Genomic DNA, 57,446 nt, shown 5'->3' with positions numbered 1-57,446 from the left:
GCAAGGTTCCGATCCGGCCGTCGCCCGCCAGTCGGTGCTCCGCGGTGCGGCGGCCGCCGCCGGCACCGGGCTCGTCCTACCAGCCCTCTCCGGTGCGGCTCCGGCGCAGAGGCTGTCCGGGCGGCCCGCGGCCCGGTGGGGCGCGCAGGTCGGGGACGTCACGGGCAGCTCCGGCGTGGTGTGGGTGCGTTCGGACCGGCCGGCCCGGATGGTGGTGGAGACCTCGGCGTCCGACTCCTTCCGTAACGTGCGCCGGCACATCGGGCCGGTGCTCGGAGCCGGCAGCGACTTCACCGGGACCACGAGCCTGCACGGGCTGCCGGCCGGCGAGCAGGTGCACTACCGGGTGCTGCTGACGGACCCGGAGGATCCGCGCCGGGCCGGCGAACCGGTGCGCGGGACCTTCCGTACCGCTCCGGCCGACCGGCGCACCGACGTTCGTTTCCTCTGGTCGGGCGATATCGCGGGGCAGGGGTGGGGCATCAACCCCGATCGCGGTGGTTACCCGATCTTCGACGAGATGGGCCGCCGGGATCCGGACTTCTTCCTGTGCAGCGGCGACAACATCTACGCCGACTCGCCGATCGAGGAGCGCGTGACCCTGCCGGACGGCCGCATCTGGCGGAACGTCACCACCGAGGAGAAGTCGAAGGTCGCCGAGACCCTGGCGGAGTTCCGCGGCAACTTCCGCTACAACCTCCTCGCGGAGAACCTGCGCGGGTTCAACGCGCGGACCCCCAACATCGTCCAGTGGGACGACCACGAAGTGCTCAACAACTGGTACCCGGGCGAGATCCTGGACGACGACCGCTACACGGAGAAGCGGGTCGACGTGCTCGCGGCCAACGCCCGGCGCGCGTTCGGCGAGTACTTCCCGCTGTCCACGCCACGTCCGGACCGCGGCGGCCGCATCTACCGGGTGGTGCGGCACGGTCCGCTGCTGGACGTCTTCGTGCTCGACATGCGCACTTACCGCAACGCGAACTCGCCCGGCCTCCAGACCGCGGACGAACAGGGGATCCTCGGGGCCGAGCAGTTGGGCTGGCTGAAGCGCGAGCTGTCCCGTTCCCGGGCACTGTGGAAGGTGATCGCCTCCGACATGCCGCTGGGCCTCGTCGTACCGGACGGCGACGACGCCGAAGCGGTGGCCCAGGGCGATCCGGGCGCACCTCTGGGACGGGAGTTGCAGATCGCCGATTTGCTGCGGCACATCAAACACGGCCGGATCACCGGGACCCTCTGGCTGACCACGGACGTGCACTACACCTCGGCCCAGCACTACGATCCTGCCCGGGCGGCCTTCAAGGACTTCGCGCCGTTCTGGGAGTTCGTCTCCGGTCCGCTCAACGCCGGTGGTTTCCCCGCACTGAAGCTGGACGGCACGTTCGGCCCGGCCCAGCCGTTCGTGAAGTCTCCGGCACACGCCAACACCTCCCCAATGGACGGCGGCCAGTACTACGGTGAGGTGGAGATCGACGGTCACAGCGGGGAACTGACGGTCAGGCTTCTGGAGGAGGGCGGCCAGGTGCTGTTCACGAAGGTCCTGCAGCCCGGTCTGGTCGGCCAGTGAGGGGTGCGGGGCACCGTCCCGCAGCCGACCAGATGTACGTCTACCACGCCACCGAGGACAAAGACTTGCCCAAGTTTTCACGACCGAGGCGTAGATACGCATAAACCGCTGTTACGCATCAGTCACCGCACGTTCGAGATCGTGCAATACAGCTCCGACAGGCTATCTCCCATGACTGACGCAACATCCGCCGACGGTGCCCGCGATCCCGGGCGGGCCTTAGGCGTGCCCGGGGCACGGACCCGGTCGGCGGACATCCCCGCCCCGGATCCGCTCGGAGCGGTCCCGCCCGTCGGGTTCTGCCGCGCGGACCGATCCGACCTCTCGGCCGCCCGGGAGATGCACCACCGCTGCTCCCCCGACACCCTCCGCTCGCGCTACCGGAGCCCGGCCGAGGAGGCGGATCGTCTCCTGGACCACCTGCTCAGCCCGCACTTCGGGCAGACCCTGGCGGCGCGCACCGCCTCCGGCCAGGTGGTGGCGCTCGGTCACCTGCTCTGGGACGGCGACGAGGCCGAGGTGGCGCTCCTGGTGGAGGACGAATGGCAGCGGCGCGGCATCGGCACCGAGCTGCTGCGTCGCCTTCTCGTCATCGCCGCCGACCAGGGTTGCTCGAACGTCTACGCCGTCATGGGCGCCACCAACGCCGGCATGGCGGCGGCCATGAGCGGTCTCGACCTGCCGGTGGAGCACCGACTCGAGGACGAGGTGCTGGTGGTCACCGCCCGGCTGCCGCAGTTGCCGTCTCGGCCCGCGGTCCGGTTCGGTCCACTCGAGCCGGCTCCGCGCCGAGCGCCTGGTCGAGGTCGGCCCACAGGTCTTCGGTGCTCTCCAGCCCGACGGACATCCGCAGCAGACGGTCGCTCACACCGGCGGCCCTGCGGTCGCCGGCGTCCACGATCCGGTGGCTGATCGAGGCCGGGTGCTGGATGAGCGTGTCGACGCTTCCCAGGCTGACGGCCGGGGTGATCAGACGCACCCCCGAGATCACCTCGTGCGGATCGCCGTGCACCTCGAAGGCGACCATCGCGCCCCCGAGGCGCGGGTAGTGCACCCTGGCGATCCGCGGGTCGGAGCCCAGGCGCCGGGCGAGTTCGGCCGCGGTCTCCGAGGCCGCCCGCATCCGCACCGGCAGGGTGGAGAGCCCGCGCAGCAGCAGATAGCCGGCGAGCGGGTGCAGGACCCCCCCGGTGGCGAACCGCACCTGCCGCAGTTGTCGGGCGAACTCCTCGTCGCAGGCGACGACGCCGGCGAGCACGTCTCCGTGACCGCCCAGGTACTTGGTCGCGCTGTGCAGAACGATCCGCGCGCCGCTCTCGGCGGGCCGCTGGAGCACCGGGGTAGCGAAGGTGTTGTCGGCGAGCAGCGGCACCTCTCCGCATGCCTCGGCGATCGCCGCCAGGTCGAGTTCGGCGAGCGTCGGGTTCGCCGGCGACTCCACGAGGACCAGACCGGTGTCCGGGCGGATCGCCTCGGCGATGCCCTCCGGCTGCACCCATGTGACCTCGGTGCCCAGCAGCCCGGCGGTCAGCAGGTGGTCGCTGCAGCCGTACAGCGGCCGGACGGCGACGACGTGCCGTAGGCCGGCTCCGGCTCGCGCCAGCAGGCAGGCCGTGAGCGCGGCCATGCCGCTGGCGAACGCCACGGCGCTCTCGGTGCCTTCCAGCCGGGCGAGGGCGTTTTCGAACCGGGCGGTGGTGGGGTTGTCCAGGCGCGCGTACACCGGAGGTCCGTCCGGGCGCTCACCGGTGGTCGCGAAGGCGTCGATGCGGGCGGCCTCGGCCCGGCTGTCGTAGGAGGGGTAGGTGGTGGACAGGTCCAGTGGCGGGGCGTGCAGTCCGAGACCGGCCAGGTCCTCGCGGCCGGCGTGGACCGCCTCGGTGGACAGGGATCGTGCGGGCGATGGTTGCGCGGCTGTCGTCTCCATGCGGGGCATACTGAACAGCTACCGGCTCTTCTCGGCCCGTTTCCGTGTTACGTTCGCCCGATGCCCGATTCGGTGTCTCTCGATCCGGTGGATCTGCATATTCTGCGACTGTTGCAGAACGATGCCCGGACCACCTACCGGGAGCTCGCCGCCGAGGTCGGGGTCGCTCCCTCCACTTGTCTGGACCGGGTGGCCCGGCTCCGGCGCGCCGGGGTGATCCTCGGCCACCAGCTGCGGCTCGACCCCGCCAAGCTGGGCCGCGGACTCGAAGCGCTGCTGCTGGTGCAGATGCGTCCACACCGGAGGGAACTCATCGGTCCGTTCGTCGACCGGGTGCGTGCGCTACCGGAATCACGCGCGCTGTTCCACCTGACCGGCCCGGACGACTACCTGGTACGGGTGGCGGTCGCGGACATGACCGATCTGCAGCGGCTGGTGCTCGACGAGTTCACTTCCAGGCGGGAGGTGGCGCGGGTCGACACCAGGTTGATCTTCCAGCAGTGGGAGTGCGGACCGCTGCTCCCCCCCTCTGCACCGCCGCCGCGCACCGCGTCAGCGACGTAACCCGCTGTCGATGGTGACGCGGCGCCCCGTCCCGTACGAGGATGGCCCCATGCCCGACAACATCGACAACCAACTGCCCCGGCAAGTCGCCGACGCCTATGTGGACTCCTACGTCGACATCGACCCGATCGCCGGCACCTATCTGGGAGTTCCGGAGAGCTCCAGCCGGCTGCCGGACTTCTCACCCGAAGGTCAGGAGCAGACCGCGGAGCTGGCCCGAGCCACGCTGGCCCGGCTGACGGAGGCGGAGTCCCGGCCAGGGGCCGACGCCGACGCCGAGCGCCGCTGCGCCCGACTCCTCCGAGAGCGTCTGGAGGCCGAACTGGCCGTCCACGAGGCCGGGGAGCGGCTCCGCGCCGTCAGCAACATCCACTCCCCCGTCCACGCCGTCCGAGAGATCCTCACCGTCACGCCGACCGAGACGACCGACGACTGGGCGGCGATCGCGAAGCGGCTGCGCGCCGTGCCGGCGGCCCTGGACGGCTACCGTGCCTCCCTCGCCGAGGGGCTCAAACGGCACATGCCCGCCGGCCCCCGGCAGGTGGCCACGGTCATCGGGCAGTTGGAGGAGTGGGTCGGTACCGACCGGAGCTGGTTCGCGAGCTTCACCGCGGACGGCCCGGAGGAGTTGCGCAGCGACCTCGACACCGCCGCGGCCATCGCCACCGGAGCCTTCGAGGACCTCCACGACTGGCTGAAGAACACCTACGGGCCGGCCGTCGAAGGCTCGCCGGACATCGTCGGACGGGAGCGCTACGCCCGCTGGTCGCGGTACTGGAACGGCACGGACATCAACCTCGACGAGGCGTACGCCTACGGCTGGGCGGAGTACCACCGGCTGCTCGCCGAGATGAGGGTGGAGGCGGAGAAGGTTCTCCCCGGGGCCGCCACGCCGTGGAAGGCGCTGGCCCACCTCGACGAGCACGGCAAGCACATCGAGGGCGTCGAGGAGGTGCGCGTCTGGCTCCAGGGGCTGATGGACGAGGCCATCGAGAAGCTGGACGGCACCCACTTCGAGCTCGCCGAACGCGTCAAGCGGGTGGAGTCCCGGATCGCCCCGCCCGGCGGCGCCGCGGCCCCTTACTACACGCAGCCCTCCGTCGACTTCTCCCGCCCCGGGCGCACCTGGCTGCCCACCATGGGCGAGACCCGTTTCCCCGTGTACGACCTGGTGTCGACCTGGTACCACGAGGGTGTCCCGGGCCACCATCTGCAGCTCGCCCAGTGGACGCACGTGGCCGACCAGCTCTCCCGCTACCAGGCGACGATCGGCATGGTCAGCGCCAACGCCGAGGGGTGGGCGTTGTACGCGGAGCGGCTGATGGACGAGTTGGGGTTCCTCAGCGACGCCGAACGACGGCTCGGGTACCTCGACGCGCAGATGATGCGTGCGGTCCGCGTGATCGTAGACATCGGCATGCACCTCGAACTGGAGATCCCCGCCGACTCGCCGTTCCACCCGGGCGAGCGGTGGACGCCGGAACTGGCTCAGCGGTTCTTCGGGATGCACAGCGGTCGACCGGCGGACTTCGTGGAGAGCGAGCTGATCCGCTACCTGGGCATGCCCGGGCAGGCCATCGGCTACAAGCTCGGCGAACGCGCCTGGCTGAAGGGCAGGGAGGCGGCCCGCAAGGCGCACGGGGACGCTTTCGATCCCAAGAAGTGGCACATGGCGGCGCTGTCCCTGGGCTCGCTCGGTCTGGACGATCTGGAGAAGGAGCTCTCCCGGCTCTGACCCCCAACTGAGCCCTCGTTCGGCCGGTCCGCCCCGATGACTCGTGGCGGACCGGCCGCTTCCAGTTGCCCTCCCCCACCGTGGTGACAGGTTGCCGACGAATGACACAAAGTCATCGGGACTGGCCGAATCCGCGTTACTGGACAAGTCGGCGGCGGGGCGGGGCCGGCAAGCGTCGTGGGTTCAGCGGCCGGGAGCGCGCCCGGCCGCCGTGGTGTGACGCTGCAGGGTGGAACCGGCCCGTCCCTTGTCGACCTTCAGCCGTACCGGAATCCGCTGCCGCAGTTCTGAGACATGGCTGATGATGCCGACGGCCCGGTCCCGTTCCCGAAGTGAGTCCAGCACGTCGAGGACCTGGTCGAGCGCGGTCTCGTCAAGGCTGCCGAACCCCTCGTCGATGAAGAGCGTGTCCAGCCGGAGGCCGCCCGCCTCCTCGGTGACCACGTCCGCGAGCCCGAGGGCGAGGGCGAGCGAGGTCACGAAGGTCTCTCCGCCGGAGAGCGTCGAGGTGTCCCGCTCCTTCCCCGTCCAGGCGTCGATGACGTGGAGCCCCAGGCCCGAGCGGCTGCGGCCGGCGACCTTCGCGTCGGAGTGCACGAGGGTGTAGCGCCCCTCCGTCATCTGCTGCAGCCGGGCGCTCGCCACAGCGGCGACCTGTTCCAGACGGGCCGCAAGGACGTAGGACTCCAGGCGCATCCGGCGCTCGTTCTCAGCTGAGGTGCCGGCGGCCAGCCCCGCCAGCCGCGCCAGCCGTACGTACTTCTCGCGGAGGGGCGCGAGCCGCCTGGCGTGCCGTGCGGCCCGCGCCGAGAGCTGGTCCAGTTCGGTGCAGCGCGTCTGCGCGGCGGCCAGGGCCGCGGAGGTGTCGCGCAACCGCTGGGTGGCGGCTGCCAGTGCGGCCTCGGTGTGCTGCGGATCAGCGGGCTCGCGGGTCGCTGCCTCCCGGATCTGCGGTTCGTCCAGGACGGCGGTGACGGCCCGGAGGTCGGCTTCCCAGCGCTCCAGCCGCTCTCGGAGCCGGTGTCTCTCCGGCTCGCTGAGCAGCGCGTCGAGAGCGGCCTGCGGGGTGTCGAAGCCTGCCCGGTAGGACGCGTCGGCCAGTCTCGCGTCCGCCTCCTTCAGCCGATCGGTGGCGCGCTCCGCCGCCAGCACGGCCTCGCCCGCCCGAGCCAGCAGCCCGGCTCGTTCCTCCAGCCGGTCGGCCCGTTCGGAGATGCTCTCTTCCCTCGTCCCGAGGGGTTCGAACTCCGAGCGCAGCTCGTCGAGTTCCGCGACGAGCGCCGCGTGGCGGGCAACGCGGAGTGCGGCACGGCGTTCGGCCTCCTCTCGGCTGCTCTGCCTGCGCTCGTGCTCCCGTTCCCCCCGGGAGAGCGCCTCGTGGGCCTCGCTCCCCCCGGCTTCGGTGACTCGCTCGGCCTCCTGATCGGCTCGGATTTCCGCCAAGGCGGTACGCAGCTCCGCGGTGGAGGCGCAACCGGCCTCCTCATGTGCTTCGGCCAGTGACTCCCGCAGCCTCCGCTCCCTCTCCTCGGCCAGCCCGAGATCGGACTCGGCGAGCCGGTACCCGTGGTGCGCCTCGTCCTCGGTCGCACGGTCCACGTGTCCCGCTGTCGGCCGGGCGGGGGCCGGGTGCTCGACGGCACCGCAGACGGCGCAGGGTTGACCTGCCGTCAGCGCCTCGGCCAGTTCCGCCGCGATGCCACGGAGCCGGCGTTCCTTGGTGTCCAGCCAGTGCTCGCGCGCCTCGGCGGCCGCCTCCCGGGCCCGCCGCCGGGTCTCTTCGGCCTGCTCGACCTCTACGGTCAGCTCGTCGCGGCGCTGCGCGGCCTCCAGTGCTCGCTGTGCGGTGGTCGTCCGGACGCTGAGCCGTTCAGCGCGGACGGCGGCCTGCTGTGCGGCGTCGACCCGCTCCTGAAGCGCGCGGCGGGTCGCCTCCCATCCGGCCAGCCACTGCGAGCTCTCCTCCAGGAGTTGCTCGTCCGCGACCGCCTCCCGCCGCAGAGCGGCAAGTTCCGCTTCGATCGCCCTGATCCGCCGTTCGGCCCGCCCGGCCGAGGCGAGCGCACCCAGCTCCTCCCGGGTCCGGCGCTCCAGCTCGATCAGGTGGTCGCCGCCGGCCTGCGCCAGATCGGCCGGCAGTAGCCTCCTGCAGTCGGTCTCCTCCCGGACCGCGGCCCGGTGCTCCCGATCCGCTTCCGCTCGCAGTTCGAGTGCGGGCTCCACCGCCCGTGCGGACTCGGCTCGGGCCAGCAGGGCACGGAACCGATCGAACTCCGCTCCCTGCCTCCGGAGTTCGGAAGCTCGCGCCTGCGCCTCACTGTGTCTTCGTCGGAGCGCGGCCAGTTCCGCCGCCGCGTCGTTGTCGCGGCGGGCCTTCCGGTGGGCGGAGTCTGCGGCCACGACCGCCGACTCCGCGCACGCCAGTCGTTCCCGGGCGCCGCTCCGAGCGACCGCCGCCCACTCCAGGACGGATTCGGTGAGCTCCGCTTCGCCGGGCACCAGGTCCGGCAAGGGCCGGTCGGCCAGGCCCGGGGAGTCTCCGGCGGCCTGGGCCATCCGGTGCGCCAGCCGGAGCAGTTCTTCGTCGCCCTGGCCGACCCCCCGCTCGGCTTGGCGACGCCGTTCGGCGAGCCGGTCCTCGACGGCGGCGAAGCGGCGGGTGTCGAAGAGCCGTCCCAGCAGCCGGGCCCGGGCCTCGGCGTCGGCCCGGAGGAACCGGGCGAAGTCGCCCTGCGGCAGGAGCACCACCTGGCAGAACTGTTCCCTGCTCATACCCAGGAGTTCGGCGATCTCCGCACCGATCTCCTGATGGGAGCGGCTCAGCGCCCGATAGCCGCCGGCGGCGTGTTCCCGTAGCCAGGACTGGGCCTTGTCACGGGTGAGGCCGCTGCCGCGCTTCTTGGGACGGAGTTGCTCGGGCCGCCGGGTGATCTCCAGTCGGCGACCCGCCGCGGTGAACTCGAGGAGCACTTCGGTGGCTGTCTCGGGGTCCGCGTGATCACTGCGCAGGGCATGTCCCTGCTGGCGTGCTCCGGGCACTCCTCCGTAGAGCGCGTAGCACACGGCGTCGAGTACGGAGGTCTTCCCCGCGCCCGTCGGGCCATGCAGGAGGAACAGCCCCGCGGCGGACAGCTCGTCGAAGTCGATCTCCGCGGTGCCGCCGAACGGGCCGAAGGCGGTGATGCGCAGCCGGTGCAGCCTCATCGGGCGGTTTCCTTCGCGGCGTCTTCGACGCGCACCTCGTCGAGCGTCTCCCGGAGGACGGCGCGTTCCTGTTCGTCGGGACGGCTGCCGCCCCGCACATGGGCGACGAAGTCCTCCGTGATCTGCTCGTCCGTCCGGTCCCTGAGCCGTTGGGCGTAGGAGATCAGCGGGTCCTCCTCGGGGCGTTCGGGAGCGAAGCGCAGGCTCAGCGTGTGAGGGAACCGCCGCGACAGCCGGGCCATCGGGTCGTGCGGGCGGACGGCGTCGGTGAGGGTGGCCTCCACCCACGCCCCCCGGTGGCGTTCGAGTTCCGGGGCGGTGAGCAGTCCGTCGAGCGTTCCGCGGATCCGAGCGAGGGGGCGGGGTAGGGGGCAGTCGACACGGTCGGCGGTGAGGCTTCCGTCTCCGCCGAGGTCGATCAGCCACATGCTCTTGCGGTGGTCGCTCTCGGAGAAGGAGTAGGCGAGCGGGGAACCCGAGTAGCGGATCCGTTCGGTGATGGTCTGGCAGCCGTGCAGATGGCCGAGCGCGACGTAGTCGATCCCGGCGAAGGTGTCGGCGGCCACTGAGGCGACCCCGCCGACGGTGATGTCGCGTTCGCTGTCGCTCGCGTACCCTCCGGAGACGAAGGCGTGGGCGAGGACGACCGACCGGGTCGCCGGTGGGCGGGTGGCCAGATCGCTCCGGACGCGTTCCATGGCCGCTTGGAGCACGGCCGGGTGGCTGGGTGCCGGAGCGGCCAACTGCTCCCGGGCGAGCACCGGTTCCAGGTAGGGCAGGCCGTAGACGGCGACCTCACCGTGCTCGTCGGAGAGCAGCAGGGGCCGACCGCAGTCCGCGGGGTCGGTGCGCAGATGGATCCCGGCTCGTTCGATGAGCCCGGCTCCGACGCCCAGCCGGCGGGCGGAGTCGTGGTTTCCGGAGATCATGACGGTGGGGATACCGAGACCCGCCAGCCGGTGCAGCGCGCTGTCGAAGACCTCGACGGCGGCCAGTGAGGGCACGGCCCGGTCGTAGATGTCCCCGGCGACCAGTACGGCGTCAACCTGTTGCTGCTCGGCCGTCTCCACGAGATGGTCGAGGAAGGCGGCCTGGGCGTCCAGGAGGTTCACCCGGTGGAACGACCGACCCAGATGCCAGTCGGACGTGTGCACGAATCTCAAGAGGTCACTCCACCCCGCCTCGCCTTACTCCGCCCCTGCTCCCCGGGCTCGGACCCGCAAGTCCGCCCTGTCGGCACCGATCACGCCGGCCGGGGCAAGCCGGGCGGCGCTACGGGATCTCAGCCGCCACCGTATCGGGCGGTGCGAACCGTCGGCACCGGCCACTGAGATCTCGGTGTTCCAGACCCCGCGAGGAAGCCACGGCCCGCACGGTGCCGGCCGCACTCGCCGAGCCGTCCGGCCGGTCGGAGCGCAGGCCCGCCTCAGCGGCATCGCCATCCCGAACGGGTGAGATCGGTTCGTTGAGCGCTCCACGGCACGACATCTCGCGTCGTTGACCCGAGACTCGTCCGACGTCGTTCAAAATGAGGTGTGCGCGGGTTCCGAACTCAGTAGCGAGCCCGGTACCGGGTGATCCGCGGAGCGGTGAGCGGAACAAGGCCCTTGTTCGGGAAGACCGGTTAATCGCGTGAGGTGCGATGTGGGCGTCGATGAGAGCAGCGGTGCCGACCACCGTCCCACACCGCCGGAGAACGCCACCCCGCGACCTCTGCCGGAGACCGTCCACGCCGGGCTGTACCTCGTGGACGAGAACGAGAAGATCATCGAGGTCAACCGCGCCGCTGAGCGACTGCTGGGGCGGAGCACCGCGGACCTGTTCGGTGAGGATGCCCATGAACTGCTGCACAGGGGCAGCGTGGGCCAGAACCTCTCCCGCACTCAGTGCTCCCTGACAGAGGCCTTTTTCGCCGGCAGGACCTGCAGGGACGAGGGTTGGTTCCAACGGGGAGACGGATCCCTGCTACCCGTCTCGTGGATCGCGACGCCTTGCGCCGGCCCCTCGGGGCGCAGCGGCGCGCTGGTCCTCTTCTACCCGTCATCGCCGGGTGAGAGCACGGAAGCTGGGAACGGTGACGAGGGTGCGCTTCCGCTACTCGAACGCCTGGCCCTCCTCGCTGAGACCACCACGCTGCTGACCTCGACGCTGGACATCGACGAAGCGTTGCGAGGGCTGATCCGCCTGGTCGTGCCCCGACTCGTCGACTGGGTGATCGTGGACCTGATCACCGAAGGCGACGAGGTTTACCGCCGCACCGTGGCCACGCACGAAGACGGCGACGTCGTGTTCCGCGACGACCTCCGGGGGCCGATGCCGCCGATTCCACAGAAGTCGACCATGCCGCTCTCGCGGGCCCTGCGCGGAGCGGCATCGACGCTGACCGGACCGGAGGCCTACCACGGCCCTCCGGACGCCGGTATCGCGGTGGCGCAGCGAGAGCTCTTCCGTGCGACCGGTATGCACTCCGCAGGAATCGCGCCCATTCGCGGTCTGCGTGAAGTGCTCGGCGCCCTCACCTTCGGCTGTTCGGACCGGCCTGAACCGTTCAGTGATCTCGCCCTGCTGGAGGACATCGCCCGCCGCGCCGGGCTGGCTCTCGACAACGCTCGCCTGTACCAAAGGCAACGCCACGTCACGGAAACCATGCAGCGCCATCTTCTGCCGCAACTGTCGGGGGCGGCAGGACTGGAAATGTACAGCCGCTATGTACCCGCCCCACAGGCCTCCCAGGTCGGCGGTGACTGGTATGACGCCTTCCCCCTCCCCGACGGGGCCCTGGCCGTCGTCATCGGCGACGTGGCCGGGCACGACCTCGAGGCCGCGGCGAACATGGCGCAGGTACGCAGCATGTTGCGCGCCTACGGTTGGTCGTACAGCGAGCCACCGAGCGCCATCGTGCACCGACTCGACCAAGCCCTCGAACACGTCACCGACGTCTCGCTGGCGAGCCTGATCTTCGGCAGAATCGAGAACGTCCTCGACGACCACCAGCAACTGCGTTGGGCCAACGCCGGGCACCCGCCCCCACTGCTGGTCACACATGACGGACAGACGATCTTCCTTGAGGGCGGACACGGCCCACTGGTGGGCACGGGAATCCCGGCCAGTCGGACCGACGACCTCGTTCACCTGCCGCCGCAATGCACCCTGCTCCTGTACACCGACGGCCTGGTCGAATCGCCTTCCCACTCTCTCGAGGACGGACTGGACCGGCTGCGCCGGCATGCGGCAGCACTGGCCCACCGCCCTCTGCAGGCGTTCTGCGATCTCCTGCTCAGCCGCGTACGTCCGGACGACAACGAGGACGACGTCGTGCTGCTGGCCCTACGCACGTCCTCTCGGGGCTGAGGACCATTCTCAGAGATCGACTTCGGCCCGGTCGCGCCGAGGCCCGCAGCGTCAGCCGATCTCGCTGACGTAGACGTCCTGGAGTGCGAGGCCCGCGCTGCCGGCCGTGTTGTCGGCGAGCCAGGCACGGAATTCGCCGGTCTCGTTCTCGGGCACCCCGACATCGATCTCCACTCGCTCCGCGGTGTAGCGGACCGCGTGTACGGCCCGGCCGGCGGCTCGGAGGTCGTTCTCCAGCCTCCCCGCGCGCTGGTGGTCGACGGTGATCGTCGCCAGGCGGAAGCGTCTGAGCGTCACCGTGCCGAGTGCGTCGAGCGCCTGGCCGACCGCACCTCCATAGGCCCGGACGAGTCCGCCCGCACCCAGCTTGACGCCGCCGAAGTAGCGCGTGACGACGGCGACCACGTCACGGAGGTCGCGGCGCAGCAGCATCTGCAGCATCGGGACGCCGGCCGTTCCCCCGGGTTCGCCGTCGTCGCTGGACTTCTGGACGGCACCGCCCGCGCCGATGACGTAGGCGAAGCAGTTGTGTGTGGCGTCGGCGTGCTGGGTGCCGATCCGCCGGATCACCGCCTGGGCGTCCTCCTCGGTCGCCGCCGGTGCGAGGGTGGTGATGAACCGGGACTTCCTGACCTCGATCTCGTGCCGGCCCTCGCGCGCGACCGTGCGGTGCTGCTCCTCCATCCGACCAGCCTATGTGGTCGCGGGAATGGTCGGCGCGGACGGCTTGTTGGCCCGGACATGTACGGAGACGAAGAGACGATCCGCAGGATCCTGACCGCTTCCGGTGACACCTGGGCGGTGGTCGGGCTCTCCGGCAACGAGCACCGGCCGGCCTACGGGGTCGCCGCCGTACTGCGGCGCTTCGGCAAACGGGTGGTGCCGGTACACCCCAGGGCGGAGACGGTGGGCGGAGAGCAGGGTTACGCCACGCTCGACGCGATTCCCTTCCCGGTGGATGTGGTCGATGTCTTCGTCAACAGCGAACTGGCCGGCCGGATCGCCGACGAGGCGGTGGCGATCGGCGCGAAGGCCGTCTGGTTCCAGCTGGGCGTGGTCGACGAAGCGGCGTGGGAGCGGACCACCGCCGCCGGTCTGGACATGGTGATGGACCGCTGCCCGGCGATCGAGATCCCGCTACTGGGAGAGTCCGGGTGACCGTGTGTCGGTCGCCGGCCGCCGGTTGGTGACGGCTGCGCCGGGCACCTGGGAGCGAGTCCGACTGCCGCTCAGCAGGGGCCCTCGGGTTGCTGTTCCGCGGTCTCCGCTGGAGGGGGCGCCGGTTCCGCCATGGCGAGCAACTGCTCGGCGCTGACGCCTTCGGGCACCGGCGCCGGCGGCGGGGTGCGCAGCGGTGGCTGCCACCCCCTTTCCGGATCCCAGCGCCGCACCACCCTGGCGGGGGCTCCGGCGACCACCGCGTGGTCCGGCACCTCGCCCCGCACGACGGCGGCCGCGGCGACCACGACGTTACGGCCGAGCCTCGCTCCCGGCAGGATCACGGCTCCGGCGCCGAGCCAGCTGCCGTCGCCGATCTCGACCGGACCGGTACGCGGCCACTGCTTGCCGATGGGCTGTCCGGGGTCGTCGTAGGAGTGGTTGTCGCTGGTGATGTAGACATACGGCCCGCAGAAGACGTCGTTGCCCAGGACCACCGGCCGCGAGGCGACGACGTGACTGCCGCGGCCGAGTACGACGCCGTCGCCCAGCCGCAGCACCGGGTCCGGTCCCAGCTCCAGGCCGGGCACCATTCCGGCGGTGAGGGTGACCTGCTCGGCGATGACGCAGTGGTCACCGAGTCGTATCCAGCGCTCGTTGAAAATGGTCCCCTGAGGAAACGCCAGCCTGGTCCCGGGTCCGATCCGACCGAACCGGTAGGGCCCTGGCCGGGCCGCGGTGACCGCTCCGGCCTCCCGCGCCCAGCGCGACCCCCGGTGTACGGCCCGGGAGACGGCCCGTCGGTAGAAACCGCCCAGCGATGAGAACACGTTCTGGTCTCTCCTCACCCGGAACACGGTACTCAGCCGCGGTTCGGCGTACTTCGGGGGCAGCTGTGATCTTCGCCCCATCAAGGCACGTGAGCGTGGCGGGCCGGTCCGGGCGGCGGTCCGGCACGGGGAGTTGGGGCGGGTGGGCGTAGCAGCCCTTCCCCGGCCCCTCTATGGTTATTCGCCATGTGGCCAGGACAACAGCCGCCCGGGGGCGAGCAGCATCCGCAGGATCCCAACGCGAACCCGTACCAGCAGCCGGGCTATCAGCAACCTAATCCGTACCAACAGCCCGGATACCAGCAACCGAACCCCTACCAGCAGCCCGGATACCAGCAGGGTCAGCCGGTGCCGCCCAATCAGGGGTGGGAGAGCGGCGGGCCCGGCGGCTTCCCACCGCCGAACGGTGGCGGGAAGAAGAAGAAACCGGTGGCGATAGCCATCGCCGCGGCGACCGTGCTCGTGGTGGGCGCCGCGGTCACCGGCTACTTCGTGCTCTTCGACGACAAGGAGCCGAGCCACGACGCCAAGGGCGGCGGCTCCCCGTCCGCCGAACCGCTGCCGTCGAAGAGCCAGACACCGGAGCCCGAACCGGAAGATGACGACGGCGATGTCGACAACCCGCGCGCGGGCGGCGGGGAGGTGAAGCCCGTCGTCAAGGGCTGGAAGACGGTGGTCAGCCGGAAGCGGCAGAACGCCTTCGACGTCCCGCCGGAGTGGAAGGTCGAGTCGCAGGGCCTGTCCATCGGTTTCGAGGACTCGAACTCGGACGAGGAGTTTCCACCGCCCCTGGTGACCATGAGCGCGCCCGCCTTCGCCCAGCCCGAGTGGTGCACCTACAAGGAGAACGACCGGGAGCACGAAACCGAACTCGCCGCCGCCGGCTCGAAGGGCGCCCAGGGCGCCAAGAGCACCGACGAGGCGGCCGAGAACGAAGCCCTCAGCTGGGTCTTCGCCGCTTACGACCAGGGAAAGACCGGTACGTTCCACAGCACCAAGGCGAAACCGTTCACCAGTGAACACGGTCTCACCGGGTCCGTCGCCTCGGCCACGGTCACCGGTGTCAAGAAGGAGAACAAGTGCTCCACCGACGGCAAGGCCTTCGCTGTGAGCTACGTGGCGGAGAGCGGTGACTACGGGACCTGGGTCCTGTACGCCGCCAAGGGTGTCAAGGACGAGATCCCGGACGCGACGATCAAGAAGATCATGAACTCCCTGCGCCCGCTGAAGCCGAGTTCGTAACCGCCGACCGGCGGCCCGCTCCGGTGTCCGCCGGGAGAAAAACGGCTGGCGTTCGGCCTCTTCCACGGCCACAGTCGGCGTGTGACGCACCCGACGCCCCCGGTCCGCCGACCGGTCCGCCCGGCTTGGGCGGGACGCAACTACACACTGCTGACAGCCGCTGCCGTGATCACGAACCTCGGAAGCTCCGGGGCGCTGATCGCGGCAGCGTTCGCTGTACTGGGGGCCGGCGGCAACGGCACCGATGTCGGGCTGGTCGCCGCCGCCCGCACGGTGCCGCTGGTGTTCTTCCTGCTGATCGGCGGAGCGGTGGCCGACCGTCTGCCCCGGCACCGGGTGATGGTGGCGGCCAACGCACTCAACTGCCTCTCCCAGGGCGTCTTCGCCGTTCTGGTGCTCACCGGCGAGCCCGCCCTGTGGCAGATGGCGTTGCTGTCCGCTCTGGGCGGCACCGGTCAGGCCTTCTTCAGCCCGGCGGCCGAGGGCATGGTCCTCTCCAGCGTCTCCGGGGAACAGGCGGGCCGGGCGTTCGCCTACTTCAGGCTGGGCTCCAACGGAGCGAGCATCGCGGGCGCCGCGCTCGGCGGGGCGCTGGTCGCCGCGGCCGGCCCCGGCTGGGTGCTGGCGTTCGACGCCGCGGCCTTCGCCGTCGCCGGTGGCCTGCGGGCACTGCTCGACCTCAGCGGCATGCCGGAGCGAGGGCCGAGGGACGGGGGACTGCTGAGCGACCTGAGAGACGGTTGGCGGGAGTTCTCCGGTCGGTCCTGGCTGTGGAGTGTCGTCATCCAGTTCGCGGTCGTCAACGCCGTCGTCGGAGCTGCCGAGGCGGTCTACGGACCACTGGTCGCCCAGGACCATCTCGGCGGTGCCAGGCCGTGGGGCATGGCGCTCGCGGCGTTCGGGGCCGGCACGCTCTGCAGCGCCATACTGATGACCCGTTGGAAACCGCGTCGGATCCTGTTGGCCGGTGCGATCAGCGTCTTCCCGCTCGCGCTCCCGCCGGCCGCCCTCGCGGTTCCGCTGTCGGCCGGGTGGTTGATGCTGACGATGTTCGTCAGCGGCGTGTCGATCGAGATCTTCGCGGTCACCTGGATGCTGGCCCTGCACCAGGAGATCCCCGAGGAGAAGTTCTCCCGGGTCTCGTCCTACGACTGGCTCGGATCGATCGCCCTGCTGCCGGCCGCCACCGCGCTGGCCGGCCCGGCGGCGGAGGCTTTCGGTCGGGCGCCGGCGCTGTGGGGTTGTTCCGCGCTCGTCGTACTGCTGACGGCCGCGGTCCTGACCGTGCCGGATGTCCGTCGGCTCACCGTCCGCGAGTCGGCGGCCGGCGGAGCGGCTCCGGACGGCACGGCGGCGGTCAGGGCGGAACCGGACGGGCTGGGGCCGAATGCCGGCCCAGCCGAGAAGACGGTGCCTCAGGACTGAGAGTTCGCCCCGGGTGTGATCGGCTCTCGGGCGCTGCCTCCCGCCCGCTCCACTCGCCGTCTCCTCCCGTCGTTGCTCCCCGGCCGCCAGTAGTCGTGCACCCGCGACTCAGCCGATGCTGAAGGCGCCTTCCGGCGGTGGTGGGGAGGGCCGGGAGTCGGAGTCGGTCACCGGCTCCGCACGACCGAAGAGCCCTTCCAGGGTGGCCGCGGGTTCCACCCGGGCCGGGAAGGCGTCGGCCGCACAGCGGCGAGCCAGTGGCTGGACCGGCAGTTCGTTCCGGGACGCGATCAGCAGGACGTTCCCGAAGCGGCGCCCGCGGAGCACGGCGGGTTCAGCGACGAGCCGCACGTGCTGGAACACCGAGCCGAGGGTGGCGATCTGCGTGCGGAGGAAGTCGAACGGTGCCCTGTCGGCCAGGTTCGCGGCGTACCGTCCCTCGGGACGCAGGACACGAGCGGCCTGGCGGACGTACTCGACGGAGGTGAGATGGGCCGGCACCCGCGATCCCGCGAAGACGTCGGCGATGAGGATGTCGGCGCTCCCCGCCGGCGCGGCCTCGAGCCAGACGCGGGCGTCGGCGCACCGCGCGTCGATGCCGCTCCGCTCCGGCAGCGGCAGTTGTTCCCGGACGAAGGCCAGCAGCCCTCGGTCGGCCTCGATGACCGTCTGCCGGGATCCCGGCCGGGTGGCGGCCACATAGCGCGGAAGGGCGAGTGCCCCGCCCCCGAGGTGGAGGACGTCCAGCGGGTGGCCGGGCTCGGCGACCGTGTCGAGGAGGTGTCCGAGGCGGCGGGCGTACTCGAACTCGAGATGGGCGGGCTCGGCCAGGTCCACATAGGACTGGGGCGCGCCGTCCACGGTCAGCAGCCAGGCGCGTTCCCGGTCGACGTCGGGCATGAGCTTGGCCTGACCGCCGTCGACGGTTCGGGAGACGGGTACGGACTCGTTCACGCTCCCATTGTGGGCCAAGGACCGTCCCGGAAGGCCTGGTGGGCGCGGGACGACAGCTGCGGCGCTCCCCGGCTACCGCGCCGCATCGTAGGGAAGTCCGGACACGGCCGGTGTCCGGACGGCCCTGCTCCTCACACCGCACCAGGTCCCGCGCCGCGCGCTGAAGCACCGGAGCCCGCGGAAGCCCTCGGCGCTCTGGCTCTCCGCGTGTCCGACCACACGCCTACCCGTCCTGCCGGATCGCCCAGCGTCCGTCGGTCACCGAAGGTGCCTTCGCGTCAGCCCGTTCGGGAGCCGGGATCGGTTTCACCGCGACGTACACGTGCTGCCCCTTCTTCAGTCCCTTGGAGAACGGGACCGACACGAACTGGTCGCCCGGGGTCGCCTGGTGGTCGGCGATGATCTCCGTCCAGACCCCGGTCGACTTCCCGTTCTTCCAGTCGTGGACTTCGTACCGGACCTGCAGTTGGTCCCCCGGCTCCATGCCGGATACCCGGAGCCGGCCGTTGAAGTCCGCCCACGAGCTGGTCTTCGGCAGGTAGCCCGGGTGGTTCCCGTCCCCGTGCTGCTTGTGGGGGTCGGCGTGTTCGACGTCCCAGGTGACGGCCGTCCACTCACCCCAGGGGACGGACTGGGACTTGTCCTTGCCGAGGCTGGTGCGGATGGGCATGTCGTCCTCCGGAGAAGTACCGCCGGGGTTCCAACCGGCCGGATGGGAGAGCCGTTCGGCCACGTCCTTGCGGAAGGTGGCCATGCTGAACGACGGGTCGATCTTGCGTCGGGTGCCTTCCTTGTGCCCGATGACCGAGTCGGCCGACCACTTGTGGAACCGGCAGATGGCCGCAGCCCACCGCACCACCTGGTCGTACTGGGCGGCTGGGTACGGGTCGCTGCCGTCGCCGCGGTTCTCGGTCTCGATGCCGTAGTAGTGCGTGTTGCCGTCGATCGGCTCGGCGGCGTCCGGCCTGGGATGGGTGCTCGATTCGCGGATCACCGCCTGGTGGGCGTTGTTGGCGAACGTGCCGGCGTGGTTGGCCCGGCCGTTGCCGACCAGGTACACGGTGGCGGCCTTCGAGGCAAAGGCGTGGCAGACCGGGCCGGGCAGGTCCGCCGTGCCGTCGTAGCAGTAGTCGGCCATGCCCGAGCCGACACCGGCGGTGTGGTGGATGACCACGCCGTTCACCCCGCCCCAGGCACCCTTGTGATTGCGGTTGTGGCTACGCCACGACCGGTGCTCCTTGATGCGCACACCCTCCGCTTTCAGCGCTTTGACCATCTGGTCAGCGGTCATCGGTGTCGCCACGGTCTCCCCTTTCCCCGAGCGCCGCGCTGGCAGACTCCGTGCGCTCAACTGACCGGGCACGGAGCTTGCTTGTACGGGAGATTATGCCCAGTAAGCCGCTTTCTGACCGGCTATTACTCGAATCCGGAGGCGGGGTGCGGGAGGCGCCTGTGGTGGCGAGGGACGCGCGTACCAGCTTGCGGCACTGTCCCTCCCGTGCTCGGGTGTTGAGCGTTGCGCTCGCTGGCGTGGGGAACGGCACGTACGACAGCGGCGGCGGTCCCCGCCGTCCGGGACCCCGCCGCCGCTCACCGGCGCGCCGCTGCTACTTCCCTTCGACGAGACCGTCCCGCTGCGCGCCACGGCTCAGGACGGCCTCCCGCACCCGCTTGTGCACTTCCGGAAAGTGCTCCTGAGTGGCCCGGGTGACCCGGAATGGTGGTCCGGTGTCCGAGTGGCCGACCAGGAACTCGGCCTTGGAGACGTTCCAGCGGTCGTCGTCGGCCGGGGCGAAGGTGAACCTGGCCATGCTGCCGTCGTTGCCCCGGTACTTCTCCGGGACGAAGCTGGCGACCTGGTCGCCCAGTCCGTAGACCACCCAGGTCCCGTTGACCTTCTCGTAGGCCTGCGGCACGTGGTTGTGCGTGCCGATCAGCAGATCGATGTCGGGGCGGCCGTCGGTGCGCGCCGCCGTCAACCGCTTCGCCACCGCCAGTTGCCGGGCGTCGGGTTCCTGCTGCCACTCGCTGCCCCAGTGAAGACTGACCAGGACGACGTCGGCCCCGTCTTGGCGCGCTCGGCGGGCGTCGGACAGGATCCGTTTCGGCTGCAGGCTGTTGACCGCCCAGGGCTGCCCCTTCGGCAGCGGAACGCCGTTGGTGCCGTAGGTGTAGGAGAGATGGGCGACTTCGGCCCCGCCTGCTCGGAGGGAGGCCGGGCGGGCGGCCTCGGCGGCGCTGCGGGCGGTTCCGGCGTGTTGGACGCCCGCCTTGTCGAGCGCCGCGAGGGTGCGCCGGATACCGGCGGCCCCACTGTCCAGGGCGTGGTTCGAGGCGGTGGAGCAGCTGTCGTAGCCGGTGGCGCGCAGCGCCTCGGCGATCTGCGGCGGGGACTGGAACATCGGGTACCCGGTGAAGGGACCGCCGGCTGGTCCGTACACCGTCTCCATATGGCATATCGCCAGGTCGGCGGAGGCGACGACGGGTTTGACACCGGCGAACACCGGACGGAAGTCGTAGCCGGAGCCACCGGCGTCCCGCCGGGCCTGTTCGATGATCGACGGGTAGGGGATGACGTCGCCGGTGGCGACGACGGTGAAGGAGCTCCGGGAGCGGTCGTCGCCACCGCTCCCTACCGCCTGCAGGTGCCCGGAGCCGCTCCGGACCGTGCAGCCGGCCGCCAGCACGGCGACCGCCACTCCTCCCACCGCCCATATCCTCATCTTCCGTCTCACGGACAGCCCACCTCACTCCTCGGCATCGGGCGAATACCCGCAGCCTGGAGCGAGGGACGGGAAGCCGACAGTCGAGAGCCCGTGCGGCTGGGCCAGAAGGGGCGGATCCCTGGGCCGAACGGAGGTCCGGCCGGGCGTGCCGCCCGGCCGCCGGCGGTGCCGGCGCCGGACAGCCTTTCAGGACCGGCGGGCGGTGGATCGGCGGACCACCGCTCAGCCGGGGGTGAGGCGGGCGCCGTCCTGCCAGTCCGCGTACCGGATGCGCTCGATCTCGAGGATCTCGCCCATCGAGCTCCATTCGTTCTTGCCCAGCCGGGCCAGGGGGCGCAGCTTGGTCACCTCGGGGTGCCCCTCGACGATCACCTCCTTCGAGACCGCCGCGTGCACCACGGTCCCGAAGACCACCGTCGAGTCGCCCAGCCTCGTGGTGCTGTGCAACTCGCACTCGAGCGCCACCGGTGAGGCGGCGACCCGCGGCGGTTTCACCCGCAGACTGGGTTCCCGGGCGATGCCGACGGCCTCGAACTCGCTGACCCCGGGCGGGAAGTCCGTCCCCGTGGCGTTGACCTGCTCGAAGAGGTGCTCAGGAGCCAGGTTGACGACGAACTCACCGGTCTCCTCGGCGTTGCGCAGCGAGTCCTTGCGGCCGACGGAGGTGAACTGGACGACGGGTGGTTCCACACAGGCGACGGTGAAGAAGGAGTGGGGTGCCAGGTTCGCCACCCCCTCACCGGAGAGGGTCGACACCCAGGCGATCGGACGCGGCACGATCACCGAGGTCAGCAGTTTGTAGAAGGGGGTCCGGCCCAGGGCCTCGGGCTCGAAGTCGATACGCATGACTGCCAGTATCCACGCTGCGCCCCACGCCTTCCGCGGACCGTCTCCGGCAGGCTGCCCGGTGCGGTGCCGGCGCCGTTCCCATGCTCGGGGAACGACACCGGCGGTGGTCGGGGAGCCGGACCGGTCCGGCTCCCCGACCACCGCCGCACCGCTCCTGCCGAGCGGCCGTGGTGGCCTCAGCTCACCAGGGGCAGCTCCTTTCGGACACTGGGCGTCGGAAGGCGGACTTCGATCGGTTCCCCGCTCTCCGAGTCGACGACTCCGACCCTGACGAGAGGATCGCCGGGGGTGTCCATGCTGGCCCCGGCGTCGAGGGCGAAGACCACCGAGACCGGTCGAGCCCCCGGGGAGGCCGACTCCTCGGCACCGCCGTGCACCGGGGCTTCGTAGACACCGGAGTACTGCAGCAGCCGCCAGCCGTCCTCCTCCCAGTGGTCCAGGAGTCCGGACCGGACCACCGGCGAAGCCGCCTGCCAGGCCAGCGAGCTCTCCAGCAGCTGGACGGTCGCGGCGACCGGGACATCGGTACGGCCCGCGGTGCCGCCCAGCGGGTGCCCGAAGACCCGCAGCCGGGTCCGCCGCAACGGCAGCAGCCACCAGCGGTCGAGGTCGGCGGAGAGCACCACCAGCACCCCCACCGCGGCGGCCAGCAGGCCGAGTCGAGCGACCGGCCGCTCGGCGATGGAGGTCCACCACGGAACGGTCGCGAGGGCCGCGACCACCCCGCCGACCAGCACCAGCCCGGCGCGGACGAAGGCACGCCAGGTGATCACGGCGGTCTCGTTCGCCGAGCAGCCGCAGGAGGATTCCGGCGCGGCGGCCCGACCGTAGGCGAGGTAACCGAGGAACCCCGCGCCCAGAGCGGCCGTCCCGACGCCCGGCAGGGCGGCCCCGGGCGCCGCGGTCCCGGGCAGCGTCAGCAGCCCTGCGGCCAGGACCAGTTCCACGCCGCCGACCCCGCGCAGGGCGAGCGTGGCGCGCTCACTGCTGCGGAGCAGGACGGCGAGCGCGGTGCGAGGGGCCTGGCGTGCGGTGCCCGTGCTGAACAGCTTGACCGCACCGGTCCAGCCGAGCAGCCCGGCCAGCGCGAGCACCGCCGGGCCCGTTGTCGCTGAGAGCATCTCCACCTCCTCGAACCCGGGCTCAGCGCCCGACGGACACGCGGACGACGTCCACGGAGTCGTCGGCCGGCCGCCAGGCGCCCAGCACCTGTGCGCTCTGCCCGATCCGCAGCCGGGAGAGGTCTGCCGTCGGGGCGCCGCCGGCGTAGGTGGCGTTGGTGGTGTCCGCGACGATGTTGCCCACCAGTTCGTGCTGGCCGTGGGCGAAGTGCAACCGGCTCTTCTCGACCCCGCGGATGGTGGTGTACAGGTTGACGATGTTCACCCACACCGCGTCGGCGGCGATGGTGCCGTCCGGCATCTCCACCCCGCGGGCGTAGAGGCCGTCGCCCACCTCGATCACCGCGGCGGTGGCCGGGCGGACCTTCCAGACGCTGGTGACGTTGGTCATCTGGACCCGGGAGTGGTCGCCGTAGGAGCCCGCGACTTCCAGCACGCTCCCGGTGATCCCGGTGATCCGGCCCTCGACGAACGAGGTCTTGGCTATGGCCGGGTCGAGGGAGGGCTGTTCGGCGGCGAAGGCGGCGTCCGCGTCGAGGCCGCCGAGTGCGGTGGCACCGACGATGGTGGCGCCACCGAGAGCCGCGCTGGTGAGGAAGCGCCGTCTGCCGAGGCCGCCGTTCTTCGCGTCAGATGCGGTCATGACTGTCCCTTCCTCACTCGTAGAGGTAGACCGGCAGTTTGCCGGAGTCGAGGTTGCCGATGGCGGAGAAGGCCGCCGGGGTCAGGTCGACGACCCGGTTGGTGCGGCACTCGCTGCCGCAGCAGCTGGCCTCACCGCACCACTCCTTGGTGCGGGGCCCGCAGTCGGTGATGGTGATGCACACCGTCGCACCGGAGCAGGCGTGCTTGACGTTCATCACCGAACCGCAGCCCCGGCGGGGGATGTTCTCGCCGCACAGGTCGGGCCGGGTGATGTCCCAACACGCCTGGGAGGCGTTGGGCCAGGCCCCGTGGTTGGCGCTCGACTGGCAGTTGCCGCAGGCGCCGCCGCCCGCGCTGCCACACGGGCCCCATGCGTTGCCGCAGCAGAACCAGCTGGCCTCGCCGGCCCATAGGCTGGTCGATCCGCAAGCCATGTTGCTGTCCCTTTCTCGTGGGGGGTGCCAGGTCTGCTGGTTGACGCAGACATGACAGATTCCAGGACGCAGTCGCCCGCTGAGCCCGACCTCAGGGACGGGTCCCGGGACTCGGGTGCTACCAGGGGGCGCCTGTTACTGGCGGAGCAACCCCATGATGCGCGCATCGACGCGCGTTGACCAGAGCCCGTCACAGCGCGGACCGCACAGCGGCGGAAGCGGCCGCCGGGGGCGGGAGGGCATGCGGGGGCGCCCTCCGGACAAAGCCTCAGGCCGGCTGCGGGAACGACGGCGCCGCCGGCTCCCGGGTCTCCGGCAGCCGGCGGCGTGGAGCGCGGATCTCAGAACGGGTACGTCGCCGCGCTGGAGCGGACCGTTGTCCAACGGGTGTCGGTGAACGCCTCGATGTTGGCGTCGCCCCCGAACCGGGAACCGGTTCCGGAGGCCGCGACGCCACCGAACGGTGCGACCGCCTCGTCGTTGACGGTCTGGTCGTTGACGTGCACGATCCCGGTCGGGATCCGGGCCGCCAGGTCCAGCCCCCGAGCCGCGTCACGGGTGACGATGCCGAGGGAGAGCCCGTACTCGGAGTCGGCCGCCAGCGCCACCGCCTCCTCCTCTGTGGCGAAGGGCCGGACGGGCGCGACCGGACCGAAAACCTCCTGGGCGTAGGCGGCCGTCCGGTCGTCCACCCCGGCCAGGACCGTCGGGCGGTAGAAGAGCTCCTGGTGGGTGCCGCCGGCCGCCAGTCGCGCCCCGGCCGCCACGCTCTCGGTGACCAGCCCGTGTATCTTGTCCCGCTGCCCGGCGTCGATGATCGGCCCGAGGTGGACCTGCTCGCGGGCGGGGTCGCCCACCACCAGCGAGTCGGCCTTCGCCGCCAACCGCTCGACGTACTCCTCGTACAGCGACTCGTGGACGAGGTGTCGGCCCGTCGTCATGCATATCTGGCCCTGGTGGAAGAAGGATCCCCAGGCCGCGGTCGAGATGACGGCATCGAGATCGGCGTCCGGGAGGACCACCAGCGCGGAGTTGCCACCCAGCTCCAGGTGGGCTCGCTTGAGATGGCGTCCGGCCGCCTCCCCCACCGACCGCCCCGCCGGGGTGGAGCCGGTGAAGGATATGACCGGCACCTTCGGGTGGGCCACCAGAGCCTGGCCGGCCTCGGCGGCACCGGGCAGGACGTGGAGCAGTCCGGCCGGCAGACCGGCCGCCTCGAAGACACGGGCGATGACGTAGCCACCGCAGACCGGAGTCCGGGGGTCGGGCTTGAGGACGACGGAGTTGCCGAGCGCGAGCGCCGGGGCCACCGAGCGGATCGACAGGATCAGCGGCGCGTTGAAAGGCGAGATGACGCCGACCACGCCGACCGGCACCCGGCGGGTGTAGGAGAGGCGGGGGGCCTCGGTGGCGAGGATCTGGCCGGGGGGCCTGGAGGCGAGGGCAGCGGCTTCGTAGCACTCCTGGGCCGCGACGTGGACCTCGAAGTCGGCCTTGCCGGGGATGTTGCCGGCCTCCCGGACCAGCCAGTCCTTGATCTCCTCGGCGTGCTCCTGGAAGAGGTCCCCAGCACGCCGCAGGACCGCCGCCCGTTCCTGGAAGGTGACCGCGGCCCAGGACGGCTGGGCCGCCGCCGCGGCCTCGGCGGAGCGGTCGACGTCCGGGGCGCCGGCCAGGCCGGTGCGGGCGAGGACACCGCCGGTCGCGGGCTCGACGATGTCGATCTCGCCGCCGGAGAGCGGCTGCCAGTGCCCGGCCCAGCCGCGGCCGCCCCACACCGTGGAGTCGAGCAGATCCATGACGCTCCTTCGAGTCACACCGGGGGCAGGCGTTCGCCTGGTGAACTTTCGTTCATCAACGATCGGCCCCCGAGTCTGGCCTCGCGGGACTCGGCTGTCAACGGTCGGCGTCGCCGTTCCCGACGGGCGGATGCCTTCCGCCCCTCTCCGAGGCCGGACAGGGAAGGCCACGGTGACAGGTGTCGGGGCGGCACACGCGGGAACCCGGCTGGGCGCAACGATCCGCGACAGCCAGGCCCGGTCGCGGGGCCGGCGGGACGGAGACCTATGACCAGCGGGTACCCGGGTCCCGAAGACTACGGTCGGGACCCGATCGGAGACTTCATCGCTCGATTCCTCGGCGCGACCCCCGGCGGAAGACAGTCGGCGCCCCGTTACCTGGACTTCGGACGGTTGATGAGCGAACCGGCGCGGCAGCTCGTCTCGGCCGCCGCCTCCTACGCCGCCGACCACGGCAGCCCCGACCTGGACACCGAACACCTGCTGCGGGCGGCTCTCAGCAGTGAGCCGACCCGCGAGATGATCGCCCGGGCGGGGGCCGACCCCGACGAACTCGCCGAGGAGATCGACCGGGAGGTCGGAGAGGGACCGGCGCGGAACACCGTCGCGGTCAGCCCCGCGGTCAAACGCGCCCTGCTCGACGCCCATGACGTCGCCCGGTCCGCCGGCGCCTCGTACATCGGCCCGGAACACCTGCTGGCCGCCCTCGCCGCCAACCCTGACTCCACCGCCGGTCACATCCTGCACACCGCCCGCATCGACCCCAGGCACGCGCAACCGGGGGGCCAGGCACCCGGCGGCCCGGAACAGCGGACCACCACCGGCGCCGGAAACACACCCAACCTCGACAAGTACGGCCGCGACCTGACCCAGCTCGCCCGGGAGGGCCGGATCGACCCGGTGATCGGCCGGGAGCAGGAGATCGAGCAGACCGTCGAGGTGCTCGCCCGCCGCGGAAAGAACAACCCCGTGCTCATCGGCGAGGCCGGAGTCGGCAAGACCGCGGTGGTCGAGGGGCTCGCCCACCGCATCAACGACGGCGACGTGCCCGACATCCTGCTCGACCGGTGCGTGGTCCAGCTCGACCTGTCGGCCGTGGTGGCCGGCACCCGCTACCGCGGTGACTTCGAGGAGCGGATGAACGCTCTGATCGAGGAGATCCGGGCCAACTCCGAGAAGCTGATCGTCTTCCTCGACGAGCTGCACACCCTCGTCGGCGCCGGAGCCGGCGGCGGGGGCGGAGAAGGCGGTTCGATGGACGCCAGCAACATGCTCAAGCCACCGCTCTCCCGCGGTGAACTGCACGTCATCGGCGCCACGACGCTCGAGGAGTACCGCCGCAACATCGAGAAGGACGCGGCACTCGCCCGCCGCTTCCAGCCGATCCTCGTCCCCGAGCCCACCTCCGCGGACGCCCTGGAGATCCTGCGCGGGCTGCGCGACCGCTATGAGGCGCACCACCAGGTGCGTTACACCGACGAGGCGCTGCTGGCCGCCGTCGAGCTCTCGGACCGCTACCTCACCGAACGCTTCCTGCCGGACAAGGCCATCGACCTGATGGACCAGGCCGGTGCCCGGGTCCGGCTGCGCAGTTCGACGCGCGGTACCGACGTGCGCGCCCTGGAGCGCCAGCTCGAGCAGCTGAACCGCGACAAGGACCAGGCCGTCGCCGCCGAGCAGTACGAGGAGGCCTCCCGGCTCCGGGACCGGATAGCCGATCTCGACCAGCGGATCCGGCAGGGCAACGAGAAGCATCCCAACGGACGGATCGCCGAGGTCGCCGTCGACGACATCGCCGACATCGTCTCCCGGCAGACGGGGATCCCGGTCAGCACCCTCACCGAGGAGGAGAAGGACCGGCTGCTCGGTCTGGAGGAGCACCTCCACCAGCGGGTGATCGGCCAGGACGAGGCGGTGACCGCGGTCTCCGACGCCGTACTGCGGTCCCGCACCGGGCTGTCCAGTCCGCAGCGCCCGATCGGGAGCTTCCTCTTCCTGGGGCCGACGGGCGTCGGCAAGACCGAGCTCGCCCGCGCGCTGGCCGAAGCGCTGTTCGGGAGTGAGGACCGGATGGTCCGGCTGGACATGAGCGAGTACCAGGAGAAGCACACCGTCAGCCGGCTGGTCGGTGCCCCTCCGGGCTACGTCGGACACGAGGAGGCCGGCCAGTTCACCGAAGCCGTGCGCCGCCACCCGTACTCGTTGCTGCTCCTCGACGAGATGGAGAAGGCGCACCCGGATGTCTTCAACATCCTCCTCCAGGTGCTGGACGACGGGCGGTTGACGGACTCCCAGGGCCGTACCGTCGACTTCACCAACACGGTGATCGTGATGACCAGCAACCTCGGTTCGGAGGCCCTCACGGGCCGGAGTACCGCGGTGGGCTTCGGCCCCGGTGACCTGGAGGCGGACGAGGCTGCGCGCCGGGAGCGGGTGCTCCGGCCGCTGCGCGAGCACTTCCGGCCGGAGTTCCTGAACCGGATCGACGAGATCGTCATCTTCCGCAGGCTCACCGACGACCAGTTGCGGCGCATCACCGACCTGCTCCTTGAGGAGACCAGGCGGCGGCTGCGGGCCCAGGACATGACGGTCGACTTCACCCCGGCCGCCGTCGACTGGCTGGCGCACCGGGGCTACCAGCCGGAGTACGGAGCACGGCCGCTGCGCAGGACGATCCAGCGGGAAGTCGACAACCAGCTCTCGCGGATGCTGCTCAGCGGCGAACTCCAGCCGCACAGCCATATCGACGTCGACACCGAGAACGACAGGCTGCGGTACCGGATCTCGCAGGAACCGGAGGCCCCGGCCGAGTGAGGCGGTGATCCGGCGGCTCCGCTCGACGAGCGCTGTGCTGGCCGCCCCGGGCGTGGAACAATCACCGGGCACCGACCAGCGCTCGCTCGCCCGAGTTGAGGAGCCCGCTCATGGCCATCTCCCGCACCGCAGAAGAGATCTCCTCCCAGCCCGACTGCTGGCGGCGGTCCGTAGCGCTGGCCCCCACCCTGGGGGGGCTCCCCCGGCCCGGTGAGCGGATCGCGGTGACCGGCTGCGGCACCTCGTGGTTCATAGCCCAGGCCTATGCCGCCCTGCGGGAGGGGTCGGGGCAGGGTGAGAGCGACGCCTTCCCGGCCTCGGAGTTCCCGGTAGGCCGCCGCTACGACCGGGTTCTGGCGATCACCCGCTCCGGAACCACCACCGAGGTGCTCCGGCTCCTCGCGACGCTCGACGGGGTGCCGACCGCCGCGATCACAGCCGACCCGGCGACCCCGGTGGCGGAGTCCGCGGACGCGATCGCCGTCCTGGACTTCGCCGACGAGCGCTCGGTGGTGCAGACCCGCTTCGCCACCAGCGCCCTGGCGCTGCTCCGCGCCCACCTGGGCGAGGATCTGGCGGCCGCCGTCTCCGACGCGGAGCGGACGCTGTCGAAGCCGCTGCCGGCCTCGCTGCTGGGGGCCGAGCAGTACACCTTCCTAGGGTCGGGCTGGGGCTACGGACTCGCCCAGGAGGCGGCGCTGAAGATGCGGGAGGCGGCGGGCGCCTGGACGGAGGCCTACCCGGCGATGGAGTACCGGCACGGGCCGATCAGCATCACCGGTCCGGGGCGGGTCGCCTGGATGCTCGGCGAGGTGCCCCCCGGGCTCGCCGAGGACGTCTCCCGGGTCGGCGGGGAGCTGGTCGCGGACGCCGGCGTCGACCCCATGGCGGAACTGGTCAGGGCGCAGCGCCTGGCCGTCGCGCTTGCCGAGGCCCGGGGGCTCGACCCGGACGAGCCTCGCAACCTCACCCGCTCCGTCGTACTGGGCTGACCGATGCCGCTGGCCACCACCGCCGAACTGGTCGACCAGGCACGGGCCGCGGGCCGGGGCCTGGCCGCGTTCAACGTCATCACCCTCGAACACGCCAACGCCGTGGTACGAGCGGCTGAGCGGGCCGCTCTGCCGGTGGTGCTCCAGGTCAGCGAGAACGCGGTGCGGTTCCACGGCCGCCCCGAGCCCCTGCTGGAAGGCTCCACCGCCGTGGCCCGAGGCGCCTCGGTGCCCGTCTCACTCCACCTCGACCACGTGGAGAGCCCGGATCTGCTCCGGTCCGCCATCGCCTCCCGGGCGGTCTCCTCCGTCATGTTCGACGCTTCGAGGCTGCCCTACGGGGAGAACGTCCGCGCGACGGCCGAGGCGGTGCGGCTGGCGCACCGGAGCGGTGTCTGGCTGGAGGCCGAACTCGGTGAGGTGGGTGGAAAGGACGGCCCGCACGCGCCCGGTGTCCGCACCGATCCGGTGGAGGCCGCCGGGTACGTCGCGGAGACAGGGGTGGACGCGCTGGCGGTGGCGGTTGGGAGTTCGCACGCCATGACCGAGCGGACCGCGTCGCTGGACCACGAGTTGATCTGCCGGCTCGCCGCGGCCGTGCACGTTCCGCTGGTGCTGCACGGTTCCTCGGGTGTGCCGGATCAGGAGCTGCGGCGGGCGGTCGGCGCCGGCATGGTGAAGATCAACATCGGTACGGCGCTCAACATCGCGTTCACCTCGGCGGTGCGCAGGGTCCTCGCCGACCAGCCGTCGTTGGTCGACCCTCGCCGGTACCTGGCGCCCGCACGGGAAGAGATGTCGACGGCGGCAGCCCGGCTGCTGGCGGTCCTGGCTCCCTGACCCTGCCGCCTCCCCCGGCGCCGGACCGCCGGAAGGCCCGCAGGCTTCACCCACCTGGTCTGTCTGCGACCGGCCGGGTGCGCGAGGTGCACCTCCGGCGGGCGTCGCCATCGCGCAGACTGAGCACCGTCACACGCGGCGAGCGGAGGGATTGCAGCATGGAGGCCGGTACCGAGCGTCGAGACCGGTCTGTCCCCGCCCGTGGCCGCTGGCCGACGTCCGCGGCCGTACTCGCCGGTGGACTGCCAGCGGTCGTCTTTCCCGCACCGGCTCTCTGGTGGCTGGCCCCGGTGGCGCTGGTGCCCTGGCTGCTGCTGCTGCGCTCGGCCGACAGTGGCCGCCGGGCTGCCCTCCGGGGTTGGCTCGGCGGCACCGGGTTCATGTTGGCCGTCCACCACTGGCTGCTGCCGAGTCTGCACGTCTTCCTGCTCCTCCTCGCCGGGCTGCTCGGGTTGTTGTGGGCGCCCTGGGGCCTGCTCGTCCGGCGGTTGCTGGGGGCGGACCGTCCCCGCGGCGGGGCCGCGGTGCTCGCGACGCTGCTGGTGCCGTCCGGCTGGTTGGCGGTCGAACTGGTCAGGTCCTGGGAGTACCTGGGCGGCCCGTGGGGGCTGCTGGGCTCCAGCCAGTGGCAGTTCCCGCCGGCGCTGCGGCTCGCCTCACTCGGCGGGGTCTGGCTGGTGAGTTTCGTGGTGGTCGCGGTGAACACCGCGCTCACCGTGCTGGTGGCGGTGCCCTCGGCGCGTGCCTCCGCCGCGGTGACCCTGCTCGCCTGGGCTGGGGTGGTGGGCTCTGCGGGGGTGTGGACGCCGCTTCCGCAGTCCGCGGGAAACTTGCGCGTCGCCGTCGTGCAGCCGGGGGTGGTGGCTGGTCCGTCCGGTGCGGAGCGGCGGTTCGCCTTGCAGGAGCGCCTCACGCGGCGGCTGGCCGGCCGCGGCGTGGAACTGGTGGTCTGGGGCGAGAGCAGCGTGGGGTACGACCTGGAGGACCGCCCCGATCTGCGGGACAGACTGCGGCGGCTGTCCCGGCGGGTCGGCGCGGATCTCCTGGTGAACGTGGACGCGCGGCGCCCCGGCCGGCAGGGGATCTTCAAGAGTTCGGTGCTGATCGGGCCGGCGGGCCCGGACGGTCAGCGCTACGACAAGATGCGGCTGGTGCCCTTCGGCGAGTACGTTCCGGCCCGCTCGCTGCTGGGCTGGGTCACCTCGCTGGGCAAGGCAGCCGGGGAGGACCGGATGCGTGGCGCCGCCCCGGTGGTGATGGAGCCGACCGACGGCGGCGGGCCGCGGATCGGCCCCCTGGTCTGCTTCGAGTCCGCCTTCCCCGACATGGGCAGGCGTCTCGTGCGGCGCGGCAGCGCGGTGCTGGTCGTCCAGTCCTCCACGTCGAGCTTCCAGCACAGCTGGGCGCCGTGGCAGCACGCCTCGTTGGCGGCCCTGCGGGCGGCGGAGAGCTGGCGGCCGGTGGTCCACGCCACCCTCACGGGGGTGAGCGCGGTCTACGGCCCGGGGGGCGAGCAGGTCGGCGAACGGCTCTCGACCACCGGCAGCGGGGCGGCGGTGTACGAGGTGCCGCTGGGTGTGGGCAGCAGTCCGTACGTCCGCTTCGGCGACTGGATCGTCTGGACGGCACTGGGTGCTGTCGGCGCGTTCGGGGCGTGGGAGGCCTTCCGGCTCCTGGCCCGGCGGCGCCCGATGCCGCGGCTGGAGCCCGGCCAGCCGGCCGAGACGCCGGCGACGCGCCCGCCGGGGTGAGGAACGGCCCGTGGGAATGCTTCCCGCCGGCTCTGCGGGGGCGTCCTCCGGATCCCCGCGGCGGGTAACGGGAGACCGACGGCACCGCGGGGCCCGCTGTCAGGAGGCGAGGCGGGTCCGGCTCGGCGTCCGGGCGCCTCGGGGGAGCGAAAACCCGTGGCGGACCGGGCTGTTCCGGGTCCACTGTGAGCCCATGACGACATCCACTGGTCCCGCTGTCCCGGAACGGATCGATCCCCCTCTCGTCGCCGGGGAGCGGCGCATGTTGGAGAGCTGGCTCGACTTCCATCGCGCCACGTTGCTCCGGAAGTGCGCCGGCCTGGATGACGCACGGCTGCGGCAGGCCGCCGTTCCGCTCTCGCCCCTGACGCTGCTCGGCCTTCTGCGGCACATGGCGGAGGTCGAGCGGGCGTGGTTCCGCCGGGTGCTGGGCGGGGAGGAAGCGCCACCGCTCTACTACAGCGACGAGGATCTGGACGGCGACTTCCGTGTCACCGCCGACGACGGCTGGGATGAGGTCCACCGGACCTGGCACCGGGAGGTGACCGCGGCCAGGGAAACCGTGACGGACCGCTCACTGGACGACCTGAGCACCGGCACCAGGCGCGGTGAGCGGTATTCGCTGCGGTGGATCTACGTCCACATGATCGAGGAGTACGCCCGGCACAACGGGCACGCCGACCTGATCCGCGAGCGCGTCGACGGTACTACGGGAGAGTGAGCCGGCTGTCACTCATAAGGGCCATCGCGCTGTGCTGACACCGTACGACGCCCGTCCCTCCTGCACTGTTGCGGTGTGCGACGTGCAGCAGTGATGACCCTTCTGGTGGCCCCGGTACTGACGGGGTGCGTGACGCTGTCCGGCGGTTCGGACGAGACCGGCGGACCCACTGCGTCGCCCTCCGCCCCGAGGCCGGCCCGTCCGCCGGGCGAGGAGTCGCCGGCTCCGGAGGGAGCCGCCACCCCGCTCCCCGGCGGGCTCTCGGGGCACCGCCCGCCGGCTCCCCAGCCACCGCCTCCCGAAGCCGCCGCGCCTCCTCCGCCCGCTGCCCGCCGCACCGCGGAGGGCGAACAGGAGAAGTCGGGCAGCGCCGCACAGCGAGCCGGCCGGGCACCGGGCTGGGAGGTGTCCGCCGCGCCCACCGGGGAGAAGCCCGACACCGGCATCTGCGACCTGGGCGAACGGTACGGCCGGTGGCAGCACGGCAGTGAGGAGGCCCAGGCCTGCCGGCAGGTCTACGGCAACTGATCGGCACCGCCGGACAGGCGTTGCTCCCAACGGTGGATCGCCGCTCGGACACCGTCCCCGTACTCGTCCTCGGCGAGCGCCGCCGCTGTGCTCCGGGCCCTGGCCAGCTGCGCGCGGGCCTCGTCCGGCCGGCCCAGTCTGTCGTAGTCGGCGGCCAGGTTGAGGTGGAGCGAGGGGTAGAGGCAGCGGATGGCGGGTGAGAGCCGCCGCCGGCTGCGGGCGTCGTCGAGGCCGTCGTCGGCGGCCGCCAGTGCCCGCAGGTCCCAGGTGAGCGCCTGGACGGGATCGTCCTGTGTGTCGGCCATGTAGTGGGCGAGGGTGCAGCGCTCGACGGGGTCCCCCTCCTCGCCGAGTTCCTCCCAGAGCCATGCGAAACGGTTCCGTGCCTCTTCCCGGTCACCTGCCCGGTGCAACATGACGGCCTGACCGATCCTGGTCATGACCGCGTTCACAGCCTCGACCTCCCGCCGCTCCTCCGCCACCTGCGCCTCCTTCTCCTCGCTCCGTGGGGCTCGTCTGGCCGCCCCGCCCGCCGTCCCGGACCGGCCAGAAGCCCGTGCCGGAACCATCACAGGCTCAAAGGCTCGGGATGCGCCAGTCGACAGGCGCGTGTCCTTGGTCCGCGAGTGCCTTGTCGATCTGGCTGAACGGTCGGCTGCCGAAGAACTTCCTGGCCGACAGCGGGGAGGGGTGCGCTCCCTGGACGACCGCGTGCCGATCGGTGTCGATCAGCGGCAGCTTCTTCTTGGCGTAGTTGCCCCACAGCACGAAGACAGCCGGCTCGGGGCGGCGCGCCACAGCGCCGATGACGGCGTCGGTGAACTTCTCCCAGCCCTTGCCCTTGTGCGAGTTCGCTTCTCCGGCCCGGACCGTCAGCACCGCGTTGAGCAGGAGCACGCCCTGTCGAGCCCACGGCATCAGGTAACCGTTGTCCGGCACGGGGTGGCCCAGGTCCTCGTGCATCTCCCGGTAGATGTTCCGCAGTGAGGGCGGGGTCCTGACGCCCGGGCGGACCGAGAAGCACAGGCCGTGGCCCTGCCCCTCACCGTGGTACGGGTCCTGCCCGAGGACCAGTACTTTCACCCGGTCGTAGGGGGTGGCCTCCAGCGCGGCGAAGACCTCTTCGACCGGCGGGTAGACCGGTCCCCTGGCCCGTTCCTCCGCCAGGAACGCCGAGAGCTCCTGGAAGTACGGCTTTTCGAGTTCCTGCCCGAGAACGGCGCGCCAGGATTCGGGCAGCGTTTCGATCACTTCATTGCCTCCGGGATGGTTCCACCTTGGTAAGAGGAACCTACCGGGGGTCACTGACAAGTCCCGCCGAGCCGCAGCCGCCGGTTCGGTTCCGGGGGCCGCGGCCGCCGGTCAACCGAGGCCGGCGTTGAGGAAGATCCCGCCGTCGATGAGGAGGGTTTGGCCGGTGATCCAGCCGGCCCGTTCCGAGAGCAGGAACTCCGCGGCGCCGGCGACGTCCTCCGGCGCTCCGAGGCGTCCGAGCGGGTAGGAGGCGGCCGCCTCCTCCTCTCGTCCCTCGTAGAGCGCCTTGGCGAACCGGGTCTTGACGACGGCGGGGGCGAGCGCGTTGACCCGCACACCAGGGGAGAACTCGTGCGCCAGTTGGAGCGTCATGTTGACCATGGCGGCCTTGCTCATCCCGTAGGCCCCGATGAACGGCGATGCGGAGACCCCGGCGACGGAGGCGATGTTGACGATCGCGCCGCCGTGCTCCTTCTGCCAGGCCCTCCAGGTCTGCTGGGCGAAGCCGAGCGCCGAGAAGACGTTGATCTCGAAGACCTTGCGGGCGGCCGCCAGGTCGAGATCGGCCATCGGTCCGAAGACCGGGTTGCTGCCCGCGTTGTTGACCAGGTAGTCGACCCGGCCGAAGGCCTCCATGACCTGCTCGACGACGGCCCGCTGGTGGTCCGTGTCGTGCGCCTTGCCGGCGACCCCGATCACCCGGTCGGCGCCGAGTCGCTCGGCGGCCTCCCGCAAGGCTTCCTGGTCCCGCCCGGTGATGCACACCCGGTCGCCCCGGGCCACCAGGGCCTCGGCGATGCCGTACCCGATGCCCCGGCTCGCCCCCGTGACCAGTGCGACGCGCCAGCTGTCGGGCCTGATCTCCTCGGTCATCCTCCGCTGCCTCCTCAGTCGAGCGGGCCACCGGCGACGTACAGCACCTGCCCGGAGACGAAGCCGGCCGCCTCCCCGGTGAAGAAGGCGATCGCGTTGGCGATGTCCTCGGGGCGGCCGACCCGTTGCACCGGGATCTGGCTGGCGGCGGCCGCCTGAAAGTCCTCGAAGCCCATACCGACCCGCGCCGCCGTGGCGGCAGTCATGTCGGTCGCGATGAACCCCGGGGCGACGGAGTTGGCGGTGACACCGAACTTGCCGAGTTCCTTGGCCAGGGTCTTGGTGAAGCCCTGGAGCCCCGCCTTGGCGGCGGAGTAGTTGGCCTGGCCCCGGTTGCCCAGCGCGGAACTGCTGGAGAGGTTCACGATCCGCCCGAAACCGCTGTCGACCATGTGCGACTGGCAGGCGCGCGTCATGAGGAAGGCACCGCGCAAGTGCACGTTCATGACGGTGTCCCAGTCGCTGTCGCTCATCTTGAAGAGCAGGTTGTCGCGGAGCACTCCGGCGTTGTTCACCAGGATCTGCGGTGCACCCAACTCCGTGGCGATCCGGTCCACCGCCGACCGCACCTGCCCGGCGTCGGAGACGTCGCAGCCTACGGCGAGCGCCCGGCCGCCGGCGGCGTCGATCTGCGCCACGGTCTCCGCGCAGGCCTCCGCGTCGAGGTCCAGCACGGCGATGGCGCGCCCCTCTCCGGCCAGGCGCAGGGCGGTGGCCGCGCCGATTCCGCGGGCGGCGCCCGTGACGACGGCGACCCGCTGGTCGGTGGTTGACATGCGGAACTCTCCTCGCGCTCGACTGCTGGTGCGGCTCACTGCGACGCCGGCTGTCCGGTTCGGTGCGATCAGCACCCCGATCTTAGTGAGCAACCGCTTAGTAACCCGGTTGGCGAAACGCTAGAAGCCCTGGCACGCGGTGTCAACGGCCCACCTCCCGCGCCGATGCTGCCGGAACCGGCGGTACCCGCCCCACTCCCCCGATCGCCGCAGCCCCCGACCCGCCCGATGGGATGGCGGGCGACTGCCCACCTGACGCGCCGACACCGATGAGCCGCCCGCCTGCCCGGCACAGGCACCCCCTCGGGCACGGACACTCCGGGTCGACCCGGCCGCCGCGAGGTCGGTTGGGCGCGCACGGGGCCGGTTCGACCGGCCCGGCAGTCGGAAGGGGTGGCCGCTCAGCCGGCTTGACCCGCGGTCTCGTCCGCCGTCCGGGCCACCGGCGCGGAGCCGGCCACCGCCTGGCCGTCGACCGCCTTGGGCGTGGAAGTCTGTGCGACGAAGGCACCGGCCAGCACCACCGCGCCACCGATCAGCTGGGGGGCCGAGAGGTGTTCGCGGAGCAGCACCCAGGCGAGCACCGTAGCCACGACCGCCTCCAGGCAGGCCAGCACTCCGGCCACCTGCGGCGAGAGCCGCCGGATCGCCAGCACCCCGGTCAGATAGGCCAGCACCGTCGCCACCAGGACGATCTAGGCCACCAGCAGCACGGCGGACACCGCCGTGCCCCCCATCGTCGACCGCGCGGCGAGCACCGACCACTCCATCCGCCACGGCTGGGCGAGCACGGTGAGCACAGCGGCGCCGACCACCAGTCCGTGAGCGATCACCCCGATGGGATCCGCCGCGTCCTCCCCGGCGCTGCCGTGGTCGGAGAGGACGAAGTAGCCGACCTGACAGCCGGCGGCACCCAGGGCGAGCAGCAGTCCGACGGCGTCGAAGCGGAGACCGGCCCAGACCTCCACGACGCAGGCCAGCCCGCCGACCGCCAAGACGACCCCCACCGCGGCCGCCCTGGTCACCGGCCTGCGCTGTACGAACCGTACCCAGCCGAGAACGAGCGCCGGCGCCAGGTACTCGACCAGCAGGGCCACGCCCACCGGGATGCGGGAGATCGCGGCGAAGTAGCAGGCCTGGACGCCCGCGACGGCGAGCAGACCGAAGCCGAGCAGGAGCCCCGGGCGGCGGCGGACCAGGTCCCGGTGCCGCCAGGCCAGCGGAAGCATGACGAGCGCGGCGCCGGCGACCCGCAGCCAGACCACGTCCAGGGGTGCCAGCCCCGACTCGATCAGTGGTTTGGCGGCGACTCCGGAGCCGCCGAACGCGAACGCCGAGGCGAGGGCGAGTCCGAGACCCGCGCTCCTTCGCTGGGAAACCTGCATCGGGTCATCATCGCAGGCGGGTACGGGGGCGCCGTCCGGGGTGGCCCCGGACGTCAGCACGGCGTCGGGCCGGCCCCGGAGCGGAAAACCCTTGGCCGGACGCCCCACCCCGGTGGAAGGCTGCGACCATGCGCCCCGATGTCACGCTCCGCCCGCTCGACGCCGCCCTCTTGGAGGAGTTGCTGGCCACCGCCGTCGCCGACGCGGAGCCCCGTGAGGTGATGCCGGCGACTCCCGGACCGCCCGGTTGGACTCCGGAGCGGCGGACCGCCTTCCTTCGGTTCCACCGCTCCCGGGCCTTGGCCGCCGATCCGGTGGAGGCGACGTACGCCGTGCTCGTGGGGCGGTCCGTGGTCGGCGCCGCCCGGCTTCGCCCGGTGCCCCAAAAGCCGCACGCGGCCGAGGCCGGAATCTGGCTGGGCCGTCCGGTGCGCGGGGTCGGCGTGGGCGGGGCGGCGCTCCGGCAACTTGTGCAGCGGGCGGGCGCCGACGGCTTTCGGAGGGTCTTGGCGAACACGAAGGCGGAGAACACCGCGGCCCAGCGTCTTCTCGTCGGACTCGGCGCCGAAGTCGTGCGGGACGGCGACTCGTTGAGCGCCTGGTTGGAGACGGGCCACCGGGAACCGCTGCCGTAGAGCCGAGGGGGCCACCGATCCGAGACCTTAGGGTCCTCTCCATGCGCATCCGAATCGTCGACGCTTTCACCGACCGCCCCTTCTCCGGCAACCCGGCCGGGGTGGTGCTCCTCGAACGGGGCGGCTTCCCCGAGGACGGGTGGCTCCAACAAGTGGCCGCCGAGGTCAACCTCGCCGAGACGGCGTTCGCCCACCCCCTCGCCTCCGGTACCGGGGCCGACTGGGCGCTCCGCTGGTTCACCCCGGTGACCGAGGTCGACCTGTGCGGCCACGCGACACTGGCGACGGCCCACGTACTCCGCGGCACCGGGGCCGCCACCGGAGGCGTTCGCTTCGCCACCCGCAGCGGCGTCCTGTCCGCGACGCCCGGCGCGGACGGTTCCATCACCATGGACTTCCCGACGGCTCCGCTCTCCCCTGTCGGCGTACCGGCCACGGTCGGCGCGGCGCTGGGCGCGGAGCCCCTCTCGGCTCACGACACCGGGCCGCACTGCGGAGACCTCCTGCTGGAACTCGCCGACGAGGCCACCGTCCGCTCGGTCGCCCCGGACTTCGCGGCCATCGGCCGACTAAGCCACCGGGGCGTCATCGTCACCGCGCCGGCCGCTGACCGGCGGCGGGGCTATGACTACGTCTCGCGCTTCTTCGGTCCGGCCGTCGGTATCGACGAGGACCCGGTCACCGGCAGCGCCCACACCGCTCTGGCACCGTTCTGGTCGCCGCGCATGGGGCGGGAGGAGTTGACGGGCCTGCAGGTCTCAGCGCGCACCGGGCTGGTGCGTACCGGGTTGCGGGGTGAACGCACGCTGCTCACCGGGGAAGCGGTCACCGTCGTCGACGGCGAGTTGCTCCCGGGCTGGTGACCCGGGCCTACCCGGCCGGCGGCCCGGGTAGGCCGACGACGACCGTCCGGGCCGCTCCGGGGGTCAGGCGGTGGGGAGCCAGCTGACCTCTCCGGCCAGCAGCGCGTAGCCGCCGAAGGCCACGATGTCGATCAGTGCGTGTGCGGCCACCAGCGGGCCGACCCTCCCCCAGCGACGGTAGAGGAGCACGAAGAGCACACCCATGGCCATGTTGCCGACCAGTCCTCCGACGCCCTGGTAGAGGTGGTAGGAACCGCGCAGCACGGAACTCGCGGCCAGAGCGGCGAGCGGCGTCCACCCCAGCTGCGCCAGTCTGCGCAGGAGGTAGCCGACCACGACGACCTCCTCCAGCAGGGCGTTCTGCAGAGCGGAGGCGATGAGTACCGGGAACTTCCACCACACCGACGGCAGCGACTCCGGCACCACCGTGAGGTTCCCGCCGACCGACCAAACGGCCAGGTAGAACAGGAGACCGGTGCCTCCCACCGCTGCCGCGAGCGCCGCGCCGCGGCTCAGGTCGAACATCGGCCTGCGGCGGTCCAGGCCGATCGCCCGCAGCCCCCCGGCGCCCTCCCGCAGCAGCAGGTAGGCCACCAGGGCCACCGGGAGCAGGGCGGTGCCGATGCTGAAGAGCTGCCAGGCCAGGTCGAGCCAGGGACGCCCGGGGGCGCGGGAGACGTTGAGCTTGGCGGCCCGGTCCTGGAGGCCGCCCGGTGCGGTCACCGAACCGACGAAGCTGATCAGGGCCGAGACGGCGCTCGCTCCGAGCGACAGTCCCAGCACAAGCAGCGTCTCCTGGCGCAGTGTGCGCGGCGAGAGCCCCGGGAGGAGTGGGGGATCGACCGTCCGACCCGGTTCTGCCTGCACACTTGCCTCCCGTTACGCCGGGCCGTCTCATCGCCCACCACTGTGCCGGGGCTCGGCGCGGGGTCGGATCGGTGACGTTCCGACGGCGACGCCGTCCGCGCGGCCCTGCCTCTTCCTACACCCGCGGGGGCACGGCGGCGCCTTCGGGGCGCCGCTCCGGGAGAGGCGGCTGACGGCCGCCCCCGGTCCCGGGTGGCTCAGCCGGGGAAGGAGATGGGCCAGGCGTGCACCGGTTCCCCGGTTCTCATCAGCTCACAGTAGCGCCGGGTGGTCGCGGCCAGCGCGGATCTCCGGTCGAGCCCGCGCTCCATGGCGCGGTGGAAGACCGCCGCCTGCCAGGACGCGCCGTTGGCCCGTCGCCGGCACCGTTCCTCGATGATCCCCAGGTACCGGTCCCGGTCGGCCGGCGCCACCTGCCAGGCGTCCAGGCCGGCTGCCGCCAGGGGCAACAGCTCTTCCTGGACGAGTCGGGCCGCCGGGACCTCGGCCACTCCCCCGGTGCGCCCCGACCGGGGCCAGCGCAAGGTGGCGTCGATGCCGTAGCGGCACGCGGTGTCGAAGTTGGCGGCCGCGTCCTGGAAGGGCAGCCGGGACCACACCGGGCGGGACTCGTCGGCCAGGGCGCGCACCAGCCCGTAGTAGAAGGCGGCGTTGGCGATGACATCGTCCACGGTGGGCCCGGCGGGGAGCACCCGGTTCTCCACCCGGAGGTGGGGCAGGCCGTCGGCGACCCCGTAGACCGGCCGGTTCCAACGGTAGACGGTGCCGTTGTGCAGAACGAGTTCCTGGAGGCTGGGCACACCGCCGGCCTCGATGACCCGCATCGGGTCCTCCTCGTCGCAGATCGGCAGCAGGGCGGGGAAGTAGCGGAGGTTCTCCTCGAACAGATCCCGGGCCGAGTCGACCCATCGTTCCCCGAACCAGGTCCGGGGGCGGACCCCCTGGGCTTTCAACTCGGGCGGCCGGGTGTCCGTGGACTGCAGGAAAAGCGGTGGCCTGGACTCGCGCCAGAGCTCCCTACCGAACAGGAACGGCGCGTTGGCGCCGACGGCGATCTGTACGGCTGCCACCGCCTGTGCCGCGTTCCACACCGAGGCGAATCGACCGGGGGTCACCTGGAGGTGCAACTGCACGGAGGTGCAGGCCGCCTCGGGGGCGATCGACCCGCTGGTGTACGTCAGCCGCTCGACGCCCTCGATGTCGAGGAATATGTTCTCGCCCCGCGCGGCGATGATCCGGTCGTTCAGCAGGGTGTACCGGTCGACCGCGGTGAGGTTTCCCGAGACCAGGTCCGGAGCGGTGAGCGTGGGCAGGATACCGATCATCACTATGCCCGCGGAGACTTCGTTGGCCTTGCGATCGGCGTACGAGAGACCAGTTCGGAGCTCCTCGGCGAGCTGGTCCAGAACGCGGCCCGTCAGCCGGTGGGGCACGATATTCACTTCAAGGTTGAACTGGCCGAGTTCCGTCTGGAAATCCCCGCTGGAGATCCGGTCGAGGACCTCCGCGTTCAGCATCCGGGGCATTCCGTCGGCCCCGGCGAGGTTCAGTTCGATCTCCAGACCCATCAGGTTCTTGGGGCGGTCGAAACGCTTCTCCTCCAACAGCCGCTCCAGCCCCGCGAGACACTGGTGCAACTTCTCGCGGTACCGCTGCGGATCGGACAGGTCGAACCCGCCCGCCGCGACCTTCTCACCCATCGAAGCGCCTCCTCAAGCGGGCCGTGCACCGATGCTGCCCAGGCAGTGTGGTTCATAACGCCCTGTGGAGGCCAGATGCCCATGGGTCGCCCAACCTCGCCCGGAGTCCTCTCCCGACCCCGGTCGAGACCGGTCACAGCAGCCGTCGACCCTGGTCGGAAAGGTCGGGCCGCTGACTCGGGCGCGCCCACGCAATTTTCCGACGACCCTGACCGACGACTCTGGGCGTGCCGGTACCGGCACGCCCAGCGCTTGCTCCGGAAGGCAGAACGCGGTCGGGCCGCCGTCGATGCCGAGAAGGACGGCCGCAGATTCCGTCCCCTCGGCGTCGACGGCCCGACGGACCGCAGCGACCGGCTGCGGCGGGACCGCTTCGCGGTCGTTACCCGCTACTGCTGGTCCTTGCCCTTGCCCTTCTCCTGCTTCATCGAGTCCTTCATGCCGGAGGCGCGCTTCTTGGCCTCCTCCATGCCTTCCTTGGCCTTGCCCTTCATCTGGTCGGTGTCGCCCTCCGAACTCATCTGTTTGTCGTGCTTGGCCTTCCCGACCATCTCTTTCGCCTTGCCCTTGATCTTGTCCATCGCGCCGTCGTCAGCCATTGAGCACTCCTCACTCAGCCGGTGTGTGCCCTTCCAGACTGCGCCCACCTCCGGCGCCTCGCATCTCGGTGCGGAACCGGCCGGGTGTGGCGGGCACGCCTCCGTCCCGCCCGATCCGAGGGGTGGTCTCGATTCCTCGTGAACGGAGGGGCCGCCGCCCCGTCGAGCAGGCATGGAAAACCGGATTCGTGACGCGAGATCCGCACCGTCGCCATATTCTTGGCATGCCATCTCCACCGCACACGGCGCCCGGCCTTTGCCCCGTGAAGCAGAGACGAAAAGCAGCCGACCCTGTCAGGAGCGAAAGGCGAGGTAGCGCAGCCGGCCACCGGATGGATCCAGCGCAAACGCCTCGCCATAAAGACTCGATACGCCCTTGCCGGCGAATGGCGGAACGGCTAGGCGAAACACCGGGCGAACACTTGTCGTATAGGATTGCGTACGGTCAGCGAAACCGCGCCGCCGGTAATCGGTCACAACTCGGCTGCCCGCTGACCCCCCACCGCTGACATCGTCGTCCGCGTGCGTTCGCAAAACCGTGTCTTTCAGAAGTGAGAGGCGACCCGACCATGCCGCTGCTTGCCCTTCCGGCGCCCGAGCCCGCCCTACGGTGTGCTGTCACGGCCCTTGGTTCTCCGACCGCCGTCCACCGGGACCGCACGCCCGCGCTGAGCTCCCAGACAGGCCCGCTGAGCCCGGACTCACCACTACCGGTCCATGTGCTCGAACACGTCGACGGGCGGCAGGAGCCACCACGTTCCCGACTGACCGGTTGGCGTTTCCTGATCCGGAACGCCGATCGGGCCGTGGCGGCGGCCGAAACCGTGCTCACCGCGGACGGCTGGGCCTTCTCCCACTTCTTCGAAGGGCCGTACATCGCCTCGACCGAACGCGCCCTGGCCCAGGCCGCCGCCCTGCCGACGGCCTACCAGCCCCGGCTGCTCTCCGTACCGGGGCTCTACATGCTCACCCTCTGGCTGCGCGCGGAGACCGGTGCCGAGGCCTCCGGCGGGCAGCCGGCCCCCGCCGACCTCCTCGTCCCGCTCGCCCCGGCCCCACCCGGCATCGCGTCCCATCGGCCGCACCCGGTGGCCGAACTACTGCCCCTGCTGCGGCTGCGGAGCGGCCCGGACCAGATCCTGCTCCCCCAGCCCTGACCGCGCCACCATGGCGCGGCACCGTCCGGACAGACCCGGCTCCCCGGGGCCGGTTCGCCCGCTTCGAGGGCAGCGGACCGGCCCCGCCGGGACTCAGCAGGTCAGCCGTCGTACTCCTCGACGGCGGGGCAGGAGCAGACCAGGTTGCGGTCGCCGAAGGCTCCGTCGATCCTCCGCACCGGAGGCCAGTACTTGTCCGAGGCCCTGACCCCCTCGGGGAAGACCGCCGTCTCCCGGCTGTAGGGGTGCTCCCAGTCACCGGCCAGCATCGCCGCGGTGTGCGGGGCGTTGCGCAGCGGGTTGTCCTCCGCCGCCCACTCGCCGGAGGCGACCCGCTCGATCTCCGCCCGGATCGCGATCATCGCCTGGCAGAAGCGGTCCAGCTCCGCCAGGTCCTCGCTCTCGGTGGGCTCGATCATCAGCGTGCCGGCGACCGGGAACGACATCGTCGGCGCGTGGAAGCCGTAGTCGATCAACCGTTTGGCGACGTCGTCCACGGTCACCCCGGTCGCTTTGGTGAGCGGCCTCAGGTCGATGATGCACTCGTGCGCGACCAGTCCGCGCGGCCCCGTGTAGAGCACCGGGTAGTGCGGTTCCAGCCGCTTGGCGATGTAGTTGGCACCCAGCACCGCCACCTGGCTGGCCCGGCGGAGACCGTCCGCCCCCATGAGCCGGAGGTAGGCCCAGGAGATCGGCAGGATGCCCGCCGAACCCCACGGCGCGGCGGAGATCGGCCCCACCCCCGTCTCCGGGCCTGCGGCCGGCTGGAGCGGGTGGTTGGGAAGGTAGGGAGCGAGGTGCTCGCGCACCGCGACCGGACCGACCCCCGGTCCACCGCCCCCGTGCGGGATGCAGAAGGTCTTGTGCAGGTTCAGGTGCGAGACGTCACCGCCGAAGCGGCCCGGCTCGGCCAGCCCCACCATGGCGTTCAGGTTGGCCCCGTCGACGTACACCTGTCCGCCCGCGTCGTGCACGGCCGCGCAGATCTCGTCGATGTGCTCCTCGAACACCCCGTGGGTGGACGGATAGGTGACCATCAGCACGGCGAGTTCCGAGCCGTGCTTCTCGATCTTGGCCCGCAGGTCCTCGGCGTCCACCTCGCCGTTCTCGGCCGTCTTCACCACGACGACCCGCATCCCGGCCATCACGGCGCTGGCGGCGTTGGTGCCGTGCGCGGAGGACGGAATGAGGCAGACGGTGCGCTGCGCGTCGCCGTTGGCGCGGTGGTAGGCCCGAACCGCGAGCAGCCCGGCCAGTTCCCCCTGAGAGCCGGCGTTGGGCTGGATGGACACCTTGTCGTAGCCGGTGACCGTGGCCAGGCGCTCCTCGAGCTCCGTGATCAGGACGCGGTAACCGTCGGCCTGGTCCAGCGGTGCGAAGGGGTGCAGGTCGCCGAATCCGGGCCAGGTGACCGGCTCCATCTCCGCGGTGGCGTTGAGCTTCATGGTGCAGGACCCCAGCGGGATCATGCCCCGGTCCAACGCGTAGTCCCGGTCGGCGAGCCGGCGCAGGTAGCGCAGCATCGCGGTCTCCGAGCGGTGCTCGTGGAAGACCGGGTGGGTGAGGTAGTCGGAGGAGCGGAGCAGCGTCTCCGGAAGCGCGTCGGCCGTCGTCGGGTCCAGCTCTTCGACCTCCGCACGCACCCCGAAGGCGGTCCACACCGCGGCCAGCTGCTCACGCCCGGTGGTCTCGTCGCAGGCGATCCCGACGCGGTCGTCGTCGACTGCGCGCAGGTTGACACCGGCCGCCCTGGCCGCGGCGACGACCTCGCCGGCCCGGCCGGGGACCCTGGCCGTGAGGGTGTCGAAGTACCCGTCGTGCTCGATCTCGACCCCGCCCCGTCGCAGGCCCTCGGCGAGCAGTGCCGCGTAGCGGTGGGTGCGCCGGGCTATCCCGGCGAGCCCGGAGGGGCCGTGGTACACGGCGTACATACCGGCCATCACGGCGAGGAGCACCTGAGCGGTGCAGATGTTGCTGGTGGCCCGCTCACGGCGGATGTGCTGCTCCCTGGTCTGGAGCGCGAGCCGGTAGGCGGTGTCCCCGTCGGCGTCGACCGACACTCCGACCAGGCGTCCGGGGAGGTTGCGGGCGAACTTCTCGCGGACGGCCATGAAGCCCGCGTGCGGCCCGCCGAACCCCATCGGCACACCGAACCGCTGACTGCTGCCGACCGCGATGTCGGCACCGAGCTCGCCGGGCGGGGTGAGCAGCGTCAGGGCGAGCAGGTCGGTGGCGACCGTGACGACCGCGCCGAGTCCGTGCGCCTGCTCGATGACGCTCCTCGGGTCGCTGATCCGGCCGGAGGCCCCGGGATACTGCAGGAGCATGCCGAAGACACCGCGCTCGGCGTACTCGGCCGGGATGCCCTCGCTCAGGTCGGCGACCGCCACCTCGACCCCGGTGGGTTCGGCGCGGGTGCGGATGACGGCGACGGTCTGCGGCAGGCAGTCCGAGTCGATGAGGAAGACGCCGTCCTTGACCTTGCCCACCCGGCGGGAGAGAGCCATCGCCTCCGCGGCCGCGGTGGCCTCGTCCAGCAGCGAGGAGCCTGCCGTGGGCAGCCCGGTGAGGTCGGAGACGACCGTCTGGAAGTTCAGCAGGGCTTCCAGCCGGCCCTGGGAGATCTCCGGCTGGTAGGGGGTGTACGCGGTGTACCAGGCGGGGTTCTCCATGACGTTCCGCAGGATCACCGGCGGGGTGAAGGTGCCGTAGTAGCCGAGCCCGATCATCGGCGTGAGGAGCTGGTTGCGGTCCGCCAGCTCGCGGAGCTCCGCCAGGACCTCGCGCTCCCCGCGGGCCTCGGGAAGCCGGAGTGCCTCGGTGCTCCTGATCACTTCCGGGACGGCGGCGGTGGTGAGTTCGTCGAGCGAGCCATAGCCGACCTGGGCGAGCATCTTGGCCTGCGCGCCGCTGTCAGCGCCGATATGGCGGTGCTCGAACGGCACTGCTCGCTCGAGCTCGGTGAGGGAGAGGCGGTCGGTGGTCATCAGGGGGCCTCCTGGTCGGTACGGCCTGCGAGCACCACGGCACGGGTACCCGATCGGCCTCCCCCTCTGTCATCGACCTGAGAGCTTCACCGGACCGCCCCTGGGCGCGCTCCGGCTTTCACCGTCGGTGAGGGCAGCGGCCGGGAGGTCTTCCCCCGTCACCCGCCCTGCTTTCCAGAGTGACCTCACCCGCGCGGTACGTGTGCCTGAGAGATTCCGGGGAGGATTTGCTCCTTCGGCGCCCTCCGCCCGTCGACGAAGAGCTCTCCCGCACAGGGTCAACAGCCGCTGACCAGCCTAGCAGCGAGGCTCCGGCCGGGAAGGGGTTCGCGTTCCCCCAAGTGGCCGCACCTCCCGATGTGGCCTTTTGTAGAAGGGGGAGCTTTCGGGCCAACGGTTGGAGGGACCGTGCACACCAGCATCGACCCGCGCATCCTGATCGGCCGCAAGGCCTACGACAGCGAGGGCGCCAAGATCGGCATCGTGGACGAGGTGTACCTGGACGACGCCACAGGCATGCCCGAGTGGGCCTCGGTACGGACCGGCCTCTTCGGTCGCGACGCCTTCGTACCGCTGGAGCCGAGCGAGTTCGTCGAGGACGCGCTGCGCGTGCCCTACCGGCGGTCGCTGGTCAAGGAGGCGCCGGACTTCGGTGTCGGCCGCCACCTGAGCCCCGAACAGGAGATCCAGCTCTACCGGCACTACGGGTTGGAGGTCGGCGCCCCGGAGGGTGAGGGAGCGGGAGACCAGGATTTCGGTCAGACCCCGGGAGCCGGCGGCTGACCCCTTCGGGCGAGGAGCGGTGAAACGGGCTCGGCGGGCTCCAGCGCCGGGTCGTCGAGGGGGAAGGTGCGTACCCGGCCCGGCCCCGATTCCGGCCCTTCGAAGCGGACGGTGACCCTGCCGACCCCGCTGCCCTGCACCCAGCCGGGGCCCAGCTCCGCATGGTGTACATCCTGTCCGGGGAGCCAGCGGTGTGCCACCGGGCTGCCGACCGGCAGGCCGCCCTCCCGTTCCGTGGCCTCCCCCGCGCCGTCCCCGGTCGTGCCCGCGGGCCGCGCGGTGACCGGGGCCGCCGGCTCCTCGCCCGGCGACTCCTCGGCGGTCAGCTGGGCGAAGAGGTCCTCCTGGGTGAAGTCGCTCAGCCCGGTGACCCCGACGCCCAGCAGCCGCACCCCGCCGGTGGTGTCCACCCCTTCGAGTAGCCGCCCGGCCGCCTCCCGGATCACGGCCGGATGGTCGGTGGGTCCCCGGAGGGTCTCGGAGCGGGTCAGGGTGGAGAAGTCGAACCGTCTGACCTTGAGGACGACCGTACGCCCCGAGCGCCCGGCCGCGCGGAGCCGGTCGACACAGCGGCCGGCCAGCCGCACGACCTCGGCCCGGACCATGCCCCGGTCATGCAGATCGACGTCGAAGGTCGACTCGACCGACACGGACTTCGCGTCCCGCTCGGCGACTACGGGGCGCTCGTCCCGGCCGCTGGCCAGCGCGTACAGCGAGCCTCCATGAGCCCTGCCCAGCATCCGCACCAACTCCGCCTCACCGGCCTCGGCCATCTCCGCCACCGTGCCGATGCCGGATCTTCGCAGTTGTTCGGCCGTGGCCGGTCCGACGCCGGGTAGCGCGCGCACGGAGAGCGGTGCGAGGACCTCCCGCTCGCTTCCGGGCGGTATCACCCTCAGGCCATCCGGTTTGGCCTGCTCGGAGGCGAGCTTGGCGAGCATCTTGGAGCCGGCCAGGCCCACGGAGCCGGTGAGCGTGGTCACAGCACGGATATCGGCGCGCAGCCGCGCTCCAACGGCCCGCACAGCGCTCTCCCGAGGCTGCACCCCACCGGCTTCCAGGTCGACGAAGGCCTCGTCGAGGCTGAGGGGTTCGACCAGGGGTGACAACTCCCCGAGGAGAGCCATGACGGCCTCACTGACCTGGCGGTAGACCGCGAAGCGGGGGGCGAGATAGGCGGCGTGCGGGCACAGCCGCCGCGCCTGGGCCATGACCATCGCCGAGCGGACGCCGTACTTCCGGGCCTCGTAGGAGGCTGTGGCCACCACCCCGCGCGGGCCGAGCCCTCCGACCACCACGGGCTTGCCGCGCAGACTGGGTTTGACGGCCTGCTCCACGGCGGCGAAGAACGCGTCCATGTCCAGGTGGAGGATGGTCGGCGCGGATCTCACAACCACCGATGGTGCACCAGGGCACTGACAGCCGCCCCCAGGGCGTGCCGGCGGCGGGGAAGAGCCCGGGGTCAGCCGGCCCGGTTGCGTCGGCGGGCGAGTTCGTCCCCGGGGTGCTGACCGACGAGCGTCTCCCCGGTGTCGACCCGCTCCCCGTGCAACTGCGCCAGAGCGGTCTCGACATCCCGCCACACGACGCCCACGGCGATCCCGAAGACCCCCTGGCCGCCCTGGAGGAGGCTCACCACCTCGTCGGGCGAGGTGCACTCGTGCACGGTGGCCCCGTCGCTCATCAAGGTCACCTGAGCGAGGTCCGCGAGCTCCCGGGAGCGCAGGTGACGCACCGCCGTGCGGATGTTCTGCAACGCCACCCCGGTGTCGAGGAGACGTTTGACGACCTTGAGGACGACCACGTCCCGGAAGCTGTAGAGCCGCTGGCTTCCCGAGCCGTACGCGGGCCGCACGCTGGGCTCGACGAGCCCGGTCCGAGCCCAGTAGTCCAGTTGCCGGTAGGTGATTCCCGCGGCCGCGCAGGCCGTTGGCCCCCGGTAGCCGATCTGCTCCGCTGACCGCTCGGGAGGGTTGACCTCCCGCTCCGGGGCGGCGCGCCTGGGCTTGGGCGCGGCGACTCCCCCGTGGAGTGGAACGGGAGTCCCCGCCGCTGTACCGTCGCCGGTGCTTCTCACGCCGACCTCCGTCCTCGAACTGCCTCCTTGAAGGTAGGCAGTCACCCGCGGTGCGTCAACGATCGCCACACTGGGCACGCCGAGTGATAATCACCCTACGAGTGGTTTAGCGTGCCCTTGCACCGGGCATCAGGGCACCCGCTCGAGGCCCAGCGCGCAGCAGAGGCCTGCTCTACTGGTTGCTGGTGCCGAAGTCCTCCGGCGAGATCTGGTCGAGGAACTCGCGGAACTTCTCCACCTCGTCCTCCTGCTCGTCGGGAATCGCGATCCCCGCATCGTCCAGCACGCCCTCACTGCCGTAGATGGGCGTACCGGTGCGCAGCGCCAGCGCTATGGCGTCGGACGGACGGGCACTGACCTCCACACCGCTGGCGAAGATCAGCTCCGCGTAGAAGACACCCTCGCGGAGGTCTGTGATGCGGACCTGTGTCAGCTCCTGGCCGACCGCTTCGAGCACGTCCTTGAAAAGGTCGTGCGTCAGCGGCCGGGCCGGGGTCATGCCCTGCTGGGCGAAGGCGATGGCCGTAGCCTCTCCCGGCCCGATCCAGATGGGGAGGTAGCGGTCGCCCCCTACTTCTCGCAGGAGCACGATCGGTTGGTTGGAGGGCATTTCCACCCGGACACCCACGACGTCGAGCTCGTTCACACAGCAACCCTAGGACGTGCTCGCCGGGTTTGGGTAGTCGGGCACCCCCCGGTCACTGCAACCGGCCCCGCAGAGCCGACCGGACGAGGGCCGCATGCAGCCGTATGGAGAGGGTCGCCAGTTCGCGCGCCGTCGACTCCGCGTGTTCGCGCGTCTGGGGGTTCCGGTGCCGCCGCAGTGGCGCCACCACCTGTTCGACGAGCCCCGCCTCCCGCTCCGCGGCGGCCTTCACCGCACGGAGGTGCCGCGGCTCCAGACCGAAGCGGCGCAGCTCGGCCAGGAGCTTGGCCACCGCGACGGCCTCGGCGTCATAGCGGCCCTCCGCCACCGGGGAGATGAGCCCGTAGGACTCCCACTCCTCGAGTTCGTCGGCCTCGGCATCCACCTCGGCGAGCAACTCCGCCCGCCCGATCCGGTGCCCCCTGGGGCTCTCCTCCACCGGATCAGGAGTCGGCACCCGCCCCTCCGCCCGGGTCGGCGCCGGCAACCGCACCGTTTCGCCGGCGTCCAGGGCCGCGAGGTGTTCCCGGATCACCTTCAGGGGCAGGTAGTGATCGCGTTGCAGCCGGAGCACCCGGGCCAGTCGCTCCACGTCTCCGGGGGTGAACTTGCGGTACCCCGAGGCGGTCCTTCGGGGCTCGACCAGCCCCTCCGCTTCCAGATACCGGATCTTGGAGACGGTGACCTCGGGAAACTCCTCGGACAGCAGTTGGAGAACCGCTCCGATGCCGAGTAGTCCGCCCTCACGGGAGGCGGTGCCGGTGCCGGCACCGCCCGACGGTCCGTGACGCATGGCTCCTTCCGCCGTCAGAGACCCCGCTGGCTCGCGTAGAAGACGAGCCGGTACTTGCCGATCTGCACCTCGTCCCCGTTGGACAGCGCGGCCGAGTCGATCCGCTCCCGGTTGACGTAGGTGCCGTTGAGGCTGCCCACGTCCACGACGGTGAAGCCGCCGTCGGGCTGCCGGCGGAACTCCACGTGGCGCCGGGAGACCGTGACGTCGTCGAGGAAGATGTCGCTCTCGGGGTGACGGCTGGCGGTGGTGACCTCTCCGTCCAGGAGGAAGCGGCTTCCGGAGTTGGGCCCCCTCCGCACGACCAGCAGGGCCGAGCCGGGCGGCAGTGCGTCGACGGCCGCCTGCGTCTCCGGCGACAGCGAGGTGGTCGGCTGGCCGGTCACCTCGGCCTCGTAGGCCTCGAGCCCCGAGATGGAGATCGTCGATGTGGTCTCCGAGGGGCGCTCGGACGAGGAACCGGCGCGCAGCGGCGCTCCGCAGTTGGAGCAGAACCGGCTGGCCTCGGCGTTCCGGTGCTGGCACCGGGTGCACAGTAGCGACGCTGACATGGGCACTTCCTCCTGCCGCGGCTGCCCTGCGGCAGCCTGGGACGCGTGCGGATCAGCGAAGGAGCCGCCGCCCGCATTCGAGGCCACTTGGTCGCCTGACCCTATGGAACCGGTCGCCGCGGGCCCCCCGGGCACTCCGCCGTGCCCTTCCCCGACCTCGTCGCGGAACAGCGGACGCTCCCCATCCGGGGTGTCTCCCCCGGTGGACCGCCCTTCGCCACGGGTGGCGCTGCCGCTTCCGGCCTCTCCACGGGAGCTCTTACCGAACAACTTCCCAAACAACTTCACGGGCGATTCCCCTTGACCGAAACAGACCCGCCCGTGGGGCAGGAACCCTCGACGCTCTCACCGACCGACCCTGACACACGGACAACGTCCGTGGCCGGCCGACAGTTTCCACCACGCACCGCGCTCACAGTGCTCCGACCCCCCGCAATCTCATGCCCGGACGGCGTTGCCCCCCATGCACTCTCTCTTACCGTGATGACGACCGAGCGTAGTCAGGCTGTTCCGCCGGTCGCAAGGCGTCCACGATGATCTTGTCCGCCCGGGTGACGGACACCTCGGCTTGTTCCCTCCTGAGAGTCTGCACCACTCCACCGGGAATATTCAGCGCCGGCTCGAGGTCTTCCGGCTTGCCGATGACCTTGAACCGGTATGGCTGACCTACCCTTTTCCCGTCGATGAGCACCTTGCCATCCGTATCTGCGAAGTAGCTGTCGGCCACGATCCGGACGCCGTTGACCTGGATCGCCTCGGCGCCCGCGGCACGCAGCTCCTGGATCGCATCGAGCAGCATATCCGCCTCCACCGCCCGCTGAGGATCACTCACCGTGAGGTTGATGCCCGGCCCCTCCGCGCCGACGGTACCGGCCAGCACACCGAGTTGACGTTCCTTCTGGAGGGTCTGCCTGCGGGCCTCCTCCGCCTGGTCGGAACTGTTCTCCAACTCCGTCCGCTGCTGCTCCAGCCGGCTCTTCTCGTCCTCCAGGCGCTGGGTGCGGTTGTCGAGCTCGTCGAAGATGCGGATGAGGTCCTCCTGCCGGGCGCCCCGCAGGGGGCTGTTGTCGCTGGTGGAGCTCACCTGGATCGCCAGCCCCAGGCCCAGCACGAAGAGCAGCAGAGCGACGACCAGCTGGGCGCGGGAGATCCGTGGCGGCCAGAGGGCCGCGAGCAGCCGCTGCCGTCCGTTGGCCGGCGCGTCCTCCTCCTCGGCCCCAGTCGGCGCTCCGGGGTCGTTCTCGGGCAGTTGTGGACGGGAAGGAGCCGGGCCCGGCTCGGCACCGGAGTGCCTCGGGCCGGAGGCGCCGTCCGCGTCCCCGGCCACGGAGCCCGCCCGCGCCGGGCTCCCGCCCTCAGCCGAGGCGTCGTCGCACCGGTCGACCGGCAGCTCGCTCTTCACACGTCCCGGTGAATCGGCGCGCGCGGGCACCTTGTCGGTGTCCCCCGTCGGACCGTTGCCGTCGTCCCGGCGCTCCGCCTGCCGCGGCCGGGGCAGTTCCCCTCCGGCCACGCGCTGCTCGCCCCGACCGGATGAGCCGTTCTGGGAGGTGGGAGGCGTCTGCCTCTCGTCGTCCTTCATCGGCCTCACGCCCGGAACACGTGCCGCCGGATGGCGGCCACGTTGGAGAAGATACGGATGCCGAGCACCACGACCACCCCGGTGGAGAGCTGGGCGCCGACGCCGAGCTTGTCCCCGAGGAAGACGATGAGGGCGGCCACCACGACGTTGGACAGGAACGAGACCACGAACACCTTGTCGTCGAAGATGCCGTCCAACATGGCCCGGAGGCCGCCGAAGACCGCGTCGAGCGCGGCCACGACGGCGATCGGCAAATATGGTTCGACCATCGCCGGCACCTCGGGCTGGACCAAGAATCCGACCACGACTCCCACGACGAGGCCCAGTACGGCGATCACGATGTGTCCTTCTCTGTGTCGGCGGTGCTCTTGTTGTCGGCTGGGTCCCTCGGTGCCGCATGGCGGATGGTCAGGCTCGGGGCCGCGGGCAGCCGGACCTCCTGCTGGGCCGAGAGGTCGGCCCGCACCCCGTACTCCTTCTGGAGGACCTTGAGGTACTGCCCGTCGGCGCTGCTCCAGAAGGCGTCGAGCAGCTGCTCCGCTCCCCCGACGGCCAGGACGGTGTAGGGCGGGACCAGCGGTTTGTTGTCGACCAGCACCGCGTCTCCCGCAGCCCTGATCGCCGAGAGGGCGGTCAACCGCTGACCGTTGACCGCGATGGCCTCCGCGCCGGACTCCCAGAGGCCGTTGACGATCCACTGCAGGTCCCGGTCGTGGACCCGGCCACTGTCGGAGAAGCCGTTGCTCTCTCGGGGGCCACCGCCGCCCTGGTCCGCCTGGTCGGCGTCGTCGACCACCAGCTTCACTCCGGGCCCCTTTACGGGCACCGCCCCGGAGAGCACTCTGAGGAGCTCTCCGTTCTCGCTGCCTCCACCGGCTTCGAGGGCCCGACGCTGTTCCGCGTCCACCTCCTGGCGCAGCGCCTCCACCCTGCTTTCCAGTTGCTCGACGCCGGAGCCGCGCTCCTCGACACGCTCGATCAGCTCCTCGCGCTCCTTGGCGATCTCCGGGGCGGAGACGCGGGCCTGCGCGGCGCCGATCGTCACCACGACCGCGGCGAGCACCAGGCCGGCGGCGAGTCCGAGCTTGGACCCGAGTGTCCTGGGGAGTCCGGCTGCGCTCCGGCGGGCGGCCGCCTCGGCGTAGCCGTCGTCGAGGCTGTGCTCCATGACGTTGGTCAGCAGCGACATGGAGGCGTCGGCCCGGGCACGCGGGCGCACACTGCTCCGAACGGGGGACCGCTGAGACATGCCGCACATCGTCGCACGTCACTGCCGCCGCCGCCGAACGGGGCCCGCTCCCGGGCGCCGCGAGGCGGGTGCCCCGCGGCGCCACCAAGGAGTTACCGCCGGTATCTCCCGGCGCACCGGATTCAGCGGCCGGCGCTGTCGACCACCGCCGCCCACTCGTCGAGCAGGGTCTGGGACGAGGTGTCGTCCGGCCCCTCAGCCCACAGGTGGGTCACCGCCTCGGAGGGGTCGGGGAGCACCATCACCCAGCGACCGTCGTCCTCGACGACCCGCACCCCGTCCGTGGTGTCGATCGCCCGGTCTCCCGCGGCCTCCACCACATGGCGCATGACCAGGCCCTTCACCGCCCAGGGCGTGGGCACATCGCGGTGCTGCACGTAGGCACGCGGGATGCGGGCGTCGATCTGACTCAACGTGAGCTGCGTGCGGGCGACGAGTCCGAGCAGCCGGACGAAAGCGGCGGCCCCGTCGAAGACGCTGCTGAGCTCCGGGATGATGAAGCCCCCGCGGCCGTCGCCCCCGAAGACGGCTGTTTCGTCACCGCTCACGCGGGCGAGCGCGTCCGGAGCGGTGGCCGTCCACTCCACCTGGGTGCCGTGGTAGGCGGCGACCTGCTCCGCGATCCGGGTGGTGGTCACCGGAAGCCCCACGGTGCCGCTCCGCCGCTCCGCGGCCACGAGGTCCAGCATCACCAGCAGGGCCCGGTCGTCTTCGACGATCCGGCCGCGCTCGTCCACCAGGGAGATACGCTCCCCCACCGGATCGAACCGCACTCCGAAGGCGGCCCGGGCGGAGGCGACGATCTCACCGAGTCGTACCAGCCCCGCGCGGCGGGCCTCCGCCGTCTCGGTGGGACGCGACTCGTCGAGCCCGGGGTTGATGGTGAGCGCTTCCACCCCGAGCCGACCGAGGAGGCTCGGCAGCACCAGCCCAGCGCTGCCGTTGGAAGCGTCGACCACCACCTTCAGCTCTGCCTCAGGCACCCCCGAAGTGTCGATCGCACGCAGGAGCGACCCCGTGTAGGAGTCGAAGACGCTGGCGGGGAAGCGCAGGTCGCCGATCTCCCCGGGGAAAGCCCTGCGGTACTCCTGCCGTGCGTAGATCCGGTCGAGCTTGCGCTGGCGGGCCTGCGAGAGGTCGGCTCCGCGCTCGTCGAAGAACATGATGTCGACCGACTCCGGGTTCCCGGGCGAGGTACGCACCATGATGCCGCCGGCGCTCCCCCGCGCCGTCTGCTGGCGTGCCACCGGCAGGGGGACGTTCTCCAGGTCCCGTACGTCGATGGCGCTCGTCTGGAGCGCCGAGATCACCGCTCTCTTGAGGGCCCGCGCGCCACGCGAGTGGTCCCGCGCGGTGGTGACCGTGGAGCCCTTCTTCAAGGTCGTGGCGTAGGCTCCGGCGAGCCGCACGGCCAGCTCCGGGGTGATCTCGACATTGATGATGCCGGAGACCCCGCGCCTCCCGAAGAGCTGTGCCTGTCCGCGGGACTCCCAGATCACCGAGGTGTTGACGAAAGCCCCGGCCTCGACGGTCTTGAAGGGATAGACACGCACGTTGCCCTGCACGATCGACTCTTCGCCGATCAGACACTCGTCACCGATGACGGCCCCGTCCTCGATCCGGGCGGCCTGCATGATGTCGGTGTTCTTGCCGACGACGCAGCCGCGCAGATTGCACTGCGGCCCGATGTAGACGTTGTCCTGGACGACGGCACGGTGGAGGAAGGCACCGCTCTTGACCACGACGTTCGATCCGATGACGGAGTGTTCGCGGATCTCCACCCCGGACTCCACCTTGGCGTAGTCGCCGATGTAGAGCGGTCCGCGGAGGGTGGCCTCCGGGTGTACCTCTGCGCCCTCGGCCACCCATACGCCCGGTGAGATCTCGAATCCGTCGATCTCGACGTCGACCTTGCCTTCGAGTACGTCCGCCTGGGCCTTGCTGTAGCTCTCGTGGGTGCCGACGTCCTCCCAGTAACCCTCGGCGACGTACCCGTAGATCGTCTTGCCTTCCTTCATCAACTGCGGGAAGACGTCACCGGACCAGTCGACCGAGGCGTCCGCCTCGACGTAGTCGAAGACCTCCGGCTCCATGACGTAGATACCGGTGTTGACGGTGTCCGAGAAGACCTGTCCCCAGGTGGGCTTCTCCAGAAAGCGCTCGACCTTGCCCTCGTCGTCCACGATGGTGATACCGAATTCAAGCGGATTGGGGACGCGCGTCAGACAGACCGTGACGAGGCCGCCTTTCTCCTTGTGGAAAGAGATGAGGTCGGTGAGATCGAAGTCGGTGAGGGCATCGCCGGAGATCACGAGGAAGGTGTCGTCCCTGAGCGCCTCCTCGGCGTTCTTGACACTTCCGGCGGTACCGAGCGGCTTCTCCTCGTTGGCATAGGTGAGTTCCATGCCGAGCTCCTCGCCGTCGCCGAAGTAGTTCTTGACCAGCGAGGCGAGGAACTGCACTGTCACGACGGTCTCGGTGAGACCGTGCCGTTTGAGCAGCCTCAGCACGTGCTCCATGATCGGCCTGTTGGCCACTGGCAGCAGCGGCTTGGGCATGCTCGAGGTCATGGGGCGAAGACGGGTGCCTTCGCCACCAGCCATCACGACGGCCTTCATGTCGGAAGCGTCCTCCTTGAAGAGACGACGGTCTTGCCGACTTGACCCATCCGGGTGTCTGTCCGTCTTCGATTCGCACACCCGGAGTACCTGGGCGCCACATCAGCGGGGCGAACTCAGTCGGCTGTGGCATCCAGCCTGACAAGCTGGCGGACCTGAACCACGTAAAGGATCCCTGCCCACCAGTAGAGCGTCATACCCCATCCGGCGAATGCCCATCCGAAAACAGCAGCAAGTGACGACAACCAGCCGGTCCCATCACTCAACAGCAGTAGTGGAAACGCGTACATCAGGTTGAACGTCGCTGCTTTACCGAGGAAGTTCACCTGCGGTGGGGGATAACCGTGCCTCCGCAGGATGCCGACCATCACCAGCATCATCAGGTCCCGGGAGAGCAGTACCGCCGTCACCCACCACGGGAGGATGCCGCGCCAGGTGAGGCCCAACAGGGTGGAGAGTATGTACAGCCGGTCGGCGGCGGGGTCGAGCAACCGGCCGAGTTGGCTGATCTGGTTCCATCGACGCGCCAGTTTCCCGTCGAGGTAGTCACTGATTCCACTCAGCATCAGGACGAGCAGCGCCCAGCCGTCGCTGTTAGGCCCGCCGAACTCCGGCCGAAGGATCAGCCAGAGGAAGAGCGGCACGCCCAGCAGTCTGGCCATGCTGAGAATATTCGGGATGGTGAGTACTCGGTCCGTCTGGACGCGTGTCTCCTGGACCTCCACCCGAGAGCCTCCTGGGGAAAATGACGACGGTACCCCATGACCTTACCGGGATCCGGAGGCATACCCGCACAGGGGGTGCCGGCCTCCCTCACGGGTGCTCCAGGACGCAAAAAGGGTCTTGGGCCCGGGACCACACACCCACATGC

General features: G+C 71.1%; 48 protein-coding genes, 2 pseudogenes and 2 riboswitches (1 of these 52 running past the window's edge). Of the genes and pseudogenes, 18 read left to right on the top strand and 32 right to left on the bottom strand.

The features are described from left to right. Positions 1-1,570, top strand: partial view of an alkaline phosphatase D family protein gene (locus tag BGP73_RS20185; RefSeq protein WP_069816997.1) — the 3' portion only. 5 nt of this gene lie to the left of the window's left edge; the window shows 1,570 of its 1,575 coding nt (coding positions 6-1,575); the start codon falls outside the window, past its left edge; its stop codon occupies positions 1,568-1,570. Between the two features lie 171 nt (positions 1,571-1,741). Next, positions 1,742-2,206: pseudogene (locus tag BGP73_RS22365) on the top strand (GNAT family N-acetyltransferase); the annotation flags it as partial. Between the two features lie 82 nt (positions 2,207-2,288). On the opposite strand, the gene BGP73_RS20175 reads toward BGP73_RS22365, so the two are convergent. Beyond that, a complete protein-coding gene (locus tag BGP73_RS20175) occupies positions 2,289-3,497 on the bottom strand; it encodes a trans-sulfuration enzyme family protein (RefSeq protein ID WP_069816993.1) in 1,209 nt (402 codons plus the stop codon). Between the two features lie 60 nt (positions 3,498-3,557). Here BGP73_RS20175 and BGP73_RS20170 point away from each other — a divergent pair, with 60 nt between their 5' ends. Further along, the gene (locus BGP73_RS20170) at positions 3,558-4,061 is read left to right on the top strand and encodes an Lrp/AsnC family transcriptional regulator (RefSeq protein ID WP_069816991.1); all 504 of its coding nucleotides are present in this window, start codon (positions 3,558-3,560) and stop codon (positions 4,059-4,061) included. A gap of 49 nt (positions 4,062-4,110) precedes the next feature. Beyond that, a complete protein-coding gene (locus tag BGP73_RS20165; protein WP_069816989.1) occupies positions 4,111-5,796 on the top strand; it encodes a DUF885 domain-containing protein in 1,686 nt (561 codons plus the stop codon). A 183-nt stretch (positions 5,797-5,979) separates the two neighbouring features. On the opposite strand, the gene BGP73_RS20160 is transcribed toward BGP73_RS20165, so the two are convergent. Continuing rightward, positions 5,980-9,000, bottom strand: a complete 3,021-nt coding sequence (locus BGP73_RS20160; RefSeq protein ID WP_069816987.1) for an AAA family ATPase — start codon at positions 8,998-9,000, stop codon at positions 5,980-5,982. Beyond that, positions 8,997-10,163, bottom strand: coding sequence for an exonuclease SbcCD subunit D (locus tag BGP73_RS20155; RefSeq protein ID WP_069816986.1), 1,167 nt, complete (start codon positions 10,161-10,163; stop codon positions 8,997-8,999). Before BGP73_RS20155 ends, BGP73_RS20160 begins: the two co-directional genes overlap by 4 nt. A gap of 481 nt (positions 10,164-10,644) precedes the next feature. Here BGP73_RS20155 and BGP73_RS20150 point away from each other — a divergent pair, with 481 nt between their 5' ends. Beyond that, positions 10,645-12,351, top strand: a complete 1,707-nt coding sequence (locus BGP73_RS20150; protein WP_069816984.1) for a SpoIIE family protein phosphatase — start codon at positions 10,645-10,647, stop codon at positions 12,349-12,351. Between the two features lie 51 nt (positions 12,352-12,402). Here the strand turns inward: BGP73_RS20150 and BGP73_RS20145 are convergent, their stop codons facing one another. Next, the gene (locus tag BGP73_RS20145) at positions 12,403-13,035 is read right to left on the bottom strand and encodes a YigZ family protein (protein WP_069816982.1); all 633 of its coding nucleotides are present in this window, start codon (positions 13,033-13,035) and stop codon (positions 12,403-12,405) included. A 57-nt stretch (positions 13,036-13,092) separates the two neighbouring features. Between BGP73_RS20145 and BGP73_RS20140 the strand changes: the two genes are divergently transcribed. Beyond that, a complete protein-coding gene (locus tag BGP73_RS20140) occupies positions 13,093-13,509 on the top strand; it encodes a CoA-binding protein (RefSeq protein WP_069816980.1) in 417 nt (138 codons plus the stop codon). Positions 13,510-13,580: 71 nt separating this feature from the next. On the opposite strand, the gene BGP73_RS20135 is transcribed toward BGP73_RS20140, so the two are convergent. Then, positions 13,581-14,420, bottom strand: coding sequence for an acyltransferase (locus tag BGP73_RS20135; RefSeq protein WP_374701172.1), 840 nt, complete (start codon positions 14,418-14,420; stop codon positions 13,581-13,583). A 105-nt stretch (positions 14,421-14,525) separates the two neighbouring features. On the opposite strand from BGP73_RS20135, the gene BGP73_RS20130 reads away from it, so the two are divergent. Together BGP73_RS20130 and BGP73_RS20125 are read left to right on the top strand one after the other, a co-directional pair. Next, positions 14,526-15,581 carry a hypothetical protein gene (locus BGP73_RS20130; protein WP_069816978.1) on the top strand — a complete coding sequence of 352 codons (1,056 nt, stop codon included), beginning with the start codon at positions 14,526-14,528 and terminating at the stop codon, positions 15,579-15,581. An 81-nt stretch (positions 15,582-15,662) separates the two neighbouring features. Beyond that, complete coding sequence (locus tag BGP73_RS20125) at positions 15,663-17,006, top strand: MFS transporter (protein WP_069816976.1); 1,344 nt, start codon at positions 15,663-15,665, stop codon at positions 17,004-17,006. A 108-nt stretch (positions 17,007-17,114) separates the two neighbouring features. Here BGP73_RS20125 and BGP73_RS20120 read toward each other — a convergent pair whose 3' ends face one another. The 8 genes from BGP73_RS20120 to BGP73_RS20085 form a co-directional block, all read right to left on the bottom strand. Next, entirely contained in the window at positions 17,115-17,960 is an 846-nt protein-coding gene (locus BGP73_RS20120; protein ID WP_069816974.1) for a spermidine synthase, read from the bottom strand. A gap of 223 nt (positions 17,961-18,183) precedes the next feature. Further along, on the bottom strand, positions 18,184-19,263 hold the full coding sequence (locus BGP73_RS20115; RefSeq protein WP_139134589.1) for a peptidoglycan recognition protein family protein: 1,080 nt from the start codon (positions 19,261-19,263) through the stop codon (positions 18,184-18,186). Positions 19,264-19,567: 304 nt separating this feature from the next. Then, on the bottom strand, positions 19,568-20,683 hold the full coding sequence (locus BGP73_RS20110) for a CapA family protein (protein WP_069816970.1): 1,116 nt from the start codon (positions 20,681-20,683) through the stop codon (positions 19,568-19,570). Between the two features lie 225 nt (positions 20,684-20,908). Beyond that, on the bottom strand, positions 20,909-21,532 hold the full coding sequence (locus BGP73_RS20105; protein ID WP_069817094.1) for a flavin reductase family protein: 624 nt from the start codon (positions 21,530-21,532) through the stop codon (positions 20,909-20,911). 179 nt (positions 21,533-21,711) lie between these two features. Further along, positions 21,712-22,656: a MauE/DoxX family redox-associated membrane protein gene (locus BGP73_RS20100; protein ID WP_069816969.1), complete on the bottom strand. Its 945-nt coding sequence runs from the start codon at positions 22,654-22,656 to the stop codon at positions 21,712-21,714. 22 nt (positions 22,657-22,678) lie between these two features. Next, entirely contained in the window at positions 22,679-23,299 is a 621-nt protein-coding gene (locus BGP73_RS20095) for a cell wall protein (RefSeq protein WP_069816968.1), read from the bottom strand. Positions 23,300-23,312: 13 nt separating this feature from the next. Beyond that, a complete protein-coding gene (locus BGP73_RS20090; RefSeq protein ID WP_069816966.1) occupies positions 23,313-23,735 on the bottom strand; it encodes an RlpA-like double-psi beta-barrel domain-containing protein in 423 nt (140 codons plus the stop codon). A 341-nt stretch (positions 23,736-24,076) separates the two neighbouring features. Then, the gene (locus BGP73_RS20085; RefSeq protein WP_069816964.1) at positions 24,077-25,534 is read right to left on the bottom strand and encodes a benzaldehyde dehydrogenase; all 1,458 of its coding nucleotides are present in this window, start codon (positions 25,532-25,534) and stop codon (positions 24,077-24,079) included. A 267-nt stretch (positions 25,535-25,801) separates the two neighbouring features. Here BGP73_RS20085 and BGP73_RS20080 point away from each other — a divergent pair, with 267 nt between their 5' ends. The 6 genes from BGP73_RS20080 to BGP73_RS20055 all read left to right on the top strand — a co-directional run bounded on the left by BGP73_RS20080 (position 25,802) and on the right by BGP73_RS20055 (position 33,180). Continuing rightward, a complete protein-coding gene (locus BGP73_RS20080) occupies positions 25,802-28,348 on the top strand; it encodes an ATP-dependent Clp protease ATP-binding subunit (RefSeq protein ID WP_069816962.1) in 2,547 nt (848 codons plus the stop codon). 110 nt (positions 28,349-28,458) lie between these two features. Further along, positions 28,459-29,340 carry an SIS domain-containing protein gene (locus BGP73_RS20075; protein ID WP_170837899.1) on the top strand — a complete coding sequence of 294 codons (882 nt, stop codon included), beginning with the start codon at positions 28,459-28,461 and terminating at the stop codon, positions 29,338-29,340. Between the two features lie 3 nt (positions 29,341-29,343). Next, positions 29,344-30,180, top strand: coding sequence for a class II fructose-bisphosphate aldolase (locus tag BGP73_RS20070; RefSeq protein WP_069816960.1), 837 nt, complete (start codon positions 29,344-29,346; stop codon positions 30,178-30,180). Positions 30,181-30,338: 158 nt separating this feature from the next. After that, positions 30,339-31,931, top strand: coding sequence for an apolipoprotein N-acyltransferase (gene lnt / locus BGP73_RS20065; RefSeq protein ID WP_069816958.1), 1,593 nt, complete (start codon positions 30,339-30,341; stop codon positions 31,929-31,931). 193 nt (positions 31,932-32,124) lie between these two features. Then, entirely contained in the window at positions 32,125-32,652 is a 528-nt protein-coding gene (locus tag BGP73_RS20060; protein WP_069816956.1) for a DinB family protein, read from the top strand. 75 nt (positions 32,653-32,727) lie between these two features. Continuing rightward, positions 32,728-33,180, top strand: coding sequence for a hypothetical protein (locus BGP73_RS20055; RefSeq protein ID WP_139134588.1), 453 nt, complete (start codon positions 32,728-32,730; stop codon positions 33,178-33,180). Here the strand turns inward: BGP73_RS20055 and BGP73_RS20050 are convergent. The 5 genes and pseudogenes from BGP73_RS20050 to BGP73_RS20030 form a co-directional block, all read right to left on the bottom strand. Beyond that, positions 33,168-33,620, bottom strand: coding sequence for a tetratricopeptide repeat protein (locus BGP73_RS20050; protein WP_069817092.1), 453 nt, complete (start codon positions 33,618-33,620; stop codon positions 33,168-33,170). The two genes, BGP73_RS20055 and BGP73_RS20050, sit on opposite strands and share 13 nt — an antisense overlap. 136 nt (positions 33,621-33,756) lie before the next feature. Next, a complete protein-coding gene (gene ung / locus BGP73_RS20045; RefSeq protein ID WP_069816952.1) occupies positions 33,757-34,431 on the bottom strand; it encodes a uracil-DNA glycosylase in 675 nt (224 codons plus the stop codon). Between the two features lie 111 nt (positions 34,432-34,542). After that, on the bottom strand, positions 34,543-35,307 hold the full coding sequence (locus tag BGP73_RS20040) for an SDR family oxidoreductase (protein ID WP_069816950.1): 765 nt from the start codon (positions 35,305-35,307) through the stop codon (positions 34,543-34,545). Between the two features lie 14 nt (positions 35,308-35,321). Next, the gene (fabG, locus tag BGP73_RS20035) at positions 35,322-36,083 is read right to left on the bottom strand and encodes a 3-oxoacyl-ACP reductase FabG (RefSeq protein ID WP_069816948.1); all 762 of its coding nucleotides are present in this window, start codon (positions 36,081-36,083) and stop codon (positions 35,322-35,324) included. A 401-nt stretch (positions 36,084-36,484) separates the two neighbouring features. After that, positions 36,485-37,468 (bottom strand): annotated as a pseudogene (locus BGP73_RS20030) (EamA family transporter). 128 nt (positions 37,469-37,596) lie between these two features. Here BGP73_RS20030 and BGP73_RS20025 point away from each other — a divergent pair. Next, entirely contained in the window at positions 37,597-38,103 is a 507-nt protein-coding gene (locus BGP73_RS20025) for a GNAT family N-acetyltransferase (RefSeq protein ID WP_069816947.1), read from the top strand. 41 nt (positions 38,104-38,144) lie between these two features. Then, a complete protein-coding gene (locus BGP73_RS20020) occupies positions 38,145-38,966 on the top strand; it encodes a PhzF family phenazine biosynthesis protein (RefSeq protein WP_069816944.1) in 822 nt (273 codons plus the stop codon). A gap of 63 nt (positions 38,967-39,029) precedes the next feature. On the opposite strand, the gene BGP73_RS20015 is transcribed toward BGP73_RS20020, so the two are convergent. The 3 genes from BGP73_RS20015 to BGP73_RS20005 form a co-directional block, all read right to left on the bottom strand. After that, the gene (locus BGP73_RS20015; protein WP_069816942.1) at positions 39,030-39,833 is read right to left on the bottom strand and encodes a CPBP family intramembrane glutamic endopeptidase; all 804 of its coding nucleotides are present in this window, start codon (positions 39,831-39,833) and stop codon (positions 39,030-39,032) included. Positions 39,834-40,030: 197 nt separating this feature from the next. Continuing rightward, the gene (locus BGP73_RS20010) at positions 40,031-41,533 is read right to left on the bottom strand and encodes a glutamate--cysteine ligase (protein WP_069816940.1); all 1,503 of its coding nucleotides are present in this window, start codon (positions 41,531-41,533) and stop codon (positions 40,031-40,033) included. A gap of 389 nt (positions 41,534-41,922) precedes the next feature. After that, a complete protein-coding gene (locus tag BGP73_RS20005) occupies positions 41,923-42,132 on the bottom strand; it encodes a CsbD family protein (protein ID WP_069816938.1) in 210 nt (69 codons plus the stop codon). A gap of 569 nt (positions 42,133-42,701) precedes the next feature. Between BGP73_RS20005 and BGP73_RS20000 the strand changes: the two genes are divergently transcribed. Continuing rightward, positions 42,702-43,289 carry a hypothetical protein gene (locus tag BGP73_RS20000; protein ID WP_069816936.1) on the top strand — a complete coding sequence of 196 codons (588 nt, stop codon included), beginning with the start codon at positions 42,702-42,704 and terminating at the stop codon, positions 43,287-43,289. Between the two features lie 101 nt (positions 43,290-43,390). Here the strand turns inward: BGP73_RS20000 and gcvP are convergent, their stop codons facing one another. Further along, positions 43,391-46,276, bottom strand: a complete 2,886-nt coding sequence (gcvP, locus tag BGP73_RS19995; RefSeq protein ID WP_069816934.1) for an aminomethyl-transferring glycine dehydrogenase — start codon at positions 46,274-46,276, stop codon at positions 43,391-43,393. A gap of 59 nt (positions 46,277-46,335) precedes the next feature. Next, positions 46,336-46,459, bottom strand: a riboswitch (glycine riboswitch). Between the two features lies 1 nt (position 46,460). Then, positions 46,461-46,557, bottom strand: a riboswitch (glycine riboswitch). Between the two features lie 127 nt (positions 46,558-46,684). Here gcvP and BGP73_RS19990 point away from each other — a divergent pair. Further along, complete coding sequence (locus BGP73_RS19990) at positions 46,685-47,059, top strand: PRC-barrel domain-containing protein (protein ID WP_069816932.1); 375 nt, start codon at positions 46,685-46,687, stop codon at positions 47,057-47,059. On the opposite strand, the gene BGP73_RS19985 is transcribed toward BGP73_RS19990, so the two are convergent. From BGP73_RS19985 to BGP73_RS19940, 10 genes are all read right to left on the bottom strand, one after another. Beyond that, a complete protein-coding gene (locus tag BGP73_RS19985; RefSeq protein WP_069816930.1) occupies positions 47,035-48,450 on the bottom strand; it encodes a DNA polymerase IV in 1,416 nt (471 codons plus the stop codon). The genes BGP73_RS19990 and BGP73_RS19985 overlap by 25 nt on opposite strands. A gap of 71 nt (positions 48,451-48,521) precedes the next feature. Then, positions 48,522-49,136, bottom strand: a complete 615-nt coding sequence (locus tag BGP73_RS19980) for a MerR family transcriptional regulator (protein WP_069816928.1) — start codon at positions 49,134-49,136, stop codon at positions 48,522-48,524. 172 nt (positions 49,137-49,308) lie between these two features. After that, positions 49,309-49,782, bottom strand: a complete 474-nt coding sequence (locus BGP73_RS19975) for a bifunctional nuclease family protein (protein ID WP_069816926.1) — start codon at positions 49,780-49,782, stop codon at positions 49,309-49,311. A gap of 52 nt (positions 49,783-49,834) precedes the next feature. Further along, on the bottom strand, positions 49,835-50,575 hold the full coding sequence (gene ftsR / locus BGP73_RS19970; RefSeq protein WP_069816924.1) for a transcriptional regulator FtsR: 741 nt from the start codon (positions 50,573-50,575) through the stop codon (positions 49,835-49,837). 14 nt (positions 50,576-50,589) lie between these two features. Continuing rightward, positions 50,590-51,456 carry an FHA domain-containing protein gene (locus BGP73_RS23700; RefSeq protein WP_079127711.1) on the bottom strand — a complete coding sequence of 289 codons (867 nt, stop codon included), beginning with the start codon at positions 51,454-51,456 and terminating at the stop codon, positions 50,590-50,592. A 145-nt stretch (positions 51,457-51,601) separates the two neighbouring features. Beyond that, a complete protein-coding gene (locus tag BGP73_RS19960; RefSeq protein ID WP_244501291.1) occupies positions 51,602-52,375 on the bottom strand; it encodes a DUF881 domain-containing protein in 774 nt (257 codons plus the stop codon). A 338-nt stretch (positions 52,376-52,713) separates the two neighbouring features. Continuing rightward, entirely contained in the window at positions 52,714-53,046 is a 333-nt protein-coding gene (locus BGP73_RS19955; RefSeq protein ID WP_069816920.1) for a small basic family protein, read from the bottom strand. After that, positions 53,043-53,957, bottom strand: coding sequence for a DUF881 domain-containing protein (locus BGP73_RS19950; protein ID WP_069816918.1), 915 nt, complete (start codon positions 53,955-53,957; stop codon positions 53,043-53,045). The genes BGP73_RS19955 and BGP73_RS19950 overlap by 4 nt, the downstream gene beginning before the upstream one ends. A 122-nt stretch (positions 53,958-54,079) precedes the next feature. Further along, positions 54,080-56,575 carry a mannose-1-phosphate guanyltransferase gene (locus BGP73_RS19945; protein WP_069816916.1) on the bottom strand — a complete coding sequence of 832 codons (2,496 nt, stop codon included), beginning with the start codon at positions 56,573-56,575 and terminating at the stop codon, positions 54,080-54,082. Positions 56,576-56,691: 116 nt separating this feature from the next. Continuing rightward, positions 56,692-57,300 (bottom strand): CDP-alcohol phosphatidyltransferase family protein, encoded by a 609-nt coding sequence (locus BGP73_RS19940; protein ID WP_069816914.1) that lies wholly within the window; start codon positions 57,298-57,300, stop codon positions 56,692-56,694. Positions 57,301-57,446: the final 146 nt, after the last annotated feature.

The organism is Streptomyces sp. TP-A0874 (assembly GCF_001748085.1).
GTDB lineage: Bacteria > Actinomycetota > Actinomycetes > Streptomycetales > Streptomycetaceae > Streptomyces.
The sequence above is the reverse complement of the archived record's forward strand: the minus strand, read 5'-3'. Positions and strand labels throughout refer to the sequence as shown.

What these genes read in the sequence shown, in the direction of transcription:
- BGP73_RS20175 (WP_069816993.1), bottom strand. Translation starts at nt 3,497, where the DNA reads ATGGAGACGACAGCCGCGCAACCATCGCCCGCACGATCCCTGTCCACC.
- BGP73_RS20170 (WP_069816991.1), top strand. Translation starts at nt 3,558, where the DNA reads ATGCCCGATTCGGTGTCTCTCGATCCGGTGGATCTGCATATTCTGCGA.
- BGP73_RS20165 (WP_069816989.1), top strand. Translation starts at nt 4,111, where the DNA reads ATGCCCGACAACATCGACAACCAACTGCCCCGGCAAGTCGCCGACGCC.
- BGP73_RS20160 (WP_069816987.1), bottom strand. Translation starts at nt 9,000, where the DNA reads ATGAGGCTGCACCGGCTGCGCATCACCGCCTTCGGCCCGTTCGGCGGC.
- BGP73_RS20145 (WP_069816982.1), bottom strand. Translation starts at nt 13,035, where the DNA reads ATGGAGGAGCAGCACCGCACGGTCGCGCGCGAGGGCCGGCACGAGATC.
- BGP73_RS20140 (WP_069816980.1), top strand. Translation starts at nt 13,093, where the DNA reads ATGTACGGAGACGAAGAGACGATCCGCAGGATCCTGACCGCTTCCGGT.
- BGP73_RS20135 (WP_374701172.1), bottom strand. Translation starts at nt 14,420, where the DNA reads ATGGGGCGAAGATCACAGCTGCCCCCGAAGTACGCCGAACCGCGGCTG.
- BGP73_RS20130 (WP_069816978.1), top strand. Translation starts at nt 14,526, where the DNA reads ATGTGGCCAGGACAACAGCCGCCCGGGGGCGAGCAGCATCCGCAGGAT.
- BGP73_RS20110 (WP_069816970.1), bottom strand. Translation starts at nt 20,683, where the DNA reads ATGAGGATATGGGCGGTGGGAGGAGTGGCGGTCGCCGTGCTGGCGGCC.
- BGP73_RS20105 (WP_069817094.1), bottom strand. Translation starts at nt 21,532, where the DNA reads ATGCGTATCGACTTCGAGCCCGAGGCCCTGGGCCGGACCCCCTTCTAC.
- BGP73_RS20100 (WP_069816969.1), bottom strand. Translation starts at nt 22,656, where the DNA reads ATGCTCTCAGCGACAACGGGCCCGGCGGTGCTCGCGCTGGCCGGGCTG.
- BGP73_RS20095 (WP_069816968.1), bottom strand. Translation starts at nt 23,299, where the DNA reads ATGACCGCATCTGACGCGAAGAACGGCGGCCTCGGCAGACGGCGCTTC.
- BGP73_RS20090 (WP_069816966.1), bottom strand. Translation starts at nt 23,735, where the DNA reads ATGGCTTGCGGATCGACCAGCCTATGGGCCGGCGAGGCCAGCTGGTTC.
- BGP73_RS20085 (WP_069816964.1), bottom strand. Translation starts at nt 25,534, where the DNA reads ATGGATCTGCTCGACTCCACGGTGTGGGGCGGCCGCGGCTGGGCCGGG.
- BGP73_RS20080 (WP_069816962.1), top strand. Translation starts at nt 25,802, where the DNA reads ATGACCAGCGGGTACCCGGGTCCCGAAGACTACGGTCGGGACCCGATC.
- BGP73_RS20075 (WP_170837899.1), top strand. Translation starts at nt 28,459, where the DNA reads ATGGCCATCTCCCGCACCGCAGAAGAGATCTCCTCCCAGCCCGACTGC.
- BGP73_RS20070 (WP_069816960.1), top strand. Translation starts at nt 29,344, where the DNA reads ATGCCGCTGGCCACCACCGCCGAACTGGTCGACCAGGCACGGGCCGCG.
- lnt (WP_069816958.1), top strand. Translation starts at nt 30,339, where the DNA reads ATGGAGGCCGGTACCGAGCGTCGAGACCGGTCTGTCCCCGCCCGTGGC.
- BGP73_RS20060 (WP_069816956.1), top strand. Translation starts at nt 32,125, where the DNA reads ATGACGACATCCACTGGTCCCGCTGTCCCGGAACGGATCGATCCCCCT.
- BGP73_RS20050 (WP_069817092.1), bottom strand. Translation starts at nt 33,620, where the DNA reads ATGACCAGGATCGGTCAGGCCGTCATGTTGCACCGGGCAGGTGACCGG.
- BGP73_RS20040 (WP_069816950.1), bottom strand. Translation starts at nt 35,307, where the DNA reads ATGACCGAGGAGATCAGGCCCGACAGCTGGCGCGTCGCACTGGTCACG.
- fabG (WP_069816948.1), bottom strand. Translation starts at nt 36,083, where the DNA reads ATGTCAACCACCGACCAGCGGGTCGCCGTCGTCACGGGCGCCGCCCGC.
- BGP73_RS20025 (WP_069816947.1), top strand. Translation starts at nt 37,597, where the DNA reads ATGCGCCCCGATGTCACGCTCCGCCCGCTCGACGCCGCCCTCTTGGAG.
- BGP73_RS20020 (WP_069816944.1), top strand. Translation starts at nt 38,145, where the DNA reads ATGCGCATCCGAATCGTCGACGCTTTCACCGACCGCCCCTTCTCCGGC.
- BGP73_RS20010 (WP_069816940.1), bottom strand. Translation starts at nt 41,533, where the DNA reads ATGGGTGAGAAGGTCGCGGCGGGCGGGTTCGACCTGTCCGATCCGCAG.
- BGP73_RS20005 (WP_069816938.1), bottom strand. Translation starts at nt 42,132, where the DNA reads ATGGCTGACGACGGCGCGATGGACAAGATCAAGGGCAAGGCGAAAGAG.
- BGP73_RS20000 (WP_069816936.1), top strand. Translation starts at nt 42,702, where the DNA reads ATGCCGCTGCTTGCCCTTCCGGCGCCCGAGCCCGCCCTACGGTGTGCT.
- gcvP (WP_069816934.1), bottom strand. Translation starts at nt 46,276, where the DNA reads ATGACCACCGACCGCCTCTCCCTCACCGAGCTCGAGCGAGCAGTGCCG.
- ftsR (WP_069816924.1), bottom strand. Translation starts at nt 50,575, where the DNA reads ATGCGTCACGGACCGTCGGGCGGTGCCGGCACCGGCACCGCCTCCCGT.
- BGP73_RS19950 (WP_069816918.1), bottom strand. Translation starts at nt 53,957, where the DNA reads ATGTCTCAGCGGTCCCCCGTTCGGAGCAGTGTGCGCCCGCGTGCCCGG.
- BGP73_RS19945 (WP_069816916.1), bottom strand. Translation starts at nt 56,575, where the DNA reads ATGAAGGCCGTCGTGATGGCTGGTGGCGAAGGCACCCGTCTTCGCCCC.